The 53,570-nt window shown below is 61.4% G+C and carries 62 protein-coding genes (2 of these 62 running past the window's edge); 26 read left to right on the forward strand and 36 right to left on the reverse strand.

Translation table 11 applies throughout. The features are described 5' to 3' along the window. The 5 genes from lgt to AAD018_RS16620 form a co-directional block, all read left to right on the forward strand. Positions 1 to 160, forward strand: partial view of a prolipoprotein diacylglyceryl transferase gene (lgt, locus tag AAD018_RS16600; RefSeq protein WP_367315724.1) — the 3' portion only. 749 nt of this gene lie to the left of the window's left edge; only the last 160 of its 909 coding nucleotides appear in the window; its start codon lies beyond the left edge, outside the window; it ends in the stop codon at positions 158 to 160. Continuing rightward, entirely contained in the window at positions 157 to 1,224 is a 1,068-nt protein-coding gene (locus tag AAD018_RS16605) for a class I SAM-dependent methyltransferase (RefSeq protein WP_367315723.1), read from the forward strand. The genes lgt and AAD018_RS16605 overlap by 4 nt, the downstream gene beginning before the upstream one ends. After that, the gene (pgeF, locus tag AAD018_RS16610) at positions 1,221 to 1,976 is read left to right on the forward strand and encodes a peptidoglycan editing factor PgeF (protein ID WP_367315722.1); all 756 of its coding nucleotides are present in this window, start codon (positions 1,221 to 1,223) and stop codon (positions 1,974 to 1,976) included. Before AAD018_RS16605 ends, pgeF begins: the two co-directional genes overlap by 4 nt. Before the next feature lie 109 nt (positions 1,977 to 2,085). Then, positions 2,086 to 2,238, forward strand: a complete 153-nt coding sequence (locus AAD018_RS16615) for a hypothetical protein (protein ID WP_367315721.1) — start codon at positions 2,086 to 2,088, stop codon at positions 2,236 to 2,238. 259 nt (positions 2,239 to 2,497) lie between these two features. After that, the gene (locus AAD018_RS16620; RefSeq protein WP_367315720.1) at positions 2,498 to 3,268 is read left to right on the forward strand and encodes a Hint domain-containing protein; all 771 of its coding nucleotides are present in this window, start codon (positions 2,498 to 2,500) and stop codon (positions 3,266 to 3,268) included. 1 nt (position 3,269) lies between these two features. On the opposite strand, the gene AAD018_RS16625 is transcribed toward AAD018_RS16620, so the two are convergent. After that, positions 3,270 to 3,770 (reverse strand): Lrp/AsnC family transcriptional regulator, encoded by a 501-nt coding sequence (locus tag AAD018_RS16625; RefSeq protein ID WP_367315719.1) that lies wholly within the window; start codon positions 3,768 to 3,770, stop codon positions 3,270 to 3,272. A 171-nt stretch (positions 3,771 to 3,941) separates the two neighbouring features. Between AAD018_RS16625 and trxB the strand changes: the two genes are divergently transcribed. The 3 genes from trxB to AAD018_RS16640 all read left to right on the forward strand — a co-directional run bounded on the left by trxB (position 3,942) and on the right by AAD018_RS16640 (position 7,224). After that, positions 3,942 to 4,943 carry a thioredoxin-disulfide reductase gene (gene trxB / locus AAD018_RS16630; protein WP_367315895.1) on the forward strand — a complete coding sequence of 334 codons (1,002 nt, stop codon included), beginning with the start codon at positions 3,942 to 3,944 and terminating at the stop codon, positions 4,941 to 4,943. Positions 4,944 to 5,066: 123 nt separating this feature from the next. Then, positions 5,067 to 6,773, forward strand: a complete 1,707-nt coding sequence (locus AAD018_RS16635) for a bifunctional sulfate adenylyltransferase/adenylylsulfate kinase (protein ID WP_367315718.1) — start codon at positions 5,067 to 5,069, stop codon at positions 6,771 to 6,773. Positions 6,774 to 6,837: 64 nt separating this feature from the next. Then, positions 6,838 to 7,224: a response regulator gene (locus AAD018_RS16640; RefSeq protein ID WP_412005305.1), complete on the forward strand. Its 387-nt coding sequence runs from the start codon at positions 6,838 to 6,840 to the stop codon at positions 7,222 to 7,224. A gap of 34 nt (positions 7,225 to 7,258) precedes the next feature. Here AAD018_RS16640 and AAD018_RS16645 read toward each other — a convergent pair whose 3' ends face one another. Continuing rightward, positions 7,259 to 7,483, reverse strand: a complete 225-nt coding sequence (locus AAD018_RS16645; RefSeq protein WP_367315716.1) for a DUF1150 family protein — start codon at positions 7,481 to 7,483, stop codon at positions 7,259 to 7,261. Next, complete coding sequence (locus AAD018_RS16650) at positions 7,483 to 7,899, reverse strand: Hsp20 family protein (RefSeq protein ID WP_367315715.1); 417 nt, start codon at positions 7,897 to 7,899, stop codon at positions 7,483 to 7,485. Before AAD018_RS16650 ends, AAD018_RS16645 begins: the two co-directional genes overlap by 1 nt. Before the next feature lie 158 nt (positions 7,900 to 8,057). On the opposite strand from AAD018_RS16650, the gene AAD018_RS16655 reads away from it, so the two are divergent. Genes AAD018_RS16655 through AAD018_RS16665 form a run of 3 tightly spaced genes read left to right on the forward strand, consistent with a single transcriptional unit; the run spans position 8,058 to position 9,870 of the window. Next, a complete protein-coding gene (locus AAD018_RS16655) occupies positions 8,058 to 8,288 on the forward strand; it encodes a YdcH family protein (protein WP_412005306.1) in 231 nt (76 codons plus the stop codon). 59 nt (positions 8,289 to 8,347) lie between these two features. Beyond that, positions 8,348 to 8,818, forward strand: coding sequence for a 5-(carboxyamino)imidazole ribonucleotide mutase (purE, locus tag AAD018_RS16660; protein WP_367315714.1), 471 nt, complete (start codon positions 8,348 to 8,350; stop codon positions 8,816 to 8,818). Beyond that, a complete protein-coding gene (locus tag AAD018_RS16665; protein ID WP_367315713.1) occupies positions 8,815 to 9,870 on the forward strand; it encodes a 5-(carboxyamino)imidazole ribonucleotide synthase in 1,056 nt (351 codons plus the stop codon). The genes purE and AAD018_RS16665 overlap by 4 nt, the downstream gene beginning before the upstream one ends. A gap of 66 nt (positions 9,871 to 9,936) precedes the next feature. Here AAD018_RS16665 and AAD018_RS16670 read toward each other — a convergent pair whose 3' ends face one another. Genes AAD018_RS16670 through AAD018_RS16680 form a run of 3 tightly spaced genes read right to left on the reverse strand, consistent with a single transcriptional unit; the run spans position 9,937 to position 12,081 of the window. Next, the gene (locus AAD018_RS16670; protein ID WP_367315712.1) at positions 9,937 to 10,656 is read right to left on the reverse strand and encodes an esterase/lipase family protein; all 720 of its coding nucleotides are present in this window, start codon (positions 10,654 to 10,656) and stop codon (positions 9,937 to 9,939) included. Further along, positions 10,653 to 11,501, reverse strand: coding sequence for a DMT family transporter (locus tag AAD018_RS16675; protein ID WP_412005307.1), 849 nt, complete (start codon positions 11,499 to 11,501; stop codon positions 10,653 to 10,655). The genes AAD018_RS16670 and AAD018_RS16675 overlap by 4 nt, the downstream gene beginning before the upstream one ends. Before the next feature lie 46 nt (positions 11,502 to 11,547). Further along, positions 11,548 to 12,081: a polysaccharide deacetylase family protein gene (locus AAD018_RS16680; RefSeq protein WP_367315710.1), complete on the reverse strand. Its 534-nt coding sequence runs from the start codon at positions 12,079 to 12,081 to the stop codon at positions 11,548 to 11,550. 379 nt (positions 12,082 to 12,460) lie between these two features. Between AAD018_RS16680 and AAD018_RS16685 the strand changes: the two genes are divergently transcribed. Continuing rightward, entirely contained in the window at positions 12,461 to 13,447 is a 987-nt protein-coding gene (locus tag AAD018_RS16685) for a Hint domain-containing protein (RefSeq protein WP_367315709.1), read from the forward strand. Between the two features lie 58 nt (positions 13,448 to 13,505). Here the strand turns inward: AAD018_RS16685 and groL are convergent, their stop codons facing one another. Continuing rightward, on the reverse strand, positions 13,506 to 15,149 hold the full coding sequence (groL, locus tag AAD018_RS16690; RefSeq protein ID WP_367315708.1) for a chaperonin GroEL: 1,644 nt from the start codon (positions 15,147 to 15,149) through the stop codon (positions 13,506 to 13,508). Positions 15,150 to 15,194: 45 nt separating this feature from the next. Further along, positions 15,195 to 15,482 carry a co-chaperone GroES gene (locus AAD018_RS16695; protein WP_367315707.1) on the reverse strand — a complete coding sequence of 96 codons (288 nt, stop codon included), beginning with the start codon at positions 15,480 to 15,482 and terminating at the stop codon, positions 15,195 to 15,197. 251 nt (positions 15,483 to 15,733) lie between these two features. Between AAD018_RS16695 and AAD018_RS16700 the strand changes: the two genes are divergently transcribed. Next, on the forward strand, positions 15,734 to 16,729 hold the full coding sequence (locus tag AAD018_RS16700; protein WP_367315706.1) for a TraB/GumN family protein: 996 nt from the start codon (positions 15,734 to 15,736) through the stop codon (positions 16,727 to 16,729). A 7-nt stretch (positions 16,730 to 16,736) separates the two neighbouring features. On the opposite strand, the gene AAD018_RS16705 is transcribed toward AAD018_RS16700, so the two are convergent. Then, a complete protein-coding gene (locus AAD018_RS16705; protein ID WP_367315705.1) occupies positions 16,737 to 17,405 on the reverse strand; it encodes a DUF2161 domain-containing phosphodiesterase in 669 nt (222 codons plus the stop codon). A 55-nt stretch (positions 17,406 to 17,460) separates the two neighbouring features. Here AAD018_RS16705 and AAD018_RS16710 point away from each other — a divergent pair, with 55 nt between their 5' ends. The 6 genes from AAD018_RS16710 to AAD018_RS16735 all read left to right on the forward strand — a co-directional run bounded on the left by AAD018_RS16710 (position 17,461) and on the right by AAD018_RS16735 (position 22,347). Next, positions 17,461 to 18,378 carry a manganese-dependent inorganic pyrophosphatase gene (locus tag AAD018_RS16710; RefSeq protein ID WP_367315704.1) on the forward strand — a complete coding sequence of 306 codons (918 nt, stop codon included), beginning with the start codon at positions 17,461 to 17,463 and terminating at the stop codon, positions 18,376 to 18,378. A 48-nt stretch (positions 18,379 to 18,426) separates the two neighbouring features. After that, complete coding sequence (locus AAD018_RS16715; RefSeq protein WP_367315703.1) at positions 18,427 to 19,299, forward strand: TIGR01459 family HAD-type hydrolase; 873 nt, start codon at positions 18,427 to 18,429, stop codon at positions 19,297 to 19,299. Between the two features lie 113 nt (positions 19,300 to 19,412). Further along, a complete protein-coding gene (locus AAD018_RS16720) occupies positions 19,413 to 19,856 on the forward strand; it encodes a MaoC family dehydratase (protein WP_367315702.1) in 444 nt (147 codons plus the stop codon). 37 nt (positions 19,857 to 19,893) lie between these two features. Beyond that, on the forward strand, positions 19,894 to 20,832 hold the full coding sequence (locus tag AAD018_RS16725) for a bifunctional riboflavin kinase/FAD synthetase (RefSeq protein WP_367315892.1): 939 nt from the start codon (positions 19,894 to 19,896) through the stop codon (positions 20,830 to 20,832). Beyond that, positions 20,825 to 21,295: a YcgN family cysteine cluster protein gene (locus tag AAD018_RS16730; RefSeq protein ID WP_367315701.1), complete on the forward strand. Its 471-nt coding sequence runs from the start codon at positions 20,825 to 20,827 to the stop codon at positions 21,293 to 21,295. The genes AAD018_RS16725 and AAD018_RS16730 overlap by 8 nt, the downstream gene beginning before the upstream one ends. Then, positions 21,295 to 22,347 carry a threonine aldolase family protein gene (locus tag AAD018_RS16735; RefSeq protein WP_367315700.1) on the forward strand — a complete coding sequence of 351 codons (1,053 nt, stop codon included), beginning with the start codon at positions 21,295 to 21,297 and terminating at the stop codon, positions 22,345 to 22,347. Before AAD018_RS16730 ends, AAD018_RS16735 begins: the two co-directional genes overlap by 1 nt. Before the next feature lie 6 nt (positions 22,348 to 22,353). On the opposite strand, the gene AAD018_RS16740 is transcribed toward AAD018_RS16735, so the two are convergent. Both AAD018_RS16740 and AAD018_RS16745 read right to left on the reverse strand, forming a co-directional pair. Further along, complete coding sequence (locus AAD018_RS16740; protein WP_367315699.1) at positions 22,354 to 23,091, reverse strand: alpha/beta fold hydrolase; 738 nt, start codon at positions 23,089 to 23,091, stop codon at positions 22,354 to 22,356. A gap of 14 nt (positions 23,092 to 23,105) precedes the next feature. After that, a complete protein-coding gene (locus AAD018_RS16745; protein ID WP_367315698.1) occupies positions 23,106 to 23,705 on the reverse strand; it encodes a 2-hydroxychromene-2-carboxylate isomerase in 600 nt (199 codons plus the stop codon). A gap of 101 nt (positions 23,706 to 23,806) precedes the next feature. Between AAD018_RS16745 and AAD018_RS16750 the strand changes: the two genes are divergently transcribed. Both AAD018_RS16750 and AAD018_RS16755 read left to right on the forward strand, forming a co-directional pair. After that, the gene (locus tag AAD018_RS16750; protein WP_367315696.1) at positions 23,807 to 24,823 is read left to right on the forward strand and encodes a ribose-phosphate pyrophosphokinase; all 1,017 of its coding nucleotides are present in this window, start codon (positions 23,807 to 23,809) and stop codon (positions 24,821 to 24,823) included. Between the two features lie 18 nt (positions 24,824 to 24,841). Beyond that, positions 24,842 to 25,339, forward strand: coding sequence for a DUF6653 family protein (locus tag AAD018_RS16755; protein WP_367315695.1), 498 nt, complete (start codon positions 24,842 to 24,844; stop codon positions 25,337 to 25,339). Here the strand turns inward: AAD018_RS16755 and AAD018_RS16760 are convergent. From AAD018_RS16760 to AAD018_RS16785, 6 genes are all read right to left on the reverse strand, one after another. Continuing rightward, entirely contained in the window at positions 25,336 to 25,698 is a 363-nt protein-coding gene (locus AAD018_RS16760; RefSeq protein ID WP_367315694.1) for an H-type lectin domain-containing protein, read from the reverse strand. The two genes, AAD018_RS16755 and AAD018_RS16760, sit on opposite strands and share 4 nt — an antisense overlap. An 85-nt stretch (positions 25,699 to 25,783) precedes the next feature. Further along, complete coding sequence (locus AAD018_RS16765; protein WP_367315693.1) at positions 25,784 to 26,227, reverse strand: F0F1 ATP synthase subunit epsilon; 444 nt, start codon at positions 26,225 to 26,227, stop codon at positions 25,784 to 25,786. Next, on the reverse strand, positions 26,227 to 27,651 hold the full coding sequence (gene atpD / locus AAD018_RS16770; RefSeq protein WP_367315692.1) for a F0F1 ATP synthase subunit beta: 1,425 nt from the start codon (positions 27,649 to 27,651) through the stop codon (positions 26,227 to 26,229). The genes AAD018_RS16765 and atpD overlap by 1 nt, the downstream gene beginning before the upstream one ends. Positions 27,652 to 27,669: 18 nt before the next feature. Then, the gene (locus tag AAD018_RS16775; protein ID WP_367315691.1) at positions 27,670 to 28,545 is read right to left on the reverse strand and encodes a F0F1 ATP synthase subunit gamma; all 876 of its coding nucleotides are present in this window, start codon (positions 28,543 to 28,545) and stop codon (positions 27,670 to 27,672) included. Between the two features lie 6 nt (positions 28,546 to 28,551). Continuing rightward, on the reverse strand, positions 28,552 to 30,090 hold the full coding sequence (gene atpA / locus AAD018_RS16780) for a F0F1 ATP synthase subunit alpha (RefSeq protein WP_367315690.1): 1,539 nt from the start codon (positions 30,088 to 30,090) through the stop codon (positions 28,552 to 28,554). Then, positions 30,090 to 30,650, reverse strand: a complete 561-nt coding sequence (locus AAD018_RS16785) for a F0F1 ATP synthase subunit delta (RefSeq protein WP_367315891.1) — start codon at positions 30,648 to 30,650, stop codon at positions 30,090 to 30,092. Before AAD018_RS16785 ends, atpA begins: the two co-directional genes overlap by 1 nt. Before the next feature lie 304 nt (positions 30,651 to 30,954). On the opposite strand from AAD018_RS16785, the gene AAD018_RS16790 reads away from it, so the two are divergent. Continuing rightward, positions 30,955 to 31,572: a VOC family protein gene (locus tag AAD018_RS16790; RefSeq protein WP_367315689.1), complete on the forward strand. Its 618-nt coding sequence runs from the start codon at positions 30,955 to 30,957 to the stop codon at positions 31,570 to 31,572. Positions 31,573 to 31,762: 190 nt separating this feature from the next. Here AAD018_RS16790 and AAD018_RS16795 read toward each other — a convergent pair whose 3' ends face one another. Continuing rightward, positions 31,763 to 32,566, reverse strand: a complete 804-nt coding sequence (locus AAD018_RS16795; protein ID WP_367315688.1) for a hypothetical protein — start codon at positions 32,564 to 32,566, stop codon at positions 31,763 to 31,765. A gap of 56 nt (positions 32,567 to 32,622) precedes the next feature. On the opposite strand from AAD018_RS16795, the gene gloB reads away from it, so the two are divergent. Together gloB and clpA are read left to right on the forward strand one after the other, a co-directional pair. Then, positions 32,623 to 33,396: a hydroxyacylglutathione hydrolase gene (gloB, locus tag AAD018_RS16800; protein ID WP_367315687.1), complete on the forward strand. Its 774-nt coding sequence runs from the start codon at positions 32,623 to 32,625 to the stop codon at positions 33,394 to 33,396. A gap of 197 nt (positions 33,397 to 33,593) precedes the next feature. Then, positions 33,594 to 35,918, forward strand: a complete 2,325-nt coding sequence (clpA, locus tag AAD018_RS16805; RefSeq protein WP_367315686.1) for an ATP-dependent Clp protease ATP-binding subunit ClpA — start codon at positions 33,594 to 33,596, stop codon at positions 35,916 to 35,918. On the opposite strand, the gene AAD018_RS16810 is transcribed toward clpA, so the two are convergent. After that, on the reverse strand, positions 35,915 to 36,256 hold the full coding sequence (locus AAD018_RS16810; RefSeq protein WP_412005308.1) for a hypothetical protein: 342 nt from the start codon (positions 36,254 to 36,256) through the stop codon (positions 35,915 to 35,917). The two genes, clpA and AAD018_RS16810, sit on opposite strands and share 4 nt — an antisense overlap. 179 nt (positions 36,257 to 36,435) lie before the next feature. Here AAD018_RS16810 and AAD018_RS16815 point away from each other — a divergent pair, with 179 nt between their 5' ends. Next, positions 36,436 to 37,647, forward strand: a complete 1,212-nt coding sequence (locus AAD018_RS16815; protein WP_412005309.1) for an ankyrin repeat domain-containing protein — start codon at positions 36,436 to 36,438, stop codon at positions 37,645 to 37,647. A 27-nt stretch (positions 37,648 to 37,674) separates the two neighbouring features. Here AAD018_RS16815 and AAD018_RS16820 read toward each other — a convergent pair whose 3' ends face one another. The 3 genes from AAD018_RS16820 to AAD018_RS16830 all read right to left on the reverse strand — a co-directional run bounded on the left by AAD018_RS16820 (position 37,675) and on the right by AAD018_RS16830 (position 41,148). Then, positions 37,675 to 39,306, reverse strand: coding sequence for a peptidoglycan -binding protein (locus AAD018_RS16820; protein ID WP_367315684.1), 1,632 nt, complete (start codon positions 39,304 to 39,306; stop codon positions 37,675 to 37,677). 3 nt (positions 39,307 to 39,309) lie between these two features. After that, complete coding sequence (locus tag AAD018_RS16825; RefSeq protein ID WP_367315683.1) at positions 39,310 to 40,530, reverse strand: biopolymer transporter ExbB; 1,221 nt, start codon at positions 40,528 to 40,530, stop codon at positions 39,310 to 39,312. Positions 40,531 to 40,608: 78 nt separating this feature from the next. Further along, positions 40,609 to 41,148, reverse strand: coding sequence for a gamma-glutamylcyclotransferase (locus tag AAD018_RS16830; RefSeq protein ID WP_367315682.1), 540 nt, complete (start codon positions 41,146 to 41,148; stop codon positions 40,609 to 40,611). 63 nt (positions 41,149 to 41,211) lie between these two features. On the opposite strand from AAD018_RS16830, the gene AAD018_RS16835 reads away from it, so the two are divergent. Beyond that, positions 41,212 to 42,210, forward strand: coding sequence for a DUF2125 domain-containing protein (locus AAD018_RS16835; protein ID WP_367315681.1), 999 nt, complete (start codon positions 41,212 to 41,214; stop codon positions 42,208 to 42,210). On the opposite strand, the gene AAD018_RS16840 is transcribed toward AAD018_RS16835, so the two are convergent. The 14 genes from AAD018_RS16840 to AAD018_RS16905 all read right to left on the reverse strand — a co-directional run. After that, positions 42,198 to 43,013 carry an extensin-like domain-containing protein gene (locus tag AAD018_RS16840; RefSeq protein ID WP_367315680.1) on the reverse strand — a complete coding sequence of 272 codons (816 nt, stop codon included), beginning with the start codon at positions 43,011 to 43,013 and terminating at the stop codon, positions 42,198 to 42,200. The two genes, AAD018_RS16835 and AAD018_RS16840, sit on opposite strands and share 13 nt — an antisense overlap. Next, entirely contained in the window at positions 43,010 to 43,921 is a 912-nt protein-coding gene (locus tag AAD018_RS16845) for a prephenate/arogenate dehydrogenase family protein (protein ID WP_367315679.1), read from the reverse strand. Before AAD018_RS16845 ends, AAD018_RS16840 begins: the two co-directional genes overlap by 4 nt. Continuing rightward, positions 43,918 to 45,006 carry a histidinol-phosphate transaminase gene (gene hisC, locus AAD018_RS16850; protein ID WP_367315678.1) on the reverse strand — a complete coding sequence of 363 codons (1,089 nt, stop codon included), beginning with the start codon at positions 45,004 to 45,006 and terminating at the stop codon, positions 43,918 to 43,920. Before hisC ends, AAD018_RS16845 begins: the two co-directional genes overlap by 4 nt. A gap of 309 nt (positions 45,007 to 45,315) precedes the next feature. Continuing rightward, positions 45,316 to 45,936: a 30S ribosomal protein S4 gene (gene rpsD, locus AAD018_RS16855; protein ID WP_367315677.1), complete on the reverse strand. Its 621-nt coding sequence runs from the start codon at positions 45,934 to 45,936 to the stop codon at positions 45,316 to 45,318. A gap of 163 nt (positions 45,937 to 46,099) precedes the next feature. After that, on the reverse strand, positions 46,100 to 47,011 hold the full coding sequence (locus AAD018_RS16860; RefSeq protein ID WP_367315676.1) for a lipid A-modifier LpxR family protein: 912 nt from the start codon (positions 47,009 to 47,011) through the stop codon (positions 46,100 to 46,102). A gap of 213 nt (positions 47,012 to 47,224) precedes the next feature. Beyond that, positions 47,225 to 48,211 (reverse strand): ABC transporter substrate-binding protein, encoded by a 987-nt coding sequence (locus tag AAD018_RS16865; RefSeq protein ID WP_367315675.1) that lies wholly within the window; start codon positions 48,209 to 48,211, stop codon positions 47,225 to 47,227. A gap of 34 nt (positions 48,212 to 48,245) precedes the next feature. After that, positions 48,246 to 49,100 carry an ABC transporter permease gene (locus AAD018_RS16870; protein WP_367315674.1) on the reverse strand — a complete coding sequence of 285 codons (855 nt, stop codon included), beginning with the start codon at positions 49,098 to 49,100 and terminating at the stop codon, positions 48,246 to 48,248. Next, complete coding sequence (locus AAD018_RS16875) at positions 49,097 to 49,945, reverse strand: ABC transporter permease (RefSeq protein ID WP_367315889.1); 849 nt, start codon at positions 49,943 to 49,945, stop codon at positions 49,097 to 49,099. The genes AAD018_RS16870 and AAD018_RS16875 overlap by 4 nt, the downstream gene beginning before the upstream one ends. Before the next feature lie 137 nt (positions 49,946 to 50,082). Beyond that, positions 50,083 to 50,538, reverse strand: coding sequence for a GNAT family N-acetyltransferase (locus tag AAD018_RS16880; RefSeq protein ID WP_412005310.1), 456 nt, complete (start codon positions 50,536 to 50,538; stop codon positions 50,083 to 50,085). Continuing rightward, entirely contained in the window at positions 50,535 to 50,996 is a 462-nt protein-coding gene (locus AAD018_RS16885; RefSeq protein ID WP_367315672.1) for a hypothetical protein, read from the reverse strand. The genes AAD018_RS16880 and AAD018_RS16885 overlap by 4 nt, the downstream gene beginning before the upstream one ends. After that, a complete protein-coding gene (locus tag AAD018_RS16890) occupies positions 50,993 to 51,757 on the reverse strand; it encodes an ABC transporter ATP-binding protein (protein ID WP_367315888.1) in 765 nt (254 codons plus the stop codon). Before AAD018_RS16890 ends, AAD018_RS16885 begins: the two co-directional genes overlap by 4 nt. A gap of 77 nt (positions 51,758 to 51,834) precedes the next feature. After that, complete coding sequence (locus tag AAD018_RS16895; RefSeq protein WP_367315671.1) at positions 51,835 to 52,107, reverse strand: hypothetical protein; 273 nt, start codon at positions 52,105 to 52,107, stop codon at positions 51,835 to 51,837. Then, positions 52,107 to 53,567 (reverse strand): dihydropyrimidinase, encoded by a 1,461-nt coding sequence (hydA, locus tag AAD018_RS16900; protein ID WP_367315670.1) that lies wholly within the window; start codon positions 53,565 to 53,567, stop codon positions 52,107 to 52,109. The genes AAD018_RS16895 and hydA overlap by 1 nt, the downstream gene beginning before the upstream one ends. Then, on the reverse strand, positions 53,564 to 53,570 hold the 3' end of the coding sequence (locus AAD018_RS16905) for a hypothetical protein (protein WP_367315669.1). It continues 434 nt past the right edge of the window; only the last 7 of its 441 coding nucleotides appear in the window; its start codon lies off the right edge, out of view; its stop codon occupies positions 53,564 to 53,566. Before AAD018_RS16905 ends, hydA begins: the two co-directional genes overlap by 4 nt.

Consider the following 53,570-nt stretch of genomic DNA (forward strand, 5'->3'; position numbering starts at 1 on the left):
GCCCGATGCGCAGTTCCAGTCGCCCGGCAACCCGCTAGGTCTGGCGCTGCATATCGATGGCATCGGGCTGACTATGGGACAGCTTCTGACGATCCCAATGATCATGGCAGGGCTTGGTCTGATCCTGCTCGGGAAGCGATTGCATACCGCGCTCGGGTGACACCTTTGGAGCGCCATATCCGGACCCGGCTGACGCTCGATGGGCCGATGACGATCGCAGATTATATGGCGCTTTGCCTGGGACACCCCGATCACGGGTATTACATGGCGCACGATCCGTTCGGAGCGGCGGGAGATTTCACGACCGCCCCCGAAATCAGCCAGATGTTCGGGGAATTGCTTGGTCTTGCGCTGGCGCAGGCCTGGCTCGATCAGGGAGGAGGCCCGGCGGCCTTGGTAGAGCTTGGGCCGGGACGCGGGACGCTAATGGCGGATGCGCTGAGAGCGACCGCTGCCGTGCCCGGTTTCCACGAAGCTTTGTCGGTTCATCTGGTCGAGATGTCGCCGCATCTGCGGACGGTTCAACGCAAGACGCTGGCTGGATGGGACATCGTCTTTCACGACGATGTCACGACCCTTCCCGAGCTACCGCTTCTCGTGGTTGCGAATGAATTCTTCGACGCGCTGCCGATCCGGCAATTCCTTCGGCAGCATGACGGGTGGTCCGAGCGGCTTTTGATGCTTAAAGACAACGCGCTCTCCTTTGCGTTCACCGAACCGCGTCCTGTTCCGGATCTGGACTGGAGACTTGCGGATATGGAGGTGGGACAGATCGTCGAGATGTCTGCCACGGGTCCTGCGATCATGGGAGCGATCGCGGAGAAGATCGCAGCCTTTGGCGGGGCTGCGCTGATGTTCGATTATGGAGATGCGCCGTCGCGCGGCGATACGCTTCAAGCCCTCTACAAGCAGCAGCCGAACGATCCGCTGGCGCATCCGGGAAAGGCGGATTTGACGGCGCATGTCGACTTCGGCCCGCTCGCTGAGGTGGCGGAGGAAGCAGGGCTTCGAGTTCAGGGGCCTGTTGCGCAGGGCGTCTTTCTCGAACGGCTTGGAATCACGGACCGTGCGCAGATGCTTGCCCGAAACCTTGATGATGCGGCGCTCAAAAGCCACATCGCTGCGCATCGGCGCTTGACCCATCCGGGCGAAATGGGACACCTCTTTAAGGGCCTGGGCCTTACCCCCCCCGGTGCACCGCCGCTTCCCGGATTCGATCCATGACGCTCGATATCATCACGGCTCCTTCCCTGTCGCCTGTCCGGCACGGCTTCTTCGGTCGCGCTGGAGGTGCCTCGTCGGGTGTCTTTGAAGGGCTGAACTGCGGCTATGGATCGTCGGATCAGCACGAGATCGTTGCGATCAACCGCAGCCGGGCCGCAGCCGCGATGGATCGACCCGCGAGTGCGCTGACCGGTGTGCATCAGGTTCACTCCGCCGATATCGTAACCGTTGAGCGGCCAGGACAGCCCATGGGGAAGGCTGATGGCATGGTTACCTCCATGCGGGGAATCGTTCTCTCCGTCCTCGCCGCCGATTGCCAGCCGGTTCTCTTTGCCGATCACGAGGCCGGAGTGATCGGGGCGACCCATGCGGGCTGGCGCGGCGCGCTTTCAGGCGCGCTTGAGGCGACGCTCGATGCGATGGAGACGATTGGGGCAGAGCGCGGACGGATTGCGGCGGTCATTGGACCCGCCATCAGTCAGCGCGCCTATGAAGTCGGGCCGGACTTTCTTGAGACGTTTCTAGTCGAAGATGAGAGTTACGGCCGCTTTTTTGCCGAGGGTAAAGGAGACCGTCTGCATTTCGATCTCCCGGGTTTTGGCATGCACAAATTGCGCGAGGCCGGTATCGGTGATGCCGACTGGACGCGTCATTGCACCTATTCGGATCCGGCGCGGTTTTTCAGCTACCGTCGCAGCGTCCACAATAAAGAGGCGGATTACGGCCGCCTGATCTCGACCATTTGCCTTTGACAAAAATACGGAAGACCTGCCGCGAAATTTGACCGGTACGACCTTCCCGCCGTCGCAGTCTGGCCCTTTTCCATCCGGATAACGAGGATGTTGTCACGAGGAGTTCGACATGGCCCCGTCCCGTCGCTGGATCACACGCCTTACCGAAGAGGCCACTGAAACGCTGCCCGCCTTTCCATGGGCGCGAGGGTCCAGGCGCGCAGAATTCATCTGCAACCGGCAGGCTCAGGAAAGCAACCAGAAGGATGCGGTTAACGGCTGACCCTGGTGTGGCGCCGATTCCCGGAGGAAACGACGGGCAAAATTGGGGCTAGAATATGTCATTTTTGACAACATTCGTTTCTGGATAGGGCGTAATTTTTCCCGGCAGGGCCGATTATCCCCTCTTGGGCATTAATACATGAAGGGTTTGACAGACCTACCGAAAGCGCATCACGGTGCGCCGACACGAATGACGACCAGTCCTTCTGATGTTGTCGGTGGGGGCCGACAGACGATGTGACCAACCGTAAGGTGATCGCATGACGACCAATGCCCCTCCGCCGTCTCTTCCGCGGACATTTGACGATATGGATGCGGCCAACCTGATCGAGGCCCGCCGGGATCCCGCTCCTCTTGAGCGTGTTCGTCCGCTAATGCGCAAATACGAGGTGTCCTACCTCACGCAGGCCGGGCATGTGGCGGGTCTTGCGCGGATCGCGCCTGCCTTGCCCGCATTCGAGATGGCCTTTGCCAGTCTTGCCCGAGGCACTCTGATCCAGACAGAGCGAACGCCGGTCGCTGTTGAGGATCTTCTTCCGGGCGACCGCGTGGCGACGGCTGATAACAAAATCGAGCCAATTCATTGGATCGGTTCGATCACGTTGGTGCCGAATACCGGCGTTCAGCGCGCCGAGATGAGCACGCTGACGCGGATTACGCAGGACAGTATCGGGTTGTCCCGCCCCTCCCCCGATCTGATGCTCGGCCCTTATGCGCGACTGCTGCACCGCAATCTGGCTGGAACCATCGGACAGCTTGTCAGCGCCCGGGATCGGATCGATGGCTTTGATATCGTCGAGATTACTCCGCCGACGCCAGTTCGGATCTTTCAGATCGGCTTTGCCCGTCACGAAGCTGTAGTCGCCAATGGGGTAGCAGTCGAAGCCTTGCATCCTGGCGATCCAGCCGCGCTTGGCCTCGAAGGGGAAATGAAGTCGATCTATCTTGGACTGTTCCCCCATCTCGCCCGGCTGGACGATATGGGACCGCTGCGCTGGTCGCGCCCTAAGTTGGCGGAAGACATATTCTAAGTCAGGCGTTGCGGGCCAGCCGCTCTTCCAGGACATCAAACGGGACGCCCGGAATGTCCTTCGCGCCCCGGATCACAAGAGAGGTCTTCACACTCGCCACGTTCTCGGCACGCAGCAGCTCCTCGGTGAGGAAGGTCTGGAACGACGAAAGATCGGGGGCGACGCATTTCAGGATGAAGTCCACCTCTCCGTTCAACATGTGACATTCTCGGACGAGCGGCCAGTTGCGGCATTTCTCTTCGAACGCGGACAGATCGCTCTCCGCCTGGCTTTGCAGGCCGACCATCGCGAAGACCAGAACCTCAAAACCCAGTTCCCGCGCATCGACATCCGCATGGTAGCCCAGAATGAATCCTTGCTCTTCCAACGTCCGGACCCGCCTGAGGCACGGCGGCGCGGAGATTCCCACACGTTTGGCCAACTCGACATTTGTCATGCGCCCGTCAGCCTGCAGCTCTGAGAGGATCATTCGGTCTATTTCATCAAGCTTCGCGCCTGGCATGGTTTTTCCTTACAAGAACATGCGCTTACATAGGCATGAGTGGCGAGTTACGCAATAATATTTCAAACTCGAGCAACAAAACGAAACGCAGCGTTGCGCTTGAGCGCTCTTTCAACGGACTGGATCGGCGTCTATATCAAGGATCTGATCTGGAAAAGGGGACCTCTCGCGATGGCGGATACGCGCAAAGCAAAAGTGCTGATCATCGGTTCCGGACCGGCGGGATACACCGCTGCGGTTTATGCCTCGCGCGCCATGCTGGAGCCTATTCTGGTGCAGGGTCTTGAGCCGGGCGGCCAGTTGACGACGACGACGGATGTGGAGAACTGGCCAGGCGAGGCCTCGATCCAAGGACCTGATCTGATGGTCAATATGGAGACACATGCCCGCGAGATGGGAACCGAGATCATCTCGGACATCATTACCTCGGTAGATATGTCCCGGCGTCCCTTCGTCGCGCAAAGTGACAGCGGCACGGTCTACGAAGCGCAAGCCGTAATCTTGTGCACCGGCGCTCGCGCGAAGTGGCTGGGCCTGCCATCCGAAGATGCATTCAAGGGATTCGGAGTATCGGCTTGCGCCACATGCGACGGGTTTTTCTATCGCGGACAGGAGATCGTCGTCGTGGGCGGCGGCAACACGGCAGTAGAAGAAGCGCTGTTTCTCACGAACTTTGCTTCGAAGGTCACGCTTGTTCATCGCCGGGACGAACTGCGTGCAGAAGCGATTCTGCAGGACCGCCTTTTCAAGAACCCCAAGATCGAAACGCTGTGGTTCCACCAGGTAGAGGAGATCTTTGGCTCCGATACGCCAAAGGGCGTGGAGGGTGTGCGCGTCAAACACACCAAGACAGGCGAGATCACCGAGATCCCTGCAAAGGGTATCTTCATCGCGATCGGCCACGCGCCGGCGAACGAGTTGGTGAAGGACACGCTTGAGACGCATATGGGCGGCTATGTCGTGACCAAGCCCGATTCGACCGAGACATCGATCCCCGGGATCTTTGCGGCAGGTGATCTGACCGATCACAAATATCGGCAAGCCGTGACGTCTGCGGGTATGGGCTGTATGGCCGCGTTGGAGGCGGAACGGTTCCTCGCAGAGGTCGGAGAAGCGGTTCGCGACGAGGTGTCGGAGCCGATGGGATACGGCGCGGAAACCGCCGCCGAGTAGCCCTTTGCGCATCGGCAGCTATTCGTTCGCTGCAAAGCAGAAATTCGCTTAGCCATCTTGCACGGTCCGGCATTGCCAGTTTAGGCAACGCGGAACCCCGCCTCGTTTCAAGAGAGTTTTTTCATGCAGACGCCCAACCTTGTTCCTATCCCCGAACTCTATGTCTCGTATGACAGCGCTCAGAAGCTGAAGGTCGAAGCAGGCGAGTTGACCTCGCACGATCTGTCGCCGCGCCAGATTTGCGATCTGGAGCTGCTTATGAATGGAGGCTTTAATCCCCTAAAAGGCTTTCTGACCGAAGAGGATTACAACGGCGTCATTGAGAATATGCGTTTAGCGGATGGCAGCCTTTGGCCGATGCCGATCACACTCGATGTGTCGGAAGACTTTGCCGAGAAGATCGAGATTGGGCAGGATATCGCATTGCGCGATCAGGAAGGCGTGATCCTTGCCACGATGACCGTGACCGACCGTTGGACGCCAGACAAGGCTAAGGAGGCTGAGCATGTCTTCGGTGCCGACGATCTGGCGCATCCGGCTGTGAACTACCTGCACAACTCCGCTGGACAGGTCTATCTTGGCGGTCCGGTAACGGGCATCCAGCAACCGATTCATTATGATTTCCGTGCGCGGCGAGACACTCCGAACGAGCTTCGTGCCTACTTCCGCAAGCTGGGCTGGCGCCGTGTGGTGGCCTTTCAAACGCGCAACCCGCTTCACCGTGCGCATCAGGAACTCACCTTCCGCGCCGCCAAAGAGGCGCAAGCCAACCTTCTGATCCATCCGGTCGTTGGCATGACCAAGCCCGGCGACATTGATCACTTTACCCGCGTGCGCTGTTACGAGGCCGTGCTCGATCAGTATCCGCAGGCCACGACTACGATGAGCTTGCTGAACCTCGCCATGCGCATGGCTGGCCCGCGCGAGGCGGTCTGGCACGGGCTTATCCGTAAAAACCACGGCTGCACTCATTTCATCGTTGGCCGCGATCATGCCGGTCCCGGCAAGAACTCCGCCGGGGAGGACTTCTACGGTCCTTATGATGCGCAAGAGCTCTTTCGGAAACATCAGGACGAAATCGGCATCGAGATGGTCGATTTCAAACACATGGTTTTTGTTCAGGATCGCGCCCAGTACGAGCCTGCGGACGAGGTCGAGGACGGCGCGACGGTTCTCAACATTTCGGGCACCGAATTGCGCCGCCGCCTTGCCGAAGGGCTCGACATTCCCGAATGGTTCTCCTTCCCGGCGGTGGTTGAGGAGCTGCGTAAATCGAGGCCGCCTCGTGCTCAGCAAGGCTTCACCGTGTTTTTTACCGGCTTTTCTGGATCCGGCAAATCAACGGTGGCCAATGCGCTGATGGTTAAGTTGATGGAGATGGGCGGTCGTCCGGTGACGCTTCTGGACGGGGATATCGTCCGCAAGAACCTGTCATCCGAGCTTGGCTTTTCGAAGGAGCACCGGGACCTCAACATCCGCCGGATCGGCTATGTTGCCTCCGAGATCACCAAAAACGGCGGTATCGCAATTTGCGCACCGATCGCGCCTTATGCCTCGACCCGGCGAGCCGTCCGAGAAGATATCGAACAGTTCGGCGCGTTCATCGAAGTGCACGTTGCCACCTCTATCGAAGAGTGCGAACGCCGCGACCGCAAAGGGCTTTATAAATTGGCGCGTGAAGGGAAGATCAAGGAATTCACGGGAATATCAGATCCTTACGATGTTCCGGCCAATCCGGAATTGCGGCTGGAGACAGAGAAGGTGGAAGTAGATAACTGCGCACACCAGGTTCTGCTCAAGCTTGAATCCATGGGACTGATCGCAGCCTAACTAAAAAAGTTAAAATTGTTTAGGTTTAAGAGAACCTTTTTGACCATTTCCGCGTTGCCCTACAGTGGCGATTTGGAGCGAGGCAGTGTTGGGCATCGAGGGAAAGCGAGTACTCGTCGTTGAAGACGAGATGCTGATTGCAATGGATCTGGCAATGATCCTTGCAGAGGAGGGTATCGAAGTGATCGGTCCCTGCACTAATGTCGATGATGCCTTGCAGGCGGCGCGGGAGAGCAAACCAGACGCGGCCTTGCTGGATGTTGATCTTCACGGAAAGCCGGTCTTTCCGGTAGCAGATGCACTTGTTGAGACAGGCGTCCCAATTATCTTCCACACTGGACGAGGTGAGCTCGACCAGCTTCGGGCCGCCTATAACAGTGCACCTGTCTTGGCAAAGCCATCGGACCCGAAGACCGTCATCAAGCAACTCGACGAGATGCTCGACACCTAGATTCCCGACAAAACAAGACGAGCAATCAGCCCGGTCAATGCACAGTGACCGGGCTCATGTCGTGCTGACGCGCCAGAACGAAAGCGAGTTTACGGTTGGCGACGAGGGCCAATTGCTCTCCGCTTGAGTTGTGAACCGCGTAAATTTCATCCATGTCGCCTGCCTGATCGCGAACGTCATCAGGCAAGTCAGCGACAGCAACAGCCTTCACATAGACCAAATTGTCCCCAAAGGAGCTTGAATCATGCTTGATAGCCATTACGCAGTCCTCCGGATCTCAATCGTCTGAATAACGCGGTCGGGGACGGCGCGGTTCAAATCAACGTGGAGCAGGCCGTTTTCCAAAGCCGCCTCGCCAACATCGACCCCATCGGCAAGAACGAAGCTTCGTTGAAACTGCCGGGCGGCGATCCCGCGATGTAGAAAGACCCGTCCATCGCTGTCATCATCCTGGCGCCCGCGGATGACGAGCTGCCGATCTTCGACCGTGATTGACAGATCGCCTTCGGTGAAGCCAGCAACAGCGAGCGTGATGCGATAGGATGTCTCTGACGTCTGTTCAATATTGTAGGGGGGATAACCCTCGTTCCCTGTCTTCGCGGTCCGTTCAACCAGCCGTTCGAGCTGCTCGAAGCCGAGAAGGAAGGGATGGGCTCCCAAAGTCAGTTTGCTCATTCATGTGTCCTCAAAATCAAGCGACATATCCAATCGGCCCCAACATGCGGCAACCGATCGATCTACAATAAAATATGGGAAAGGACAGCCAATCCTGCAAGAGGCCGCTGGGATTGTCGCCTCAAAGTGCTTATCTTCCATACAGACCTGTGGAAGAAATGACTGTGCATCACAATCCGCCCGAAAAAATGGCCAAGGAAGAGGTTCTCCGCATTGAGCTGGAGGTTCTGCGCGAGGAGCATCGTGATCTCGACGCGTCGATCGAAGCGCTTCAGGAAAAGGGCATGGGTGATCAATTGACGCTCCAGCGCCTGAAGCGGAAGAAGCTTGCGCTCAAGGATGAGATTGCCCGGCTGGAGGATCAGATCACGCCTGACATCATCGCCTGATTGCCACCGCGCCGCGCCTAGCTATAGTCCGCGGCTCAGGCAGCGACGGGAGACATTCCATGCCCGAAGTCGGTATCATTATGGGCAGTCAATCCGATTGGCCTACGCTCGAAAAAGCGGCGGTCCAGCTTACCGAGCTTGAGGTGGATCACGAGACACGCATCGTGTCGGCCCACCGAACGCCGGATCGCCTTTGGAGTTATGGAACCGAAGCTGCGTCCCGCGGGATCAAGGTCATCATCGCGGGCGCTGGAGGGGCGGCGCATTTGCCGGGTATGATTGCCTCGAAAACAACACTACCTGTCATCGGCGTGCCGATCCAGACACGAGCGCTTCAGGGGATCGACAGCCTTTATTCCATCGTTCAGATGCCACGCGGTTACCCGGTCGGAACGATGGCGATCGGAGGCGCAGAGAATGCGGCGCTGTATGCAGCCCAGATCCTGGCGCTTGGTGATCCAGCTTTAGCGCAGCGTCTGATGGATTGGCGGTCCGCGCTGACCGCATCGATCCCGGAGAGCCCGGAATGACCCTACCGCCCGGCGCCATGATCGGGATCCTCGGAGGAGGTCAGTTGGGCCGGATGCTGGCAGCCGCCGCTGCCCGGCTCGGCTTTGAAGCGCATATCTTCGACCCAGCAACCGATGCTCCCGCTGGCGCGACAGCGCGTTGGCATACCGCCGCGGCCTACGATGACAAGGCGGCGCTGAGTGCGTTTGCCGAAGCCTGTGACGTGGTCACCTACGAATTCGAGAACATTCCCGTGGCGGCGCTTGATTGCATCGAAGCATTTGCCCTGATCCGCCCCGGTCGCCAAGCACTCGCGACGTCTGGCGACCGGTTAACGGAAAAGACCTTTCTGACCGATTTAGAGCTCAAGACGGCCCCCTTTGCCCCGGTTGAAGACATGGCATCTCTGACAAAGGCGGTAGAAGCGATCGGCTATCCTGCCCGACTCAAGACCCGAACGCTTGGATATGATGGAAAGGGGCAGGCGACGATCGATGGCCCGGGCGAATTGAAAGACGCTCTAGCCCAGCTTCAAGACGCGCCTGCAATCCTCGAAGGTCATATCGCCTTTACCCGCGAGATCTCGGTCATCGCGGCCAGATCTGTCGATGGCTCGGTCGCTTGCTATGATCCCGGGGAAAATGTGCATCGCGGCGGTATCCTGCATAACACGACCGTTCCCGCCCGGATCAGGCCGGCCTTGCGAACGGATGCGGTCCTGTTGGCAGCCCGGATCCTCGAAGCGCTGGATTATGTCGGAGTGCTTGGGGTCGAACTTTTCGTGACGCCCGATGGTCTTCTCGTCAACGAGATTGCGCCCCGTGTCCACAATTCAGGGCACTGGACACAACTAGGCTGCGCCATCGATCAATTCGAGCAGCATATCCGCGCCATCACAGGCCTGCCGCTTGGACCCGGTACGCGGCATTCAGATGTCACGATGGAGAACCTCATCGGAGACGATATCACCCGGCTTCCCGATCTTGCGGCAGAAAACACGCAGATCCACCTCTATGGCAAGGCAGAGCCTCGTCCGGGCCGGAAAATGGGTCATATCAACAGGCTGGTTTAGCCCGACTGATGTCTTTGCCTTTGAAATATCCCGGGGGTCCGGGGGCTGGCCCCCGGTCCGGTCCTTTCAATCAAAACCGGTCAGCAAATCGGCGAGCGTCAGATCGGGATCGAACTGCCCCTCCGCGAGAAATGCTTTCACTTGCGCAATGACGAGCGAATTGTTCATCAGGAATGTATGGCTGACCGGCAGCGTGATATGATCGCGCATCCCCTCCAATCGGGTTGAGGCCACCGAGACCTTGCCGTCGTCCGCTCCCGGCAAAATCATGGACGTGACCGGGTTGAGCGACCGGTTCCCAGCAATCACTCCAAGCTCGAAACGCGCGCCAGGAAGGCTCTCGGGCAGAGCGTGAGGCCCCGTGCCGAGTTGCAGGCCGGCCGGTCCATTGGCCCAGACGAACGGGGCCAGTGTCCCCCATGCATCGACCAGCTCGGAGCCCGCATTCGGGGGGCCGAGCATGACGACGCGGCCGATCTTGTCTGTTTCTCCTGCCGCGAGCCAGCTTCTCAGGAGGATGCCGCCCATGGAGTGGCTGACGATATGTGCGCGTTCCCCACATTCGCTCAGTGCTTCGGGAAGAACGGCGGCGGCCAGCTCTTCGACGGGTGCCTGAGTGGAAGGATAGGAAGGGACGACGACCCGGTAGCCGTCCTGTTCCAGAGCCCATGCCATGACTGTCATCGAGCCGGGTCCGCGGGCCAACCCGTGCAGAAGGATGACGCAGTCTGCCCGCGCGATGCTTGCCGAGAGGCATAGGCAAAGGATGATGATCCAACGTTTCATGACCGCCGCTCCCCGACTGACAGAAGAACCCCTCCGAGAACCAAGGCACCGGCTATGACAAGCCGTGCGCTGGGATCTTCGCTGAGGAAGAGGAACCCCCCTGCAGCGGCCAGGACCGGCACGGTCAGCTGCGCGACCGCTGCTCGACTTGGCCCCAGCTGCGGCAGAACGCGATACCAAAGCGCGTATCCAAGCCCGGACGTCACGGCCCCCGACAGGATGGCGAGCACGAGCCCCGGCCCCGTCATACCATCCTGGACCAGGGCCCAGGCAATCAGCGCGAACGGCACGGTCCAAACGAAGTTTGCCGCCGTAAGGTTAAGCGGATCCACCGCCCCCCGACCCGCCAGCGAGTAGACCCCCCACCCCAAAGCGGCGATCATCATCAAAAGCCCTCCGAGACCCGGCGAAGCGGCCTGGCCCGGCCAGAGCAGCCAAACCAAGCCGCCCATCGCGATGGCAGCTCCGGCCCAGCGTCGGGGCGGGATCCGCTCCTTTAGTATCAACGCGCCTGCAAACATCGTCACTTGAACCCCTCCGAAGAGGATCAAGGCGCCTGTTCCAGCATCCAGCGTGATATAGGCAAAAGAGAAACCCAGAACATAGAGCGTCAAAGATCCTGCTCCGATAGGGGACAGGATCAGCTTGCCGCCACGCGCCACGGTAAGCGCTCCCAGCACGACAGCGCCGGAGGCAACCCGCACGGCCGCGAAGGCACCCGGGCCTGCAAGATCGCCATCGAGCGCCACCCGGTTCAGCACCGAGTTGGCAGCGAATGCTATCATCGTGAGCGTCGTCAGTGAGATCAGTGGCCAGAGGCGCGATATCGCAGCGGCTTGCGTCATCCCTTAGGACAGATCACGATTATGCCTTGCCGGAAAGACAAGCCGGTCAGATATCCCGCCCCCTTTCGAGAAGGCGGTCGATCAACTGTCGCTGAAGTGGGACGCTGTCTCCGCCGCCGAACTGGGCTGCTCCGCCCGTATAAAGGGAGCCGTAGGTCTTAGCGACATTCACAGTCTGGCCGATACCGCTGATGACCTGATCGCGCTTAAGGGGCGAAAAGGGATGAATGAAGACCCCCCAGAGCCGCCCTTGCGCCACGGCATAGCGTGCGTCGAGGGCGGTATCGAAGTTTGCCTGCATCAGACGGCGCATCTCCTCGTCTGACAGGCCATCCGCAGAACGGATCGGAACCATCGCCCGCATCCGGTCTGCCTGCGGATCCGCGACGATCAGAACCGGTACGTCGTCAATTGTCAGCTCGATGCTGTTGCCCTGCGCCTGTGCCTCAGGATCCAAGGCGATCATGATCCGGGCCAAGCGCTCCATCGTCATCGGTGGCTCGGTGATGGAAAAGCCAGGACTGTCCTGCGCTGCCACAGTGGTTGCCATCAGGATCAGGGCAAAAAGGATGCGGATCATGACAGGGACTCCTTCCAGCGAGATCAGCCGAAGGCTAGGCCAGATAACCCCGACCTGCCAAAGCACGCTTCGGTGAACGTATAATCGTCACTGGGTGGAACGATTAGCTAAATCCCGCCGCGGGCAAGCCGCGTCTGGTCTTCACGCGTAGAGTCACAACCTATAAGAGATATAGTATGAACATTGGAGTATTCTATACCAGCGGTCAGTGAATCATACCCATAAGGGGTTTTTTGAAACCGCCTGCGATAAAGAAGATGCTTCTCAGATCAGCAGAACTAGCCGATGGGCACATCTGCTAACTACCTTAGGGCGAGTCCTAAAAGGCTGGATTTGATCCTGAGCAACTTAGCCCTAACCAGCAAGTGGAGTGGCATCTATGGCAACTTTCAATGAAACGATTGATACGACCGGATCCTACACTTTTGACTTTCCTGCAAATGGGGAAAACAACACCGTCAACATTACGGTTGACCTTCCCTCTGACATCAACGCACTGACATTCGCTGTCCGATCCGCTCAAAATATTCTGGTGGATGATGGTGAGATCGAGACTGTGGTTCTTAATCTTCCTCCGGGCTTCTCTCTTGACGTTAGGCAGGTTCAAACGTTTGGGAACGAGGAGCCGCCCCTTCAACGGATCAGCTATTTTGTCAGAAACGAGGACAATCTTATTATCGGCAACGGTGAGATTACGGCGAATAACATCGACATAAACACCGATTTCATTCCGTGCTTCACCCCTGGATCTCTGATCCTTTGTGCGGATGGGGTGCGTCGCCCTGTCGAAACCTTGAAGGCAGGTGATATCGTCGAAACCCTGGATAGCGGTCCCTGTGCCATCCGCGAAGTTGCCCGATCCACGATATCCAAGACGGCTCTGGACCGGTTTCCGAAATATGCGCCTATCTTCTTCGAAAAAGACGCCGTGGGAAATGACGCGGCATTCTCAGTCTCGCCGCAACACAGGCTTTTGTTGCGCGGAGCCGTCCCAGAGCTTCTTTTTGACGAAGCAGAGGTCCTTGTCCCGGCTCTTTTGCTCGTGAACGGAACGACGATCCAGCAGCACACACCGCTGGAGCCGGTCGAGTACATTCACCTTCTGCTTGAAACACATGAGATCGTCTGCGCCGACGGTATCTGGTCAGAAACACTGGTTCCGGGATGCCGCGCCATGATTTGCGCCGGTGGACTGACGCTTGTCGAGGATGTCATGGAGATCGAAGAGCTACCGTCGGCGCGTCCCTCTCTTAAAGGATGGGAAGGGCGCCTGATCGCCGCAGATTTTGCCGATCATCTGCCGGAGATGGCAGAGGCCTTCGAACATCGAGACCGGTCGGTCTGGATGTCAGCTTACGCAGATTAGAACAAGATTGGGGCGCCCCGAAGGACGCCCCAATCTTTTAGCTCAAAGCAAAGTCAGCTTACATCATGCCGCCCATGCCGCCCATGTCGGGCATACCACCACCGGCCGGTGCGCCTTCCTTGGCGGGCTTGTCGGCCACCATGGCTTCTGTCGTGATCAGCAGACCAGCGATCGAAGCCGCATCCTGCAAAGCGGTGCGGACAACCTTGGCCGGATCGATGACGCCGAACTTGAACATGTCGCCATATTCCTCGGTCTGCGCGTTGAAGCCGAAGGTCGCATCGCTCGACTCGCGGATCTTGCCCGCGACGACCGATCCGTCGACGCCGGAGTTCTCGGCGATCTGGCGCAGCGGAGCCTCGAGCGCCTTGCGCACGATGGTCACACCGACATTCTGGTCGCTGTTGGCGCCTTCAACACCGTCGAGCGTCTTGCCAGCCTGAACCAGAGCCACGCCGCCACCGACAACGATGCCTTCCTGAACCGCAGCGCGGGTCGCGTTCAGCGCGTCATCGACGCGGTCCTTGCGCTCTTTCACTTCGACCTCGGTCATGCCGCCAACGCGGATGACAGCGACACCGCCAGCGAGTTTTGCAACCCGCTCCTGCAACTTCTCGCGGTCGTAGTCCGAGGTGGTCTCTTCGATCTGCTGACGGATCTGCGTGACGCGGGCTTCGATCTCGGCCTTTTCGCCGTTGCCGTCGACGATGGTGGTCTCGTCCTTGGTGATCGAAACGCGCTTGGCCGAGCCGAGCATGTCGATGGTCACGTTCTCGAGCTTCATGCCGAGGTCTTCGCTGATGACCTGACCACCCGTGAGGATCGCGATGTCCTGCAGCATGGCCTTGCGGCGATCGCCGAAGCCTGGTGCCTTGACCGCAGAGATCTTCAGACCGCCGCGCAGCTTGTTGACGACGAGCGTGGCAAGAGCCTCACCTTCGACATCTTCGGCGATGATCAGAAGCGGCTTGCCCGACTGGATCACGCTCTCGAGCAGCGGCACCATCGGCTGAAGGCTCGACAGCTTCTTCTCATGCAGAAGGATCATGCAATCCTCCAGCTCGGCCGTCATCTTGTCAGCGTTGGTGACGAAGTAGGGGCTGAGGTAGCCGCGGTCGAACTGCATGCCTTCGACGACGTCGGTCTCGGTCTCGAGGCCTTTGTTCTCCTCGACGGTGATGACACCCTCGTTGCCGACCTTCTGCATCGCATCTGCGATTTGGCGACCGATTTCAGCTTCGCCATTCGCGGAGATGGTGCCGACCTGAGCGACTTCGGCGCTGTCGGACACGTCGCGTGCCGCTGCCTTGATCGCTTCGACGACTTTGGAGGTCGCAAGATCGATGCCGCGCTTGAGGTCCATCGGGTTCATGCCAGCGGCAACCGATTTCATGCCTTCCTTGACGATGGCCTGAGCCAGAACCGTCGCGGTCGTGGTGCCGTCACCGGCCTCGTCATTGGTGCGCTGGGCCACTTCCTTGACCATTTGCGCGCCCATGTTCTCGAACTTGTCCTCCAGCTCGATCTCCTTAGCGACGCTGACGCCGTCCTTGGTGATGCGAGGGGCGCCGAAGCTCTTGTCGAGGACAACGTTGCGGCCTTTGGGGCCTAGCGTAACCTTGACGGCATCGGCGAGGATGTTGACGCCTTTCAGCATCCGGTTGCGGGCGTCGGTGTCAAACTTGACGTCTTTTGCAGCCATATCAGGTGCTCCTTGAATTCGTATGGATCAGGAAAAGCGGATAGATCAGGACAGGATGCCCATGATGTCGCTTTCCTTCATGATCAGCAGCTCTTCGCCGTCGACGGTCACTTCCGTGCCGGACCATTTGCCGAAGAGGATGCGGTCGCCGGCTTTGACGTCCATCGAGATCCGATCTCCGTCCTCATCCTTGGCGCCTGCTCCGACGGAGACAACTTCGCCTTCCGCGGGCTTTTCCTTGGCGCTGTCGGGAATGATCAGCCCGCCCGAGGTTTTCTCTTCGCTTTCCGTACGGCGCACGAGCACCCGGTCGTGAAGCGGTGTAAATGCCATCTTTGTAGCTCCCTGGCTCAAAGTTTCAGTTCCCAGAAAACGGCCCGGCCCTGTCTTGGCACCGCGCCGTTAGCACTCGATTAGAAAGAGTGCCAATAGAGCGCTATCTAGAAATCGGCCCGCCGGGTGTCAACATCGGGATCAGGCATTTTTGACAGCTTTCAGCAAGGTCCGATTGCGGTTGAGGCATCGCGTCGCCCACCTTACGCTCACGGTCAAATTTAACGTCAGCATTGTTCTCGGAGACTAGGATGATCCGCACTCTTCTCACCGCTGCCACGGTCGTGGTCACTTTGGCCACGACCGCAGACGCTGCCTGCAGCGGTCCAGGCTTTACCGAAACGCTGCCTGCCGAGACGCGGGAGCGGATCGACACCGCCGCCGCTCAGACACCCTACGGAGAGGGGCGCCTTTGGCAGGCGACACGGGGCGACAAGACATTGACCATTGTTGGAACATTGCACTTGCCCGATCCGCGTCATGAGCCGCTTCTGGTCCAGATCGAAACCCGGATGGAAACGACCGACTTTCTTCTTCTCGAGGCCGATGCGGAAGAAGAACGACGGATGAGCGAAGCTTTCGTCACGAATCCTGAAATCATGACGATGCCCGGGCCCTCGCTCCCGGAACGTATGTCGGAGGAGGATTGGCAATATCTTTCAGAAGAAATGTCCAAGCGCGGCATCGCGCCGATGATGGGCTCACGGTTTCAGCCGTGGTTCTTGTCGCTAATGTTGTCGGTTGCTCCCTGCGCCATGCAGGATTTGATCGGCGGGGCGCCCGGTCTGGATAAAGAGATCGAAGCGCTTGCGACGGACGCGAATGTTCCGACCGCGTCGCTGGAGAGCTTCGATACCATCTTCACGCTTTTTGACACGATCCCGCTTGAGGAGCAGATCGACCAGCTTCTCGTGACGATCTATCCCGAGGATTTGGCTGCCAGCATGCATATCTCGATGCTGAACGATTATTTCGACGGATACGTCTCTCGCATTTGGGAAACCGCCGTCGTCGCGATCGAGCGTCTTCCTGGCCTGACGCCAGAGGAGAGGGAAGCCTCGCTTGCGATGGTCGAGCTTTTGCTGATCGAGCAGCGCAATCGCGCCTGGATTCCGGTCATCGAGGAGGCGGCGGTAGAGCACGACCACGTGATGATCGCAGCCGGTGCGCTTCACTTGCCAGGGGAGATCGGTGTCTTGTACCTGCTCGAGCAGAATGGCTGGACGCTCGAAAACCTCGCCCGGTAGAATAGGGCTATCGCACCCGGTCAGAATAGGCTTTCAGACCGGCCTTCCCTGCATCGGTCAGCGCATAGATGCCCCGTTCAACACGGATGAACCATCCGTAATGATCGTCCGACATGATCCGCGTCGCCTGCTCAACCCCCGTGATGCGCTTGATCTCGGCGCCGGAGCATGGGCCTTGAGCGGCCAGATGCGCCGCGCAGGTCAGGGCGTCGCGGCGATAGGCGGTTACGATCCCGGCGCGGGCGGATCCTCCCTCCAGAGGGTCACCCTGACGACGAGCAAAGGCGCGCAGAAGCCTGTCCCGGCGCAGCTTTGATTGGCGCGGCTGATATGGCCCTGGATCGGCCAGCACCGTTACGAAGCCATCTCGCGCCCGCACGGTGATGACGCCTAGTCCAAGGCGCCGTGCCATCGAGACATTCGCAGCCAGCGCCTTGCGCGTTCCTCCGGCAGGAACGGCGAGATAGACCGTCTCGGTAATTGCCTGCCGTGCGATCCCTTGATGAAAGAAGGCCAGCGAGAACCCCGTCTTGAGTTCCACGATGAGAGGCGGCTCGTCGCCGCGAAGGGCGACCACATCGGCAGCGCCGATCTCACCCTTTACCTCGTAGCCCTGCGCCTCGAGAAAGGCCTTGATCGGGCCGTAAAGCTCCACCTCTCGCAGCCCCCGTGACAAGCTGCACCTCCCTGCCTATACCGACGCCGAAAACGCCCTTCCAAGGACATCTCTCATGATCCAAGTTTTTGGCCACAAGGCCCCCGACACTGACAGCACCGGATCGCCTCTTATCTGGGCGTGGTATCTTTCCGAGATCAAGGGGCAGCCTGCCGAGGCACGTCTTTTGGGAGAGCCAAATACCGAAGCGGCCTTTGTCCTGGATCACTGGGATCTCGCCAAGCCGCAGATTATCGCCGATGTTGCTGAAGGGGACGACTGTGTGATCGTCGACACGAACAATCCTGCCGAACTGCCAGCTTCGATCAATGACGCGAACGTTCTGCAGATCATCGATCATCACAAACTGACCGGCGGTCTTCAGACGAAGACGCCGCTCGAGATGACGATACGTCCCCTCGCCTGCACCGCGACGCTGATGCATGATCTGATGGGCGAGAATGCCGCAAAGATGCCAAAGGAAATTAAGGGCGCAATGCTGTCCTGCATCCTCTCCGATACGCTCGAGTTCCGCTCGCCCACCACGACCGACGTGGACCGCAAGCTCGCCGAGGATCTGGCCGCCGATCTTGGGATTTCCATTCCAGATTACGCGGCTCAGATGTTCGCAGCGAAGTCCGATGTCTCTGCCTTCTCGGAGGCGGAACTCTTGCGGATGGACAGCAAGGAATACGAGGTCGGTGGCGTCAGCTTCCGCGTCTCTGTGCTTGAAACGACATCACCCGATCAGATCCTCTCCCGCAAGGATGCTCTCCTTGCTGCGATGCCGGAGGTCGCATCGGAGGACAAGGTGAACGAAGTTCTGCTGTTCGTCGTCGATATTCTCAAGGAAGAGGCGACGCTGCTGATCTCCTCGGATCTTTCAAGATCGGTGGCCGAAAAGAGCTTCGACGTTACTGTCGAGGGAGACACCGTCGTCCTACCCGGAGTTATGAGTCGCAAAAAGCAGATCATTCCGGCGTTGAAGGTTTAAGGCGACCCGCCCCCTGTTCCGGTTCCAAGTTTCGCCTGAAAGGCCTCTATGACCCAGATTATACAAAGCTTCTCGGAGATCTCCGGGCGCTACGATGCAGCCCTCGTCGATCTGTGGGGATGCATGCATGACGGTGTGAAAGCGCATCCGGAGGCCGCTGCGGCGATGCAGGAGTTTCGGGGGAAAGGCGGTACGGTTGTGTTGGTCACGAACGCTCCGCGGCCCTGGCGCAGCGTCGAGACGCAGATCGAGCGGCTGGGGATCCCGCGGGACAGCTGGGATGCAATCGCGACATCAGGAGACAGCGCCCGGACCGCGATGTTCAACGGCGCCGTCGGCAACAAGGTCTGGTTCATGGGCGAGGATCACGACATGGCTTTTTTCGAGCCGCCGGAGATCATCGAAGATCCCGCCCCGATCGAGCGGGTTGAGCTCGAAGAGGCTGACGGCATTGTGTGCTGCGGTCCGTTCGACCCCCTTGTTGATCCTGATGTGAACCGGCCTCAGTTTCTTTATGCGAAGCAGAAGGGGCTCAAGCTGCTATGCGCCAACCCCGATATCGTCGTTGATCGGGGTGATACTCGTGAATGGTGCGCCGGGGCGCTGGCAAAACTCTATACGGAGATGGGCGGAGAGAGCCTCTACTTCGGCAAGCCGCATCCGCCAATCTATGATCTGGCGCGCCGCAGGCTCTCTGCTTTGGGAAAGGATCTACCCACCGATGCCATCATCTGCATAGGAGATGGCATTCAGACAGACGTTTCTGGCGCCCGGAGTGAGGATTATGACGCCTTATTCATTTCCGGCGGCTTGGCAGCTGATCTGACGAAGACTGTCGATACGCCTGATGAGACTGCTCTGAGGTCATATCTCGAGAAGGAGAATCAGGCTCCGCAATTCACGATAGGTCATCTTCGCTGAGGACGGATCAGTAGAACTGACCTTCTTTTTCCTTGGATATTTCGCAGTCGCAGCGTAACTAAGTTTCAAACAGAAATCACAAAGAGTGGTTTTATTTCTTTGGAATGGATGAGATGCTCGACAACCTGCCGCGTGGCACGATCTGTATCGAGGATATTGAGATCGGAATGACGCGCCACCTGCGCAAGACCGTGACCGATCACGATATCGAACTCTTCGCCGAGATCTCGACCGACCATAATCCGGTCCACCTTGACGAAGACTACGCCCGCGACACGATCTTTGCGGGCCGCATCGCGCATGGAATGCTCACCGCCGGTCTGATCTCGGCCGTGATCGGCGAACAGCTTCCCGGACATGGCACCGTCTATCTCGGGCAATCGCTTAAGTTTCTGGGGCCGGTCCGCCCCGGAGATACCGTGACGGCGGAAGTCGAAGTGACCGCAATCGACCACTCTAAACGCCGCGTGACCATGGAGACGCGCTGTATGGTGGATGGTAAGAGAGTTCTGGCGGGCGAAGCTGTCGTCCTTGCCCCGTCGCGCAAGTTCGACTGATCTTGCGGCCCATCGGCAGGGGCGCTACGCCACCTCCATGCGGATCGTGCGCGACATTCATTCCATTGCTTCAAAGGATCGAGGCGCCGCGGCCGCGATTGGAAATTTCGACGGAGTCCATCTGGGGCATCAGGCGGTCATTGACCATGCTCGCAAGGCTGCGCAGGCAGGGGGTGCACCGCTTGGTGTGATGACGTTCGAGCCGCATCCAAGAACATATTTTGCGACTGATCTCCCACCCTTTCGCCTGATGAATGCCCGTGCAAGAGCGCACCGCCTGGAAAAGCTTGGCGTCGATATCTTGTACGAGCTTCCCTTTGGCGCGGCTCTTGCAAGTCTCGATGCGGAGGCGTTTGCTCAAACGATCATCGTCGAGAGGCTTGGCCTCAGCCATGTCGTCGTGGGGGCTGATTTTCGGTTCGGTAAAGGCCGCTCCGGGGATGCAGAGGCGCTGAGAACGCTGGGAAAGACGCTCGGCTTCGAGACCACGATTGCCGAGATGGTAGAAACCCCCGTCGGAGAGGTCTCTTCCACGGGTATCCGCAATGCGTTGTCCGAGGGGCGGCCTGATGATGCCGCGGCCATGCTCGGGCATTGGCACCGGATCGAAGGCGTTGTCATTCATGGCGAAAAACGCGGGCGCGAGCTTGGCTATCCAACGGCCAATATCGCGCTTGAGGATCTGCACCTCCCGGCTTTCGGGGTCTATGCGACCCTTGTCGATCTGCTCACGGGGCCCCATGCGGGATCCTATAAAGGCGCCACGTCGATCGGGATCCGCCCGATGTTTGGAGAAAACATCCCGAACTGCGAGACGTTCCTTCTCGATTTCGAGGGCGATCTTTACGACGCCGAAATCTCGGTCGCGCTCGTCGAGTTTCTGCGACCGGAGGCAAAATTCGAAGGGCTCGACGCTCTGATCCGGCAGATGGATCAGGATATTCAAGACGTGCGAAAGACGCTTCGCGATGTCTGATCATTCCGCCGCGCGGGGTCTGCGAGATCGCTATTGGGAGAGGATCCCACTAACCGAGATGACCTCGCATGAATGGGAGGCGCTGTGCGACGGCTGCGGGAAATGCTGCTTGAACAAGCTCGAAGACGAAGAGACAGGGAAGGTCGATCTGACCCGTATTGCCTGCCGGTTGTTTGACGACCGCACATGCCGCTGCAAGCACTATGCGACCCGAAAGCAATACGTGCCGGAATGTATCCAGCTGACGGCGGCGACTATTTCCGATCATCTATACTGGCTTCCGCAGACTTGCGCCTATCGGCTGATCCACGAAGGCCGCGACCTTTACGACTGGCATCCGCTACTGTCCGGCGCGCCGGAAACCGTTCACCGGGCGGGTGTATCCATCCAAGGCCGGACCGTTTCGGAGGAGGCCGTGCCTGAGGATCTGTGGGATGATTACCTGATTGAGGAGCCTTTGTGATGCAATTCACGTCGGACAATGCGGGCCGGGTCCATCCCAAGGTGATGGAGGCGCTGCTCCGCGCTAATGAGGGCTACGCATCCCCATACGGCACCGATGAGATCATGATCCGCGTGACCGCGAAGATCCGAGAGATTTTCGAGGCCCCGCAAGCGGCCGTCTATCTCGTCCCTCTCGGAACCGCCGCAAATTCGCTGATCCTCGCGACGTTTGCCCAGCCTTGGGACACGATTTTTTGCCATCAGACGGCGCATATTCAGGAAGACGAATGCAATGCGCCTGAGTTCTATACCGGCGGCGCGAAACTGACGCTGGTCGAGGGTGCAAACGGAAAGATGGATGCCGAGGCTTTGAAGGACGCCATCGGTGCAGAAGAGTCGCGCGGCGTTCATGGACCGCAAAGGGGTCCGATCTCGATCACGCAGGCGACCGAGAAGGGGACTGTCCATTCACTGGAAGAGCTTCAGGCGCTTTGTGATGTCGCAAAACATTTCGGGGTCCGGGCGCATATGGACGGTGCGCGCTTCAGCAATGCATTGGTCCATCTGGGCTGTAGCCCGGCCGAGATGACGTGGAAAGCCGGTATCGATGCGGTCAGCTTTGGTGGGACCAAGAATGGGTTGATGGGGGTCGAGGCTGTTATCTTCTTCGATCCAAGCTCTGCCTGGGAGTTCGAGCTGAGGCGAAAGCGAGCTGCGCAGTTGATCTCGAAGCATCGTTACCTCTCAGCGCAGATGGAGACCTATCTGGCGGATGATCTATGGCTTGAGCTGGCCCGATCCTCTAATCTTGCGGCCAGCACATTGGCCAGAGGGCTGGAGCAAAGCCCTATGGCGCGGCTTCATAACCCGCCGCAGTCAAACATGCTCTTCGCCGATCTGCCGCGCAAAGCGCATCAGCATCTACATGAGAAGGGCGCGAGCTATTATCTGTGGGGCGGCAGCTTGGAAGGAGGCGATCCAGACGAGCCTTTGACCGCCCGCTTCGTCACGGATTGGGCTGCGAGTGACGAGAATACCCAAGCATTTCTGGCCCATCTTCGAGACGTCTGATTCTCTTCAAGCAAGAAGAGGGCGCAGACGTGCTGCGAGCTGCCGGGTATGACTGACCGGCAGCATGTGGCCCGCGCCTTTAATCGTCAGACGATCCGCCCGAGGCAGGCGGCGGGCAAGCTCGGCATGGATAGCTGGGATGACCGCTGGCGAACGCTCTCCCTCAATCAACGTGACGGGAATTGCGAGCGCCTCCAGACGGCCATCCGCAAGAAGGCCCGCACGATCTTCCTCGATCGCAGGTGCCCCTGCCGGGATCAGGTGGATACGATCGGCAAAGTACTTCTTTTGCGCATCTGGTAACGAGTTCCAAGGCGCTCCGCCGCCCCAGATCTCAGTAAATTCGCGCGCGGCGGCTGCTTGGTTCCCGTTCTCGATGGCTTCGAGAAATGGCTGGAAGGCCTGCCGATGGGCCTCATAGGCAGGATCACCCGCCTCTCGGGCGGCAGCGAAGAAAACCGGCTCGATGAGGATCAAAGACTGCACCCTCTCAGGCCAGTCAAGTGCAAGCCGCAGGGCCACGGTTGCGCCAAACGAGTGGCCGACGATATCGACCGGCTCTGACGGCAAACACGACAAGGCCAGATCGACGGCCTGATCGTGGTAGTCCATGTCCTGATCCCAATCCGGCGCTTGACCGTGCCCTGGAAGCTCGACAAGAACCGGCGCGGGATGCTGCAGGGCTTCGATGAGCGGCTTCCAGATCCCGCCGGATGCGAGCGAACAATGGATGTAGGCTGTCATGCCTTTCAGGGACGCTAGAGTTTTCCGGCCAGCGATGCGTCTAGATCGTCAAGTCGGTCCTGCCCCCAGAACCGCTGATCGTCGTTGGTGATGTAGAACGGCGCGCCGAACGCTCCGCGCGAGACTGCTTCTTCGAGATTGGCAGCGTAGGTCTCCGCGCCACTCAGAAGACCGCTATCAGCTAATGCAGGGGAAAAGCCAGCCTCTTCAAGGCACCCCTTTACGACATCGTCCTGCGCGATGTCGCGCTCTTGCGCCCAGCAGGCGCCGCAGATGCTGTGGACCAACTTGCCTAGATCGCCGCCTCCGGCCTCTTGGGCCGCAATGATCGCATAGGACGAGGGCGCCGGGTTGGTCGGCCAGTGGGCGGGCTGAAGATTGAGCGGAAGGCCGGTTTTCTTCGATGCGCGGGAGAGTTCCTGCAACCGGTATGCTTTCCGGCTGTCATGGCGGTCCTTGGGCGGCGTGCCTCCGGTCCGGCCAAAGAGCGCGATGATATCGAGGGGCTTGTAGGTGATCGTTGCACCATGCTTGGCCGCAATCTCCTCCAGCCGGGTGCCGGCTAGGTAGGTGTACGGCGACACCGTTGCGAAAAAGTAGTCGATATGAGCCATGCCTCTCCCCTTAAAAACTTGCGCCACGGTACGCCCGTGTTAATCCGTGTCAACGTCACGAATCCGTCACGTAAGCCTTGGCGGAGAGCGCTGGAGAGCCGATGCCATCCCTGATTGAACCCAAGCTCATTTCCGGAAATGCCAACCGAAATCTTGCCAATGCCGTCGCGCGTCGAATGTCGATGCATCGCGGGATCAACGTAGGCCTCGTCGATGCGCGGGTCGAGCGGTTCAACGATCAAGAAATTTTCGTCGAGGTGTTCGAGAACGTGCGCGGCGAGGACATGTTTATTATCCAGCCGACCTCGAACCCGGCCAATGATAATCTGATGGAGCTGCTCATTATGGCCGATGCCTTGCGTCGGTCGTCAGCTGCGAGGATCACGGCGGTGATCCCTTATTTCGGCTACGCGCGTCAGGATCGCCGGACCAAGGCTCGAACCCCGATCACGGCCAAGCTGGTGGCAAATATGATTGCCGAGTCCGGGATCGAGCGGGTTCTGACAATGGATCTGCATGCCGCGCAGATCCAGGGCTTCTTCGACCTGCCCGTTGATAACCTTTACGCCTCTCCGATCTTCGCGCTTGATATCATGCATCATTTTCAGGACATGAGCGACGTCATGGTCGTCTCTCCGGATGTCGGTGGTGTGGCGCGGGCCAGGGAGCTGGCGCAGCGGATCGGCGCGCCTTTGTCCATCGTCGATAAACGGCGCGAAAAGGCAGGCGAAGTCGCGGGGATGACCATCATCGGGGATGTCACAGGTAAGCGCTGCATTATCGTGGATGACATCTGCGACACGGCTGGCACGCTTTGTAAGGCGGCCGAGGTCCTGATCGAGAACGGAGCGACCGAAGTTCATTCCTATATCACACACGGCGTCCTGTCCGGGCCTGCGGTGGATCGGATCAAGAAGTCAGTCATGAAATCCCTGGTTGTAACGGATTCGATCGAGGCGACCCCGGAGACAGAGGCCGCCGAGAATATCCGTATCGTACCAACCGCGCCGATGTTTGCTCAGGCCATCTTGAATATCTGGAACGGAACGAGTGTCTCGTCCCTGTTCGAGACGCAGACGCTGGGGCCCATCTACGAAGGCCTTTATAACGCCGCCTGAGACGGCAGAGAGGGCGCGATGGATCTCTTTTCGGCATCGGAACGCCTGATGACCATGTCGGACAAGACCTGGGCGCGGCATGCGAACAGATGGTCCGTCTATACGAGGTTCACCTGTCTGCCTCTGATCGTGCTTGCGATCTGGTCGCGGGTTTGGATCGGGTGGTGGGCCGCGCCGCTTGTGGCTCTTGCTGTGATCTGGACGTGGTACAATCCGCGCGCATTCCCGCCGGCACAAAGGTGGGATACGTGGGCCGCGGAAGGCACGATGGGGGAACGGGTTTTTCTTGGCCACCGCGAGAGTATCGCACCGCATCACCGAAGAGCGGCAATCGTCCTGACCGCCGGATCCGCGATCTGTCTTGCGCCATTGGTCTACGGCCTGTGGGCGTTGAACCCCTGGGCAACGCTTCTCGGCATCTTTACGACGATTGGTCCGAAAGCCTGGTTCGTCGACCGGATGGTCTGGATCTGGAAAGATTGGGAGGCGTCAGGCAAAACGCGCGCGGATCTCTAGATGTCGTAGAGCGCTTCCTGTTCGTGATCGCTGAGAGAGCCGATGGCGATCCAGCCGATACGGACCCGCGCGATCTGGGTATTTCCCCAGGTTTTGAACAGCACGTCGAAGCCGCTTTTGGTCACGTTTTCGGTCACGAGATCAACGCGGCTATTCGCGGTCGAGGAGATATCCCACATGACAATATGGGCCTGAACCACCGGGGGATCGTTGAACTGTTCGGAGAATTTGATGTAGCGCTTGACCTGACGCTGGCCCTTCTCCGTCCACATCTTTCCGTCTTTCTCGAAATGGGAAAACAGAATCTCCTCGCCCTGATCGACCCCGATCGGATGTACGAGAATGTGGCTCATCGACATGATCTAACTCCTGCTCGTCAGACCTACCTGATAACAAAAAAGACCCCGGTGCAAACCGGGGTCTCTCAACTGTGGCAGGTTTCCCCTAAAGGCTTGGTTGCCGGGTCGACAGACCGATCTCTTCGCCCATCGCGACCATGTCGGAGAGCAGCTTTGCCGCCTCGTCGACCGGACCGGGGAGGTTCTCCTGAGCGGCGGTTTTCTTGGCCGCCTCGTAGGACTCCTGCATTTCATCGAACATGGCGTCGTAGTCTTCCTGAGAGACATCGCCCCTGTGGAGCGACTTCTCGGCCAGAACGGACAGACCTTCTGCCGTGATCTCGGCAAAGCCGCCGGAGACGATGTATTCGTCTGTTCCGTCGGAATGCACGACCCGCAGAACACCGGGGCGCAGGGTCGTGATGGTCGGCGCGTGGGCCGGCATCACGGTCATGTCGCCATCGGCGCCCGGCACTTTGACCTCGGTCGCCTCGAGCGAGGCGAGCCTGCGCTCGGGGCTGACCAGATCGAACTGCATGGTGTCCGCCATTATGCTGCGTCCGCCGCCATCTTCTGAGCCTTCGCTTTCACGTCTTCGATGCCGCCGACCATGTAGAAGGCACCTTCCGGCAGGTGATCGTACTCACCCGCGACAACGGCCTTGAAGGAGGCAATTGTGTCCTCGATCGGCACCTGAACGCCGGGCGATCCGGTGAAGACTTCAGCAACATCAAAGGGTTGGCTGAGGAAGCGCTGGATCTTCCGGGCGCGGGCCACGGTCAGCTTGTCCTCTTCCGAAAGCTCGTCCATGCCGAGAATGGCGATAATGTCCTGCAGCGACTTGTAGCGCTGGAGGATCCCTTGGACGTCACGGGCCACGCCGTAATGCTCTTCGCCGATGACGCCGGGATCGAGCAGACGCGAAGTCGAATCGAGCGGGTCCACAGCCGGGTAGATGCCCAGCTCGGAGATCGAGCGCGACAGAACCGTCGTGGCGTCGAGGTGGGCAAAGGACGTTGCCGGAGCCGGGTCGGTGAGGTCGTCGGCGGGCACGTAGATGGCCTGCACCGAGGTGATCGATCCGTTCCGCGTCGAGGTGATCCGCTCCTGCATCGCGCCCATGTCGGTGGCGAGTGTCGGCTGATAGCCCACAGCCGAGGGAATCCGGCCTAGAAGCGCCGACACCTCGGAGCCTGCTTGCGTGAAGCGGAAAATATTGTCGACGAAAAAGAGAACGTCGGTTCCGGACTGGTCGCGGAACTGCTCGGCCATGGTCAGGCCGGACAGGGCGACGCGCATCCGTGCTCCGGGAGGCTCGTTCATCTGGCCGTAGACCAGTGCCACTTTGGACTTGGTCAGATCGTCGGCATTGATGACGCCGGATTCGATGAATTCGTAGTAAAGGTCGTTACCTTCACGCGTCCGCTCTCCGACACCGGCGAAGACCGAATAGCCCGAGTGGACCTTTGCGATATTGTTGATCAGTTCCTGGATAAGAACCGTCTTGCCCACACCGGCACCGCCGAAGAGGCCGATCTTGCCGCCCTTGGAATAGGGGGCCAGCAGGTCGATGACCTTGATGCCCGTCACGAGGATCTCGGACGTCGTGGATTGAGCTTCGAAACCGGGAGCTTCGTTGTGGATCGAGCGGCGCTCGGTCTCGCCGATGGGGCCTTTTTCATCCACAGGAGCGCCGACTACGTTCATGATCCGGCCGAGCGTCGCGTCGCCCACGGGCACGGTGATCGGACCATCCGTGTCACTGACTTCCTGACCGCGGACGAGACCCTCGGTCGCGTCCATGGCGATGGCTCGCACCGTGTTTTCGCCAAGGTGCTGGGCCACTTCGAGGATCAGCTCGTTTCCGTTGTTGTCGGTCGTCAGCGCGTTCAGGATCTCCGGTAGGTGATCCTCGAACTGCACGTCCACGACGGCGCCGATGACCTGGGTCACTTTGCCTTTTGCGTTTGCCATTGTCCGGTCTCCGGTTCGTTAGAGCGCTTCCGCGCCCGAAATAATTTCGATCAGCTCGTTGGTGATGACGGCCTGACGCGAGCGGTTGTACTCGATGGTCAGCTTGTCGATCATCTCGCCTGCATTGCGGGTCGCGTTGTCCATCGCGGTCATCCGGGCCCCCTGCTCGCCTGCGCCATTCTCAAGGAGCGCCGAGAAGATTGCCGTCGCGACGCCGCGCGGGAGCAGGTCGGCGAGGATCTCTTCTTCGCTGGGCTCGTAGTCGTAGAGCGTCGAGCTGTCCTCGGCCGCCTCTTCGGGCGCCTCGTAGGGGATAAGCTGCTGCTCGGTCGGGATCTGACTGACGACGTTTTCGAACTGCGAATAGAACAGTGTCGCCACGTCGAATTCGCCATCGTCAAAGCGCCCGAGGATGTCCTTTGCCACGCCTTGGGCGTCGGCATAGCTCACCCGTTTGACGTCGCTCAGATCGATGTGACCGACCAGAGCGTCAGACCATTCGCGCCGCAGGACGTCGCGCCCCTTTTTGCCGACGGTCAGGATCTTGACGGTCTTTCCCTCCGCCTGCAGCTTCTCCGCGCTCGATCTCGCAAGTTTGGCGATGTTCGAGTTGAAGCCGCCGCACAGGCCCCGCTCTGCCGTCATCACGATGAGCAGATGGGTCTTGTCAGACCCGGTGCCCGCCAGAAGGCGAGGTGCGCTGTCGCTTTCGCCGACAGAGGCCGCAAGGCCCGCCATCACCGCGTTGAAACGCTCCGTATAGGGGCGCGCCATCTCTGCCGCTTCCTGCGCACGGCGCAGCTTGGCGGCAGCGACCATCTGCATCGCCTTCGTGATCTTGCGGGTCGACTTGACCGACTCGATCCGGTTTTTGAGATCCTTAAGGCTGGGCATCCGGGTTTACCCGAAGTCCTTGGCGAATGCGTCGATCGCGCCTTTGATCTTCTCCTCGGCGTCGCCTTTAACCTTTGGATCCTCGTTGGTGATATAGTCGAGCACGTCCGACGCTTTCGTCCGCATGTGGTGCAGCAGACCTTCTTCGAACTTGCCGACCTGATCGACCTTGAGATCATCGAGATAGCCGTTGGTGCCCGCATAGATGACACAGACAATCTCAGCATTGGTTAACGGTGAGTACTGAGGCTGTTTCATCAGCTCGGTGAGACGCGCGCCGCGGTTCAAAAGCCGCTGGGTGGCGGCATCGAGATCGGAGCCGAACTGTGCGAAGGCGGCCATCTCGCGGTACTGGGCCAGCTCGAGTTTGACGGGACCGGCGACCGATTTCATCGACGAGGTCTGGGCGGCTGAGCCCACACGGCTGACCGAGAGGCCGGTGTTCACGGCGGGACGGACACCCTGGTAGAAGAGCTCCGTCTCAAGGAAGATCTGGCCGTCGGTGATCGAGATCACGTTGGTCGGAATAAAGGCTGACACGTCGCCGCCTTGGGTTTCGATGATCGGCAAAGCCGTCAGCGAGCCCGCGCCGTTATCCTCGTTCAGTTTCGCGGAGCGCTCGAGCAGGCGCGAATGGAGGTAGAAGACGTCTCCGGGATAAGCTTCGCGGCCGGGCGGACGGCGCAGGAGCAGCGACATCTGGCGGTAGGCGACGGCCTGCTTGGAGAGGTCATCATAGACGATCAGCGCGTGGCGGCCGTTGTCGCGGAAGAACTCGGCCATAGCGGTCGCGGTATAGGGCGCGAGATACTGCATCGGAGCAGGCTCGGATGCGGTTGCGGCGACCACGATCGAATAGTCAATCGCGCCGGTTTCCTCGAGCTTTTTCACCAGCTGCGCCACGGTCGAGCGCTTCTGACCGACGGCCACGTAGACGCAGTAGAGCTTCTTGCTTTCGTCATCGCCGGCGGCGTCGTTGTAGCTTTTTTGGTTGAGCATCGTGTCGAGCGCGACGGCGGTCTTGCCGGTCTGGCGGTCGCCGATGATCAGCTCGCGCTGGCCACGGCCAATCGGGATCATGGCGTCGATGGCCTTGAGGCCTGTCGCCATGGGCTCGTGCACCGATTTGCGGGGGATGATACCGGGCGCCTTGACGTCGGCGACGCTGCGCTGCGACGTCTCGATCGGACCCTTGCCGTCGAGCGGATTGCCGAGGCCGTCGACCACGCGGCCAAGAAGCGCATCGCCAACGGGCACGTCCACGATGGAGTTCGTGCGCTTGACGGTGTCGCCTTCCTTAATGTCCCGGTCGGAGCCGAAGATCACGACGCCGACATTGTCGGTTTCGAGGTTCAGCGCCATGCCTTGGATGCCGCCGGGGAATTCGACCATCTCGCCGGCCTGGACGTTATCGAGGCCGTAGACCCGTGCGATCCCGTCGCCGACGCTCAGCACCCGGCCCACTTCGGCCACTTCGGCTTCCTGGCCGAAATTCTTGATCTGGTCCTTGAGGATCGCGGAAATTTCCGCAGCTTGGATCGCCATTAGCGGGCCTCTTTCATGGTGTTCTGGAGCGCGTCGAGCTTGGAGCGGATCGAGGTGTCGATCATCTTCGAGCCGACCTTAACGACAAGGCCGCCAATGAGGCTTTCATCGACGGACTGGTTGAGTTTCACATCGCTGCCGAAGCGGTCCTTGAGGACCTTGGCGAGCTTGTCGGACTGGGTTTTGGTCAGTGCCTTGGCGGCAGTGACATCTGCGGTGATCTCGCCCTTTTCCTCGGCGATCTTTTCGCGAAGATCGGTAAGGAGCGCGGGGACGACGAAGAGGCGGCGGTTCTGCGCCATCAGCTTGAGCGTGTTTACGACTGTCTCGGACAGGCCCATCTTCGCGGCAAGCGCGCCGATTGCGGTTTCCTGCTGGTCGCGGCTGTAGATCGGGGAGTGCAAGAGGCTCTTGAGATCGTCGCTTTCAGAGATGGCGGCGCCAAGGGCATCCACGTCTTTTTCCAAGGTCTCAAGCGCCTTGGCCTCTTTCATCAGTTCAAACACGGCTGAGGCATAACGGTCGGCAATGCCTGTTGAAATCGAAGCTGGTTCCGACACGTCCACCCTTCCGATGTCTTCGCCGGACGAGTGGTTCGCCGCGGCAATCGTCTTGGGGCGCTTCCACTCGAAGCACCCGGTCAAATCAGGGGCCATGTAACAGAGGCCTTTATACGCCGCAACCGTCCCGAATGCGCCTTTTGCAGGCCGGATCGACGCTTTGTTCAGATAGGGCCTGCCTCCCGCGTGGAAAGGCCCGGCGGCAGCTGTTCTTTCGGGCCTTGGGGTGCGATGAAGGACCGGCGGGCCCGGCAGGTCATTTGGCCGCAGAGGTCATGCGCCGTTGTCAGGAAGGGCCGGCAGGATGCTTGAATTCGATCATATCGCGGTTGTCGCCCCCTCTCTTGAGGCCGGGAAAACCTTTGTAAGAGAACGGCTTGGCGTGGATGTGCCGGATGGCGGAGCCCATCCCCTGATGGGCACGCATAACTGCCTAATGAAGCTGGGGCAGGATGAGTTTTTCGAGATTATCGCCATCGACCCGGATGCCCCCGATCCGGGCCGTTCGCGGTGGTTCGGGCTGGACAATTTGGGGGACGGGCCGATCCGGGTCGGCAACTGGATCTGCCGGACCGAGGATGTCGATCGGGCGATCGATACTGTTGAGGCCGAAACGGGACCTGCGATCGCGATGACGCGCGGGGATCTGAACTGGCGGATCACGGTGCCTGAGGATGGCTCCCTGCCCTATGGCGGAGGGGTTCCGACCTTGCTGGAATGGCCCGAACGCCCCTTTCCCGGCAGCCGGATGCCCGATCTGGGATGCGCTTTGGAGCGTTTGACGATCCGCCATCCTGAGGCTGCGCGGATCGAGGCGATGCTGGAGGGGAAGCTGACCGATCCGCGGATCGTGTTCGAGACGGGCGAGACGGTCGCGCTGAAAGCGGCGATCCGGACGCCGGACGGAGTGCGCGAGATCTGACGCCGGTTCGGCGCGAAGACCGGCGGCGGCGAGGATCGGCGCGAATCGGGGGTTAACGCCAAGCAGGGTTGGCGTTTCGGCATGCGGTATCCGGTCGGTATTGCGTCGGTATCCGGTCGGTGGATTTTCGGCATGATCCCGGGTTAACGGACAGAGCGCTCGAAAATCCGCGCAACGGCGGAGACAATCCTTAGTCGCGAGGCGGGATTGTTTCTGCGCTTAGGGTGGCGCCTTGGCGGGCCGGTTCAGGCTCTGGCATGCCGATCCCTTCGAGGACCCGCAAAGGGCGCCGGACGGCTTCGGGGAGGCCGGGCCTCGTCGGGGCAGCGACCTGTTTGCTGGCTTCGACGACAAGGACCCCTCCGGCGGCGATGGCGGGCAGAGAGCTGCCGACCCTTTCGAGAATCGGTCCGGTCTTGAGCCAAAAGCGCTGATCGGTCGGCGGCTGGAACAGCGCGGAGGAGACATGTTCGGTCATGAAGCGGTGGCGCTTGAGCTGCTCTTCGAGCTGGCTGGTCGAATAGGGCCTCCCGTAGCCGAAGGGCGTCCGGTCGCGCCGCGCCCAGAAGCCCGCCCGGTTCGGCACGATGAAGATCGCCCGCCCGCCGGGGCCGAGCACGCGCCAGCATTCGTCCAGAAGTGCCGAGGCATGTTCGGACGTCTCCAACCCGTGCAGCAGGATCAGACGATCGACCTTGCCGGTATCGATGGGCCAGAGCGTTTCTTCGGTCAGAACGCTGACATTGGGCTGTTGAGACGGCCAGGGCATCACGCCCTGAGGACCCGGCATCAAGGCGATGGTGCGGCGCGCCACACCGAGATAGGGGCGCAGGAGCGGAACGGCAAAGCCGAAGCCGACGACCGACATGGCGCCCATGCCAGACGCGTCGGGCGGCCAGAGCGTCGCGATCCGGTCGCGGATCACGCGCTGCGCGGCGCGGCCCAGAGCGCTGCGATAATAAAAGCGCCTCAGATCGATCACATCGAGATGCATTGCAGGAACCGCCCTTCCACGGTTTGGTTGACCTCAGGATAACCCCAGCCGGACAAATGACCATGCCCCTTCACATCGAAACGGTTCCCTGCCTTCAGGACAATTATGCCTATGTCCTTCACGATGACATCACCCGGCGCACGGCGCTGGTCGATGCGCCCGAGGTCGAGCCGATCCGCGAGCTTCTTGTAGGACGCGGATGGGAGCTGTCGGATCTGCTGATCACGCATCATCATTCCGATCATATCGACGGCGTGGCGGATCTGCACAAGATCTATGACTGCCGCGTGATCGGCGCGCAGGCCGATCAGCACCGGTTGCCGACGCTCGATCTGGCCGTGGGCGAGACGGATGTGGAGGCGGTCTGCGGCGAAGAGGTGCATATCATCGACGTGCCAGGTCATACGGTGGGGCATATCGCGTTCTACATGCCGGGCGCGCAGGCGCTGTTTTCGGCCGACAGCCTGATGTCCTGCGGCTGCGGGCGCCTGTTCGAGGGCACGCCTGCCCAAATGTGGGAGAGCCTGCTCAAGATGCGCAAACTGCCCGATGAGACCACGGTTTATTCGGGGCATGAATATACGCTGACCAATATCCGCTTTGCCCTGACCCTTGAACCGGAGCATGAAGCGCTTAAATCACGGCTCCAGACCGCCGAAGATCTGCGCAAGGCGGATAAACCAACCCTCCCCGTTTCTCTTGCAGAGGAAAAACGTACAAACCCGTTCCTGCGGGCGGACGATCCGGCATTGAAGGCCGCGATCGGCATGGAGGGCGCGTCCGACGAGGATGTGTTCGCCGAAATCCGCAAAAGGCGGGATTCGTTCTGACCGATATCGCGGCGAAATTGCTGGGGATCTGGTCGGATTGCGGGCGTCAAGTGCGTCGATCACGAAGAATGTGACGCCTGCGACAAAGAAATTCCTTGAAGCTTGGCTAAGAACACCGAACTTTAAGATATAGAGGCCACGGTCAGGACGGGGCCACGAAAGTCCCGCCGCCGACCCCGATCAGAGGAGCACGTGCTGTGCCGTCTTTCTCATCCACGCTCGAGCAGTCGATCCATTCGGCCTTGGCGATTGCCAATGCCCGCCATCACGAGCTTGCCACGCTTGAGCATCTGTTGCTCGCGCTTATCGACGAACCCGATGCCGCCCGCGTCATGAAGGCGTGTTCGGTGGACCTGGAGGATCTGCGCAAGACCCTTCTGGAATTCATCGAAGACGAGCTGTCCAATCTGGTGACGGATGTCGAGGGCTCAGAGGCGGTTCCGACCGCCGCCTTCCAGCGCGTGATCCAGCGCGCCGCCATCCATGTGCAGTCCTCGGGCCGCAACGAGGTGACGGGCGCGAATGTGCTGGTTGCGATCTTTGCCGAGCGGGAATCGAATGCCGCCTACTTCCTGCAGCAGCAGGATATGACGCGCTATGACGCGGTGAACTTTATTGCGCATGGGGTCGCCAAGGATCCGGCCTATGGCGAAAGCCGGCCCGTCAGCGGCGCGACCGATATCGAGGACGAGGCGCAGGCCGCCGAGGGCGGTGACGAAAAGGAATCGGCGCTGGCCAAGTATTGCGTCGATCTGAACGCCAAGGCGCGCAAGGGCGAGGTCGATCCGCTGATCGGGCGCGATCACGAGGTCGAGCGCTGCATTCAGGTGCTCTGCCGCCGCCGGAAGAACAACCCGCTATTGGTAGGCGATCCGGGCGTCGGCAAGACGGCGATCGCGGAAGGTCTGGCGCGCAAGATTGTCGATGGCGAGACGCCCGATGTGTTGGAATCGGCGACGATCTATTCGCTGGATATGGGCGCCTTGCTCGCCGGAACCCGCTATCGTGGCGATTTCGAAGAGCGTCTGAAAGCGGTGATGACCGAACTTGAGGACCATCCCGATGCGGTGCTGTTCATCGACGAGATCCATACGGTGATCGGCGCCGGGGCGACTTCGGGCGGCGCGATGGATGCGTCGAACCTGCTCAAGCCTGCGCTTCAGGGCGGCAAGCTGCGCTGTATGGGATCGACCACCTATAAGGAGTTCCGCCAGCATTTTGAAAAGGACCGCGCCCTCTCTCGCCGGTTCCAGAAGATCGACGTGACGGAACCCTCGGTCGAGGATGCGGTGAAGATTCTGCGCGGCCTCAAGCCCTATTTCGAGGATCACCACGCGATCAAGTACACATCGGATGCGATCAAGACGGCGGTGGAGCTGTCGGCGCGCTATATCAACGACCGCAAGCTGCCCGACAAGGCGATCGACGTGATCGACGAGGCAGGCGCGGCCCAGCATCTCGTGACCGAAAGCAAGCGGCGCAAGACCATCGGCACCAAGGAGATCGAGGCGGTCGTGGCAAAGATCGCGCGCATTCCGCCCAAGAATGTCAGCAAGGACGATGCCGAAGTGCTCAAGGATCTGGAGACGACGCTCAAGCGCGTTGTCTTCGGGCAGGACGCCGCCATTGTGGCTTTGTCTTCGGCGATCAAGCTGTCGCGGGCCGGGCTGCGGGAGCCTGAAAAGCCGATTGGCAACTACCTTTTTGCGGGGCCTACGGGCGTCGGCAAGACGGAGGTGGCCAAGCAGCTTGCCTCGACTCTGGGTGTGGAGCTGCTGCGCTTTGACATGTCGGAATACATGGAGAAACACGCTGTCAGCCGTCTGATCGGCGCGCCTCCGGGCTATGTCGGGTTCGATCAGGGCGGGATGCTCACCGATGGGGTCGACCAGAATCCCCATTGTGTCCTGCTGCTCGACGAGATCGAGAAGGCGCATCCGGATGTCTTTAACATCCTGCTGCAGGTGATGGATCACGGAAAGCTGACCGACCATAACGGACGGGCCACGGATTTCCGCAATGTGATCCTGATCATGACCTCGAACGCAGGTGCGTCGGAACTGGCAAAGGCCGCGATCGGCTTTGGCCGCGACCGGCGCGAGGGTGAGGATACGGCGGCGATCGAGCGGACGTTCACGCCGGAATTCCGCAACCGTCTGGATGCGGTGATCTCCTTCGCTCCGCTGCCCAAGGACACGATCCTGCAAGTGGTTGAGAAGTTCGTCCTGCAACTCGAGGCGCAGCTGATCGACCGAAACGTCACGATCGAACTGACCAAGCCTGCCGCCGAATGGCTGGCGGACAAGGGCTATGACGACAAAATGGGCGCGCGTCCTCTGGGCCGGGTGATCCAGGAGCATATCAAGAAGCCGCTGGCGGAAGAGTTGCTCTTTGGGAAGCTGGCAAAGGGCGGCAACGTCAAGGTTGGTGTGAAGGACGGCAAGCTCGACCTGCGGATCGAAGAGCCCGAAACGGCACGGATCGGCAAAGGCGACAAGCCGCCGTTACTCACGGCCGACTAGGGCGAGACCGCTTTAGGTTCCACCTCGTAAAGTTTGATCAGCCCCGGCCTTTGCGCCGGGGCTTTTTTTGGCGTCGGAGAGTCTTGAGTTCTACTCGACGGGTGGCTGTTTTCGGCAAAGACCGGACGGGTCCCCTCTGGCATCGCCTCCCGCTGCGCAGCAAGCTGCGGATGGTCAGCACGATGCGATAGTCTGGACTCAATCGCTTTCACCGGCGTCTCAACAGGACTGAGCTGGATATCAGATTTTCCTGCCCGATCGTTGCATCGGCGGAGGGTCAGATCTCCAGCCATCAGACCGAACGATACCGTGGGCTCTTTGAGAAGGCGATTGCTCAAACCTCGCGCGAGCGATCTGGCCAATTGGCGATCGAGGCTGTCCTGGCACGTGACTGCGCTGCCGGGGAGGGTTCAGGTAAGACAGCCTGTTCACGTCCCGGGTTTCAACCGTTGTCCGTGGCCGGTAGTCTGTTCCAATGTCATTCTCTTTGATCAGATGTCTGGCGGTCGCAGCGCCCTTGCTGGGTTTGTCAGGTGGCGCGTTTGCCTGCACTCCCGTTCCGGAAACCCTGCAGGATCTTTTGTCGGCGAAAGATGCAGCCGGTTGCTTCGATGCGGTTCTGAAGCAGGCGCCAGAAGACAGGCGCGAGAGTGCGATTTTGAACATTCTCGATGCCGCGATTTATGCGGGCAACCTGCCGCTCGTCCGAGCCGCGATCGAGGCGGGAGCGTTGACGATAGATCACACGGGAGTGGGCTTGTCTCCTCCACTTTTCGAGGCGATCCGGTGGGGGCAGCCAGAGACTGTCGATCTTCTGCTCGAGGCCGGTGCCGATCCCGATCTGAGTGTTGGAGACGAACAGTCCGCTCAGCAACCGTTGCTGTTGGCGGCGTTGGGCGGAGAGGACCGCATCATGCGCAGTTTGCTGGATGCGGGTGCGGATCCGACGGGCACCATGATCGTGAGCCCTTTGGTGATCGCTGCGCGCGATGGGCAGGCGGGCATGGTAAATATGCTTGTGGAGGCCGGCGGGATTGCCCGGTTTCACCCCGAAGCGCCTGAGGGCATGACGCTGATCGAAATGGGGATTTACGGCCGTGGGGACCGAGGGCCGGTGATCTCGGCCTTGATCGCAGGAGGCGAGGATCCCGCTCAGCCTATGTCGCGAGGGGAGTTGCCCCTGTTCACCGCAGCCGTTCTGGGACAAGGCGGCGTGGTGCGTACCATCGTAGACGATGGCGTGCCTGTGGATATGATCGACCAGCGGGGATTTACAGCGCTTGTCGCTGCCGCAGAGGCGGGCAGTTTGGCCGGCCTAAGCGTTTTGCTGGAGCTTGGCGCAGATCCGGATTTCGACGATGGGGCCGCAGCCCGTCAGGCAGAACTGAATGGCGAAGATCTGATTCTCGAGTACCTTCGTGCCGTTGGCGATTCCGCTGCGCAGCAACAGATCCTGAACAACGCTCTGGAAATCGAAGTTCTCAGTCTGTTTGCGGGCGAGGCAGAAGCGCTGATGCAGGAAGGAGCCGATCCGAATGCTTGGGTTGGCAAGGATCATTTGCTTAACCGGATCGAGTGTTCTCCGAGGATCGGGACGATCTTGCTTGATGGGGGCGCTGACCCTGACCTGATGCTGGTCGAGAGCGGCTGGATGCCATGGGTCATGTCTTGCGGAGAGACAGCGCATGATGGGGCGGAGTATCTCAATCGTCTTGGCTGGGCGAAGTGACGCCTGCCAGCGAGCTGACGCGGTGGATTAGCGCTCGGTCAGTTTCAGCTCAATCCGGCGGTTGCGGGCGCGGGCGGCTTCGGTATCGGCGGGGTCGAGGGGTTGGAATTCGCCAAAGCCGTTGGCGGCAAGGCGCTGGGGCGGGATGCCGAGCGCTTCGGTCATGTAGAGCACAACGCTAAGGGCGCGGGCCTGGCTGAGCTCCCAGTTGTTGTCGAAGCGGCCGCCGCGCGAGACGGGGATGTCGTCGGTATGGCCGTCGACGCGGATCACCCAATCGATGGCGTCCGGGATGTCGGCGGAGATGTCGCGCAGGATGGCCGCGACGCGGGCGATCTGGGCGCGGCCATCGGAGGAGAGGGTCGCGGAGCCGCGGGAGAAGAGCACTTCGGAGGAGAAGACGAAGCGGTCGCCTTCGACGCGGATCCCCTCGCGGCCTTCGAGACGGTCGCGCAGGAGGGCGAAAAACTCGGACTGATAGCGTTCGAGGTTCTCCGCCTCGGCGGCAAGGCGGGCGCGTTCGGCGGCCTCCAGCTCGGCGCGGCGGCGTTCGGATTCGGCGCGCTGGCGTTCGGCGGCAGCCGCCCGGGCGAGCGCCTGATTGAGCTCGGAGCCGAGGGTTTCGATCTGGATCTGGGCAGCGGCATCCTCGTCCGAGGAAAGGTTGACGAGGGCCTGCAGGGAGGAGAGCTGGTTGCGCAGCTCGGCGACCTGCTGGTTCAAAAGCTCGACCTGGCGCTGGCTTTCTTCGGACAGGGATTGTTCCTCGGAGAGCGCGGCGCGGGCCTGATCAAGAAGGGCGGCCTGCCGTTCAGCTTCGGTGAGGGTCGTCGCGGCGGTCTCTTCGGCTTCGGTTCGCGCGGCGCGGGCGGCGGCCAGCTGATCGCGCAGATCGTCGAGGGTCAGCCCCTGCTCGGCGAGGTTTTCCAGCTCGGCCCGGGCGGCGGCGAGGAGGGTCAGCGTCTCTTCGGCCTCGCGGCGCCTCTCTTCGAGGGCGAGGGTCATGGCGGTCAGTTCGGCATCGGCATCTTCGAGCCGGTCGCGCAGGGCCTGCGCGGCGGCGGCATCGGCGAGGCGTTCAGCCTCGAGCGTGTCGATCTGAGTTGCCGCGTCCGAAAGCGCGGCTTGATCCTGTTCTTGCTGGGCCTGCAGGTCGGCGACCATGGCGTCAAGCGCGGCGCGGCGGGCGGCGGCGAGGCGGGCGGCCTCTTCCTGAGCATCGATTTCGGAGAGCAGGGTTTCCTGCTCGCCGCGAAGGGTCGTGATCGTCTCGCGGGCGGCGTCGCGATCGGCGAGAAGGCCCGCGACCTGCTCTTCGAACGTGGCGATGCGGGTGCGGGCATTGGCCAGATCGGCGGCCTGGCGGTCGCGCTCGGCCGAGAGGGTGGCGATCAGGGCGTTCTGCTGGATCGTCTCGTTCTGCAGGTTGCTGGCGCGCTGGCGTTCGAGGCCCAGCGCATCGGCGAGCTGTTCGACCTCGCCCGACAGCTCGTCGAGTTCGGTGGCCTGACCGGTGATCGTCTCGCGCAGGATGAACTGGACGATCATGAAGATCGTCAGCACGAACATGAGGACCAGCAGCAGGCCCGTCATGGCATCCACGAAGCCGGGCCAGATCGAGGCCTGGAAACGGGCGCCGGATCTGCGGCTTAGTGCCATGGATCAGATATCCCTGTCGCGGGCGACGGTGCGCGGGCGGATCGATTGCGACTGCCGGATGGCGCGGGAAAGTGAAGCGATGTCGCTGCGGATATCGGCCATCGTTTCCTGACGCCCGGCGGAGATCTCCTCGAGGATACGCAGCATTTGCAGATCGATGGAGCGCAGGCGCATCCGGCTTTCCGCATCGATGCCGTCGCCGCCGCCTTCCTCAAGGACCTGGGTCAGGCGGTCCTGTCCTTCGGCAATGCGTCCCAGGATACCTGCAAGTTCGCTGTCGCCGGTCCCCGCGCCTTTGGGCATCTTTTCGGTCATGTGATCGATGGCGTCGACGAGGCGGGTCATGCGGTCTTCCATGAGGACGCGGCCCTCGTCGGCCTGCAGGATCATGGTTTGAAGCAGGTCCATCTGTTCGGCCATGTGATCGGCGAACGTGCCGAAGCTGGCGCCTGCCGGAGTGGCTGCCGCCTCGGGGCTGCCGCCCGCCTCTTCGCTGGTGAAGCTGACGCGGGTGATGGTGGAGAGCCATTCTTCAAGCTCGCGGTAGAAGCGGTTCTGGCCGTGGCCCGCGAAAAGCTCAAGCAGGCCGACGACGAGCGATCCGGCCAGACCCAGAAGCGAGGAGGCGAAGGCGACGCCCATGCCGCCGAGCTGCGCCTCAAGGCCGGTCATGAGGCGGTTGAAGATGTCGACGCTGGCTTCGCCTTCCTGCGGGGCGAGGGAGCGGATCGTGTCGACAACAGCGGGCACGGTTGTGGCAAGGCCGTAGAAGGTGCCCAGAAGTCCGAGGAAAATCAGCAGGTTGACAAGGTAGCGCGTGATCTCTCGCGCCTCATCGATGCGGGTTGCGACGGAATCGAGGATCGACCGGGTGGAGGTCGCGCCGAGCTGCATCCGGGCGGAGCGGGCGCGCAGAAGCGTGGCGAGCGGGGCCAGAAGGCGCGGCGCGGTGCCCGCCTCTTCGGTCTGGCTGCCCGCAAAGCGTTCGAGCCAGCGCACAGATGACATCAGGGTGAAGACCTGCAGGAAACAGGCGAGCACACCGATGAAAAAGACCAAGACGATAAAGCCGTTCAGCCCCGGATTGGCCAGAAAGAGCGGCGAAATGGTAGGATAGGCCAGATAGGCACCAGCCCCGACCAGCCCCAAAACGATCAGCATCCATGTGATCTGGCTGATGGGTTGCGAAAACTGCGGCTCTGCCTCGGGTCCCCTTCTGTCCATCAGGACGGGTCCTCGTTCTGGTACGTCATCGGAAGAAATCCTACTGAAATCGGGCGTAAAGAACCAACACTTTGTGCCTTAATCATGGCAGTCCGGCCCCATTTTGCGGACTTCCTTATCGAGCCATTCGATGTCGGGATCGCGCACCCCGAGGTCCTGCAAATGCAGGGCGGTGTTGTGCAGATAGTCGCGGTTCGGGCCACGCCCGCCGGTCGCGCGGGCGATGCGGCGGGCCTGTTCGGCAAGCGAAAGTTGGCAATATTGCGCGTGATCGCGGTCGATGACGTAGCAGACGGCCTCGATCTCGCGGCTGTCGTCGAGCGTCAGGGGGAGGCGGGCCTCGTAATAGGCGGCGGTGACCAGCTCGCGCTCGCGCAGCATGGCGAGGACCGCATCCGCCTGCGTGTCGGCGACGCGGAAGGCCATTCCGGTGCAGCTGTCGGCCTCGGATTTGTCCAAAGCGAGGACGAGGCCGGGCTGGTCATGGGTGCCGCGATGGTAGACCGAGAGCATGCAGAAGGAGCGGCTATAGCCCGCCAGCTGTGCGCGCACGGCTTCGGCGGGGCGAAACCCGGGATTCCAGAGCAGCGATCCATAGCCGAAGACCCAAAGCGCCATGCTGGTCCTCCTTTCGGGCGGTCTATAGAGAAGCCGGGTGGGTTAGGCAAAAGGCCATTCGATATGCGCAAACTCGTCTTTTTGGTGATCGCGGTCGCCGCGCTTTATGCGGGCTATTGGTTCGTGGGTGCCGCCGCGATCCGGTCTGCCGCCACGGACTGGCTGGAGCGGGAGGCCGCGACGCCGGGCGGGCTGGAGCCTGCCTACGAGGATCTGTCGGTGCGAGGGTTTCCGTCGCGGTTCGACACCACGGTGAACGGTCTTGAGATCCGCGATGCGATCTCGGGCTACGGCTGGCGGGGGGCGTTCTTTCAGATGTTCGCGCTGAGCTACCGGCCGACGGAGGTGATCGCGATCTTCCCGCCCGAGCAGACGGTGATGACGCCTCTTGGAGAGATCCCGATCCGGGCGGACCGCATGCGGGCGAGCGCGGCGGTCGCCGCCTCAACCGATCTGCCGCTGGACCGGGTGACGATAGAGGTCGATCAGGCGGCGGTCGGGCTGTTGCCCGGCGAGATCTTTCTGGAGCGGGCGCTGCTGGCCCTGCGCCGGGTCGAAGGAGCCGAGGCGCGCTATGACATTTTCGGCGATGTGCTGGATCTCGATCTGTCGGACGAGCTGATGGCGTGGATCGGCGCGGCTGATCTGCCGTCGCGGGTTCAGGAGATCCGGATCGACGGGACGGTCGAGATGAGCGCGCCTTTGGACCGGTTCGCGGAAGCGGCGCGGCCAATGCTACAAGCGATCGAGCTGAGGGAGGTGATGCTGTCCTGGGGCGAAGTCGACGTGACGGCGCGCGGGGATCTGAGCGTGGGTGGCGCTGGCGCGGTGTCGGGCGAGATGATGCTGGAGGCGCGCAACTGGGATGCCGCGCTGGATCTGGCGGTCGATGGCGGTTGGCTGACGGCGCAGGAGCGGCTGTTGCTTGGCGCGGTTCTGACCGGGCTGTCGGCGGGCGGGCCTGACGAAGCATTGGAGATAAGGGCCGTTTCCGTGGACGGGCGGTTGAGCGTGGGCGGGATCGATGTGGGCGATCTGCCCCGGCTGGCTCAGCGGCAGTAGGAGCCGCTGCGGTAGCGCGCGGTGTCGAAGTGGAAGTGGTCCTGATGGAAGCGGTCGGATTCGGGGCCGAGCACGGTGCCGAAGGGGCCGCAGGCGTCCCGGTGCATCTGGCGCAGCTTTGCCCCATGGGCCTGACTGCGCCAGCCTTGGAGAAGCGTGATCTCCGAGCCGTCGCGCAGGATGAAGCCCGAGATGTCGATAGCGCGGCCTTTGCCATGTTCTGAAATCCGCCCGCCCGGCTGGTTGTTGCGGGTCCGGCAGGAATAGTGGGCTGCGACGCGCAGACTTGAGATCCCGCCGCCGGTCGTCCGAAGGGTCGGTTTGACACTTTGCTCGACCCAGCGATAAAGCGCGTCGGCGGTGGGGCAGTCGATCGTCGCCGGCTGGCTAAGCGCGACCCCGGCAACAGAGCGGATGCGGACGGCGTCGCTTACACCGCAGCCCGGAACGCGACCGGGCACGCCGCCGACGCGATCACCCTGGATCTGCAGGTTGCCGCAGACGGCCCCGGCGCGGCGCTCGCGCTGGATGCGGCGGCCCATGGCGAGGATCGCGTCGGGCCGGTCGATCGGCCGGAGCGAGCTGCGGACCGCCGCCTTGGTCGCGGCGTCGAGGATGATGGCGCGGGCGAGGATGATCTCCGCAATCTTGTCGTCCGGGCGCGCCTCGGGGCGGACCAGCATGACGCTGGAGGTCGAGACCTGTTGCGCCAGAACGGGGCGGGCGACCGGACGCGTGTCGCCGGTGGGCGCGCCGGTCGCCGTCGTGGCCGCGAGGGCAAGGATAAGGGCAAGGCGCCTCATCGGCCGCGGCCGAAATTGGGGATGTCGGTGTCCTGGCCTGCCTCGACGATGCCGCGCCGGATGGCCCGGGTGCGGGTGAAATAGTCGTGCAGATGCGCGCCGTCCCCGGTTCGGATGGCGCGCTGGAGGGCGAAAAGCTCTTCGGTGAAGCGGCCGAGGATCTCGAGCGTGGCGTCCTTGTTGGTCAGGAAGACGTCGCGCCACATCGTCGGATCGGAGGCGGCGATGCGGGTGAAGTCGCGGAAACCGGCGGCGGAGTATTTCACCACCTCGCTGTCAGTCACGCGCCTGAGATCGTCGGCGACGCCGACCATCGTATAGGCGATGAGGTGCGGTGCGTGGGAGGTGACGGCGAGGACGAGATCATGGTGATCCGCCTCCATCTCGTCGACATTGGAGCCCAGCGCCTCCCAGAAGCGGGCGAGCCGGGCGACTTCCTTGCGGTCGGCGTTTTCGGGCGGCACCAGGATGCACCAGCGGTTGTCGAAAAGCTCGGCAAAGCCCGAGCGGGGGCCGGATTGCTCGGTTCCCGCGAGGGGATGGGCCGGGATGAAATGGACGCCGTCCGGCAGATGCGGGGCGACAGCGTCGATCACCGCGCGTTTGACCGAGCCGACATCGGTGAGGGTCGCGCCGGGTTTGAGATGGGGGGCGATATCGCGGGCGACCGCCTCCATCGCGCCGATGGGGACACAGAGGACGACGAGGTCGGCGTCGCGCACAGCCTCTGCTGCGGTGTCGGTGATCTCGTCGGCGAGGGTCAGCTCCCGGGCGATGGCGCGCGTCTCGGCGGAGCGGGAGGTGCCGCTGATGACCTCTGCCGCGCCGCTGCGGCGCATGGCGTGAGCCATCGAGGACGCAATCAGGCCGAGGCCGATCAGCGCGACCTTGCCGTAGATCGCGGTCACTTGGCCTGCCCTTTGAAGAGACCGACCGCATGGGCGACCCGGCGGCAGGCGGCCTCGTCTCCGACGGTGATCCTGAGGCAGTGCGGCAGGTTGTAGCCGCCCATCTGGCGCACGATGATCCCTTCGGATTTGAGGAAGGCGTTGCAGGCCTCGGCCTCGGCTTCGTCGGTGAAGCGGGCGAGGATGAAGTTCGCCATGGAGGTATCGGACGGCACGCCGAGGGCAGCGAGCGCCTCGGCCAGCCAATGGCGCCACTGGGTGTTCGAGGCGAGGCATTTACCGGCGTAGTCGCGATCTCGCACGGCCGCTTCGGCGGCGGCGAGCGCGGCGGAGGAGAGGTTGAAGGGACCTCGGATCCGGTTGAGGACGTCGATCACCTCTTGCGGGCCGTAGCTCCAGCCGATGCGCAGCCCGCCCAGCCCGTAGAGTTTGGAGAAGGTGCGGATCATCATGACGTTCTGGCGCGCCTCGATCAGCGCGAGACCCGCGTCGTAGCCGTCGACATATTCGGCATAGGCCCCGTCGAGTACCAACATACATTGCTCGGGCAGCCGGTCCGCGAGCGAGGCAAGCGCGTCGGTGCCGACCATCGTGCCGGTGGGGTTGTTCGGATTGGCGATGAAGACGAGGCGGGTCTTGCCCGTGACGGCCGCCAGGATCGCCTCGATATCCGTCATGCGTTCGTGTTCGGGGACGGAGACCGGGGTCGCGCCAGCGGCGAGCGCGTAGATGCGGTAAAGCGCGAAGCCATGTTCGGTGTGGATGACCTCGTCGCCCGGGCCGGCATAGGCTTGGCACATCAGGTTGATGACGTCGCCCGATCCGGCGGCGCAGATCAACCGGGCGGGATCAAGGCCGTGGGTTTCGGCGATCGCCTCGCGCAGGGCGGCATGGTCGGAAGACGGGTAGCGGTGCAGGTCGTGCGAGGCGCGGCGGAAGGCCTCAACGGCGGCGGGGGACGGGCCGAACGGGTTCTCGTTCGAGCTGAGTTTGAGGGCGTTCGACTGGCCCGCGATGTGGCTGGCACCGCCCTTGTAGAGCTCGATGTCGAGAATACCGGGTTGAGGGCGCAAAATCTGAGTCATGCCTGGACCATTCAAAAGGGAACCGGGCCGTTCTAGCCCCCTGCCCCGCCCGTGACCAGAGCCGCGTTGGTCGTACGGGATTGGGATGCGAAAAGCCGCGCCCCGAGTGGGGGCGCGGCTTTGATCGGGTGATGCAGGGTCCAGCTGGAGGTCCCGGGTCAAGCCCGGGACATTAGCTGGTGGGTCGCCCGGCGCCCAAAACTGCTACCGGGTGCCCGCCGCAGTTGCTGGCGCAACCGCTTTCCGGCGCGCGTCACTGCCTTGCAGTGACGTTTACCAGCACGCGTTATTGCTGGCGCAATGACGTGGTTAGTTCTTCGCGTAGAATTCCACGACGAGGTTCGGCTCCATCAGGACCGGGTACGGCACGTCGCCCAGCTGCGGGGTGCGTGTGAAAGTGGCGGACATCTTGGAGTGGTCGACATCCATGTAGTCGGGCACATCGCGTTCGGGCAGGCCGGCGGCTTCGAGGACGATCGCGAGCTGCTTGGAGCGGTCGCGCACCTCGATCACGTCGCCTTCCTTGACCCGGTAGGAGGGGATGTTGACCTTCTGGCCGTTCACCTTGACGTGGCCATGGTTCACGAACTGGCGGGCGGAGAAAATGGTCGGCACGAATTTGGCGCGGTAGACGACGGCGTCGAGACGACGCTCGAGCAGGCCGATGAGGTTCTCACCGGTATCGCCTTTGACGCGCTCGGCCTCGGCATAGATGCGGCGGAACTGCTTTTCGGTCAGATCGCCGTAATAGCCCTTGAGCTTTTGCTTAGCGCGCAGCTGAATGCCGAAATCGGAAAGTTTGCCCTTGCGGCGCTGACCGTGCTGGCCGGGGCCGTATTCGCGGCGGTTGACGGGCGATTTGGGGCGGCCCCAGATGTTTTCGCCCATGCGGCGGTCGATCTTGTACTTGGCAGACGTGCGTTTCGTCACGGCTGATCTCCTTCTTAGGACGCGCCCCGATGGACGCTATGAAGGGCGTTGTCCTTTGGCCTTGCGGCCCGACAGGGATCCCCTTGCGGGGGCCACCAACACCAGTGAAGAGCGCCGTTTAGGCAAGGATGGGAAGGCTGTCAAGCGGGCCGGAGGCGGCGCGTCAGAAGACGAAGGAGAACCCGACCGAGCCGATCTGCTGCTCGCCGGACTGGCCCACGAATTCTTCGGAGAGCCAGGTGCTGCCCAGATGCATGCCAATCCGGTCCGAGAGCTTGACCTTCAGGCTGGCGCGGAACCGGCGCCGGGTGTCCCGCGCGTCGGGGCCGTAGGACGGGAAATAGAGGCTGTCGCCGATATAGGCGACATCGGCGCCCAGAACGAGCGAGGTGCCCAAGGGAGATCTGTCGATCCCCGGGAAGCGCTGGCCGGTCACGACATCGCGCACGCCCAGATCATTGTGGCCGACATCGCCGATCACCAGATCGCCGCCGATGCGGGCCAGCGTTTCGACGCCGAGCTGCGCTTCGGCGAAGGGGCGGAAGGAGAGTTTCGGACGGGGCTGGAACCGGTGTGCAATCTCGCCGCTGGCCATCAGGCGTGTGGTGTTGTCGATTTGCTTTTCAATCGTCTCGAGGCTGGGAAGGCTGGCCTTCATGCGTTTGTGCAGATCGAATTGCAGATCGTCGAGCCCGGTGCTGGGACCGACCGAGACCAGATCGAGCCCGAGACGGTATTCGACAGGTCCGGTCGCAGCATAACTGTGCAGGCCCGCCGCGATGGTTCCGGCCCAAGGGCGATCAAAGGGGTCTGGGAGGGAGAGGTTCGCGGGAGAGATGATTTCCGCCCGGAGGCGGTATTCAAGGACATCGCCGAGCCGAGTGGGAAGTTTGTCCCCTCTGGGCCTGCCGCGCAGATAGCTGAGTGTCAGGCTGGCGGTGCGCCAGCGATCGCGCCCGTCGCCCAGCATATCGTTGCTAAAGAGCTGGCCCCAGCCAAGCGCGACGCGCCGGTCATCGGCCATAAGAGGGCTGGCGAGCGCCCAGAGGAGCGCCGCGATAAGAAGACGGGTCATGATAAGATCCTCAAGACGGACGGTGCCGCGTTTACGGGATCTTTATGAGCCAGAGCCCTCTCGGACAGGTTAACCGATCCCTTTCAGATCGGGCGTATCGCTCCTTTCCGAGGCCAAAAGTTCGTAAACCTCGAGGTAATTTTGAGATGAGTTTTTGCAAAGAAAAGGCCGCAGCATCGCGCTGCGGCCTTTCACGTTGGGTTATCGGCGGCTTTAATTAAGCGCCATATCCGTGACCGCGTGCGTCCAGGCACCCTCCGGCTCGGCGCTGATAACGGGGTCGGAGCCACCGGCAAGGAGGGTTTCGACCGTGCGCTGGTAGGCTTCGGGGTCCAGAACGCCGTTTTCGGTATCGATGAGCTTGGCGATCTCGCCCATCATGCGCTTCTGGTGTTCTTCGGACTGGGCGCCGGTTTCGTCATATTCCAGCACGATTTCGGCAGCGGCGTCGGGGTTCTCGACCGCCCACTGCCAGCCCTGCATGGAGGCGCGCACGAACTTGGCCATCTTTTCAACGAAGGCGGGATCCTCGAGGTTTTCCTCGAGCGTGTAGATGCCGTCCTCGAGCGTTGCGACGCCCTGATCCTCGTAGCGGAAGGTGACAAGCTCGTCCTCCGAGACACCCGCATCGAGAACCTGACCGTATTCGTTATAGGTCATGGTCGAGATGCAATCGGCCTGCCGCTGCAGAAGCGGATCGACGTTGAAGCCCTGTTTCAGGACGGTGATGCCGTCCTCGCCGCCATCGGTGGAAATGCCTTCCTGCGCCATCCAGCTGAGGAACGGGTATTCGTTGCCGAAGAACCAGACGCCAATGGTTTTGCCGCGGAAATCCTCGGGGCCTTCGATGCCGGTATCCTTCCAGCAGGTCAGCATGAGGCCCGAGGTCTTGAAGGGCTGGGCGATGTTGACGACGGGCAGGCCTTTCTCGCGCGCGGCGAGCGCGGACGGCATCCAATTGAGCATCACATCCGCGCCGCCGCCCGCGAGGACCTGGGGCGGTGCGATGTCGGGGCCGCCGGGCAGGATCGTGACGTCGAGCCCTTCCTCTTCGTAATAGCCGTTCTCGAGCGCGACGTAGTAGCCCGCGAACTGGGCCTGCGTGACCCATTGGAGCTGAAGCCGGACCTCGTTGTCCTGGGCGGCAGCTGCGCTGGCGAGGCCGGCGGCAAGGGCGGCGCTTGTCAGAAGGTGTTTCATGGATGGTTCTCCCCTATTGGTGGTCTTTTTATCCTCAGGATCGGGCCCGCTGGGACGGATGCCAGAAGGTGATGGCGCGTTCGATCATGGCAACGGCCCCATAGAAGGCCGAACCGGCAAGCGCGGCAACCACGATCTCGGCCCAGACCATATCGAGCGCGAGCTGACCGACGGAAGTCGAGATGCGAAAGCCCATGCCCACCGTGGGCGATCCGAAGAATTCGGCCACGATTGCACCGATCAGGGCCAGTGTTGTCGAAATTTTAAGCCCGTTGAAGATGAAGGGCATGGCGGCGGGCAGGCGCAGTTTGGCGAGGCTGGTCCAGTAGCCCGCGCCATAGGTGCGCATCAGGTCGCGCTGCATGGCATCGGCAGATTTGAGGCCCGCGACAGTGTTCACGAGGATCGGGAAGAACACCATGACGCCGACGACGGCGGCCTTGCTTTCCCAATCGTTGCCGAGCCATTTGACGAAGATCGGGGCGATGCCGACGATGGGCAGGGCCGCCATGAAGCTGCCGACCGGCAGGATGCCACGGCGCAGGAAATTCGAGCGGTCGGCGAAGATGGCCACGATGAAGGCCGCGATGGCACCGAAGGCGTAGCCGGGCAGCGCGCCCTTGAGCATGGTCTGCTGGAAGTCGGCCCAAAGGATCGGCGTTTCGGAGGCGAAGCGCGCGGCGATGGCTGAAGGCGGCGGCAGGATAACGCCCGAGACGCCGAGGGCGCGGACCAGATGCTCCCAGATCAGCAGAAGCGTCAAGCCGAAGATCGCGGGCACGGCGAGGCGGACCCAGCGCCTTTCGGGATGGCGGGAGAGGACGACGTTGAGGCCCCAGCCCACGGCCCAGATGGCGAGCGCGATAGCGAGGGCGGCGGGGGTGCTCATGCGGGGGCAATCCCCATACGGCGAAGCGTTGCCCGTTCGATCAGGGCAAGCGCTCCGACCAGAAGCGCGGCGGCGATGGCAGCGGCAAAGAGCGCGGCCCAGGCGACAAGCGGCTGGCCGAACTGGTCGCCGACCAGCATGCGCGCGCCGAGGCCCGCGCGGGCGCCGGTCGGCAGCTCTCCGACGATGGTGCCGACAAGGCTGGCGGCGATGCCGATTTTGAGACTGGCAAAGAGATAAGGGGCGGAGGCGGGCAGGCGCAGCTTGAGGAACTCCTGAAGGCGGCTCGCGCTGTAGGTCCTGAGCAGGTCGAGCTGCATCGCATCGGGGCTTCTGAGGCCCTTTACCATGCCGACGACGACCGGAAAGAAGCTGAGATAGGCGGCAATCATCGCCTTGGGGAACAGCCCCTGGATGCCGATGGCGCCCAGCATGACGATCACCATGGGCGCGACGGCCAGAATCGGCACAGTTTGCGAAGCGATGGCCCAGGGCATGATGCTCAGATCCATGGCGCGCGAATAGACGATGCCGACGGCCAGAAGGATGCCAAGCCCGGTGCCGATGGCAAAGCCCAAAAGCGTCGCCGAGACCGTGACCCAGCCGTGATAGACGAGACTGCGTTTGGAGGTGACGCGTTTGAGCGCAATGGTGTCCCACAGCTCTGCTGTCACCTGATGGGGCGATGGCAGGCGCGGACGGTCCTGGTTGAAGGTCTGGGGGATGATACCGGTATTGCGGAGCGCGAGGGAGGTGCCGGTCAGCTCCTGCCGGGCGATGGCAGTGTCGGGGGTGACGATGATGCTGTCGCGCTCGGCCTGGCTGGCGGCGGCGTGCATGTTCATCGGCACGACCGCGATATACCACAGCGCAATGATCCCGGCGACGATGGTCAGGATCGGAGCGGCGGCCCCGGTGATGCGGCGGAAGGCGCGGCCGGTCGCGCCGATCCCGGCGCCGGGGGCGGCGATGGGCGCGTCCGTCACGCGCGCCACTCGTAAAGGATATCAGGCAAGCCTTCCTCGTTCTCGCCGATCGTGCGGCGCATTTCGGCGAAGCCCTCGCGCATGTAGAACCGGCGGGCGTCCCGATTGATGACGAAGGTCCAGAGGTTCAGCTGCTTGCGGCCCTCTTTGGCGGCATTGAGCAGCCGGGTCCCGGCCCCCTGCCCTCTGGCGTCGGGCGCGAGGTAGAGCGCGGTGATCATATCGGAGCCGTCCCGCGCGATAAAGCCAGTCACCGTCCCGTCCTGCTCGCTGACAAAGACCGAGCGGGCGGCGAGGACGGCGCTTCGGTAGTGGTGTTCGACATCGCGGTGGGAATGGACGCGGGGCATCCATTTGGTCTGGTCGATCCATTCGTTGAGGATCGCCGCGCAGGCGGCGGCATCGGACAGGCGGCCCGGGCGGATCAGGCTGGTGGTCATCTCAGCCGTCATGGGCAACGTTTTTCGTGAAGCTGCTTGAACATGGGGTCGATCGAGGCCCAGTCATCTTCGGACATCAGCTTGGGAGACCAGCGTTTTCCAAGCTTGACGATCGCCGCCTCTTGAAGGAGAATGCCTGCCGCATAGGCTTGACCTATCTGCATCGATGCATAGCCCGTATCGACATAACGCCCAAGCGCACGGCGGTATATACCATGGGCGACCTCACGATAAAGGCGCGACCAGAGCTGGCATTGAGACACGTCCGGAAAGTCCTCTTCAATGTCAAACCCTTTTCCGTTCCATTGCGCGCCTGACTCGATATCCGCCTCTACGCGGGCCACCTCCGCCGCATCTTCTCGGGAGAGGTCAAGCACGAGACCCACCTGAAGGGCGAACTCAAGCAAAGAATAGAACTGCATGTTATTCATCATCACGTATCGGTCGCCGTAGTAGATCGGGCTTGTCATGACTCTTTTGCCCCGGCTCTCAACCCGTCACGGACGCGGTGGGCGATCTCGATGAACTCCCGGCTGTCGCGGATATCCAGGGGGCGGTCCTTCGGCAGCGGGCTTTCGATGACGTCGGTGATGCGTCCAGGGCGCGGGCTCATCACGACGATCTTGGTGGAGAGGAACACCGCCTCGGGGATCGAATGGGTGACGAAGGCGATGGTCTTGTCGGTGCGAGCCCAGAGATCGAGCAGCTCCTCGTTCAGCTTGTCGCGGACGATCTCGTCCAGCGCGCCGAAGGGTTCGTCCATCAGCAGGATTTCGGCATCGAAGGCCAGTGCCCGCGCGATGGAGGCGCGCTGCTGCATCCCGCCGGAGAGCTGCCATGGATATTTGCCGCCGAAGCCCTCCAGATCAACGAGGGAGAGGACCCGGTCCGTCCGCTCCTGCCGCTCGGATTTGGACAGGCCCATAATCTCGAGCGGAAGCTGGATGTTGCGGGCGATGGTCCGCCACGGGTAAAGTCCCGCCGCTTGAAAGACATAGCCATAGGCGCGCGCGCGGCGGGCCTCGTCGGGGCTCATGCCGTTGACCGTGATGTCCCCGGCGGTCGGCGTCTCGAGCCCAGCCATCACGCGCAGGAAGGTGGTCTTGCCGCAACCGGACGGGCCGATGAAGGAGACGAAGTCGCCTGAGTTTATGGTCAGGTTGACGTCTCGAAGCGCATGGACCGGGCCGTCGCCGGTTTCGAAGGTGAGGTCGAGCGCGCGCGCCTCGATGACGGGCGCTGCGGCGTCCCGGTCTTGACCCGGGACCTCTTGGTCCGAGGATACATTCTTTGCTGTCTGGCTAGAGATCACGACTGCGACAATTCCTGTAGGAGCGCATCAAGCTTATCTTTCGGCATGATCCAGTCGGGTTTCGATGTATCATGAAACAATCCCATCGCGATCACCGGGCCATCTGAGGTTTCGCGTTGTTCAATGAGAGTGAGGTTGGTCTCCCCCCTGCCCGTCTTGCGAAAAGAGGAAGATCTAAGAAGACGCCTTAAATCCATGGCGGCCTTGCGTTTTGTTCGATAGCCTTCGTAGCTCATAAACCAGTCAGGCAGGTCTGCATCTCCGCCCATTAGATCCCCGCCGGGATGTTCATCGGATCGCGCTGGATCTGTTTGGGGGCGGTGAGCTCTTTCCACTGGCTGAGCGCCTTGGAGGCGCTGGCGAAGGGGGGGCGCTTGACGAAACGGCCTCGGCCGGGTTGCGGCTGGGAGTTCTGGCCCCAGGACCAGATCACCTCGCCCCGGCTGAGCGTATGGCGCGCCTGGGCTGTGACCTCCCATCCTTCGAAGACGTTGTAGTCGAGGACCGAATGGTGGTTGGCCGGAGAGATCGTCTTGGAGATCTTGGGGTCCCAGACGACGATATCGGCATCGGCGCCTTCGACGATGGCGCCTTTCTGGGGATAGATGTTGAGGATCTTGGCCACATTGGTCGAGGTGACGGCGACGAATTCCTCGGGCGTCAAGCGGCCGGTTTCGACGCCTTTAGTCCAGAGGACGGCGAGGCGCTCCTCCAGCCCGTTCGAGCCATTGGGGATCAGGGTGAAATTGTCGATGCCCATCCGCTTTTGCTCGGTCGTGAAGGCGGCGTGATCTGTGGCGACGACCTGCAGGGATCCGGCCTGAAGACCGGCCCAGAGGCTGTCCTGATGGTCCTTGGACCGGAAGGGCGGGGACATCACCCGGCGGGCGGCATGCTCCCAATCGGTGTGGAAATATTCGCTTTCATCGAGGGTCAGGAACTGGATCAGCGGCTCGCCGTAGACGCGCATCCCCTTCTGGCGCGCGCGGCGGATGGCCTCGTGGGCCTGCTCGCAGCTGACATGGACGATATAAAGCGGCGTGCCGGCGGCATCGGCGATGGTGATGGCGCGGTTGGCGGCCTCGCCTTCGAATTCGGGCGGGCGGGAATAGGCGTGGCCTTCGGGGCCGGTGATGCCCTTGGCCAGCATCTCGGCTTGCATGTCGGCGACCAGATCGCCGTTCTCGGCATGGACCATGGGCAGCGCGCCCAGCTCGCGGCAGCGCTTGAAGGAGGCGAACATCTCGTCATCCTCGATCATCAGCGCGCCCTTGTAGGCCATGAAATGCTTGAACGAGTTGACGCCCATCTCGACGGCGTCCTTCATTTCGGCAAAGACACTCTCGTTCCAGCCGGTGATCGCCATGTGATAGCCGATGTCGGAACAGATCTGCGGGGCGGATTTGCGGTGCCATTCGTTGATGGCGTTCTTGATCGAACCATCCTCGCCCGGCAGGCAGAAATCGACGAGCATCGTGGTGCCGCCTGTGGCCGCGGCCCAGGTGCCGCTTTCGAAGGTCTCGGCGGCGGTGGTGCCCATGAAGGGCATCTCCAGATGCGTATGCGGATCGATCCCGCCGGGGATGACATAGGCGCCTTCGGCGTCGATCACCTCGTCGCCGGAGAGGTTCTCGCCAATCTGCTTGATCGTCTCGCCCTCGATGAGGACATCGGCTGTCCACTGCCGGTCCGCGGTGAGGACGGTGCCGTTTTTGATGACTTTGGTCATTGC

The sequence above is a fragment of the Aestuariibius insulae genome (assembly GCF_040783535.2).
Taxonomy (GTDB): domain Bacteria; phylum Pseudomonadota; class Alphaproteobacteria; order Rhodobacterales; family Rhodobacteraceae; genus Aestuariibius; species Aestuariibius insulae.

What these genes read in the sequence shown, in the direction of transcription:
- pgeF (WP_367315722.1), top strand. Translation starts at nt 1,221, where the DNA reads ATGACGCTCGATATCATCACGGCTCCTTCCCTGTCGCCTGTCCGGCAC.
- AAD018_RS16615 (WP_367315721.1), top strand. Translation starts at nt 2,086, where the DNA reads ATGGCCCCGTCCCGTCGCTGGATCACACGCCTTACCGAAGAGGCCACT.
- AAD018_RS16620 (WP_367315720.1), top strand. Translation starts at nt 2,498, where the DNA reads ATGACGACCAATGCCCCTCCGCCGTCTCTTCCGCGGACATTTGACGAT.
- AAD018_RS16625 (WP_367315719.1), bottom strand. Translation starts at nt 3,770, where the DNA reads ATGCCAGGCGCGAAGCTTGATGAAATAGACCGAATGATCCTCTCAGAG.
- trxB (WP_367315895.1), top strand. Translation starts at nt 3,942, where the DNA reads ATGGCGGATACGCGCAAAGCAAAAGTGCTGATCATCGGTTCCGGACCG.
- AAD018_RS16635 (WP_367315718.1), top strand. Translation starts at nt 5,067, where the DNA reads ATGCAGACGCCCAACCTTGTTCCTATCCCCGAACTCTATGTCTCGTAT.
- AAD018_RS16645 (WP_367315716.1), bottom strand. Translation starts at nt 7,483, where the DNA reads ATGGCTATCAAGCATGATTCAAGCTCCTTTGGGGACAATTTGGTCTAT.
- AAD018_RS16650 (WP_367315715.1), bottom strand. Translation starts at nt 7,899, where the DNA reads ATGAGCAAACTGACTTTGGGAGCCCATCCCTTCCTTCTCGGCTTCGAG.
- AAD018_RS16655 (WP_412005306.1), top strand. Translation starts at nt 8,058, where the DNA reads ATGACTGTGCATCACAATCCGCCCGAAAAAATGGCCAAGGAAGAGGTT.
- purE (WP_367315714.1), top strand. Translation starts at nt 8,348, where the DNA reads ATGCCCGAAGTCGGTATCATTATGGGCAGTCAATCCGATTGGCCTACG.
- AAD018_RS16665 (WP_367315713.1), top strand. Translation starts at nt 8,815, where the DNA reads ATGACCCTACCGCCCGGCGCCATGATCGGGATCCTCGGAGGAGGTCAG.
- AAD018_RS16670 (WP_367315712.1), bottom strand. Translation starts at nt 10,656, where the DNA reads ATGAAACGTTGGATCATCATCCTTTGCCTATGCCTCTCGGCAAGCATC.
- AAD018_RS16675 (WP_412005307.1), bottom strand. Translation starts at nt 11,501, where the DNA reads ATGACGCAAGCCGCTGCGATATCGCGCCTCTGGCCACTGATCTCACTG.
- AAD018_RS16680 (WP_367315710.1), bottom strand. Translation starts at nt 12,081, where the DNA reads ATGATCCGCATCCTTTTTGCCCTGATCCTGATGGCAACCACTGTGGCA.
- AAD018_RS16685 (WP_367315709.1), top strand. Translation starts at nt 12,461, where the DNA reads ATGGCAACTTTCAATGAAACGATTGATACGACCGGATCCTACACTTTT.
- groL (WP_367315708.1), bottom strand. Translation starts at nt 15,149, where the DNA reads ATGGCTGCAAAAGACGTCAAGTTTGACACCGACGCCCGCAACCGGATG.
- AAD018_RS16695 (WP_367315707.1), bottom strand. Translation starts at nt 15,482, where the DNA reads ATGGCATTTACACCGCTTCACGACCGGGTGCTCGTGCGCCGTACGGAA.
- AAD018_RS16700 (WP_367315706.1), top strand. Translation starts at nt 15,734, where the DNA reads ATGATCCGCACTCTTCTCACCGCTGCCACGGTCGTGGTCACTTTGGCC.
- AAD018_RS16710 (WP_367315704.1), top strand. Translation starts at nt 17,461, where the DNA reads ATGATCCAAGTTTTTGGCCACAAGGCCCCCGACACTGACAGCACCGGA.
- AAD018_RS16715 (WP_367315703.1), top strand. Translation starts at nt 18,427, where the DNA reads ATGACCCAGATTATACAAAGCTTCTCGGAGATCTCCGGGCGCTACGAT.
- AAD018_RS16720 (WP_367315702.1), top strand. Translation starts at nt 19,413, where the DNA reads ATGCTCGACAACCTGCCGCGTGGCACGATCTGTATCGAGGATATTGAG.
- AAD018_RS16725 (WP_367315892.1), top strand. Translation starts at nt 19,894, where the DNA reads ATGCGGATCGTGCGCGACATTCATTCCATTGCTTCAAAGGATCGAGGC.
- AAD018_RS16730 (WP_367315701.1), top strand. Translation starts at nt 20,825, where the DNA reads ATGTCTGATCATTCCGCCGCGCGGGGTCTGCGAGATCGCTATTGGGAG.
- AAD018_RS16735 (WP_367315700.1), top strand. Translation starts at nt 21,295, where the DNA reads ATGCAATTCACGTCGGACAATGCGGGCCGGGTCCATCCCAAGGTGATG.
- AAD018_RS16740 (WP_367315699.1), bottom strand. Translation starts at nt 23,091, where the DNA reads ATGACAGCCTACATCCATTGTTCGCTCGCATCCGGCGGGATCTGGAAG.
- AAD018_RS16745 (WP_367315698.1), bottom strand. Translation starts at nt 23,705, where the DNA reads ATGGCTCATATCGACTACTTTTTCGCAACGGTGTCGCCGTACACCTAC.
- AAD018_RS16750 (WP_367315696.1), top strand. Translation starts at nt 23,807, where the DNA reads ATGCCATCCCTGATTGAACCCAAGCTCATTTCCGGAAATGCCAACCGA.
- AAD018_RS16755 (WP_367315695.1), top strand. Translation starts at nt 24,842, where the DNA reads ATGGATCTCTTTTCGGCATCGGAACGCCTGATGACCATGTCGGACAAG.
- AAD018_RS16760 (WP_367315694.1), bottom strand. Translation starts at nt 25,698, where the DNA reads ATGTCGATGAGCCACATTCTCGTACATCCGATCGGGGTCGATCAGGGC.
- AAD018_RS16765 (WP_367315693.1), bottom strand. Translation starts at nt 26,227, where the DNA reads ATGGCGGACACCATGCAGTTCGATCTGGTCAGCCCCGAGCGCAGGCTC.
- atpD (WP_367315692.1), bottom strand. Translation starts at nt 27,651, where the DNA reads ATGGCAAACGCAAAAGGCAAAGTGACCCAGGTCATCGGCGCCGTCGTG.
- AAD018_RS16775 (WP_367315691.1), bottom strand. Translation starts at nt 28,545, where the DNA reads ATGCCCAGCCTTAAGGATCTCAAAAACCGGATCGAGTCGGTCAAGTCG.
- atpA (WP_367315690.1), bottom strand. Translation starts at nt 30,090, where the DNA reads ATGGCGATCCAAGCTGCGGAAATTTCCGCGATCCTCAAGGACCAGATC.
- AAD018_RS16790 (WP_367315689.1), top strand. Translation starts at nt 30,955, where the DNA reads ATGCTTGAATTCGATCATATCGCGGTTGTCGCCCCCTCTCTTGAGGCC.
- AAD018_RS16795 (WP_367315688.1), bottom strand. Translation starts at nt 32,566, where the DNA reads ATGCATCTCGATGTGATCGATCTGAGGCGCTTTTATTATCGCAGCGCT.
- gloB (WP_367315687.1), top strand. Translation starts at nt 32,623, where the DNA reads ATGACCATGCCCCTTCACATCGAAACGGTTCCCTGCCTTCAGGACAAT.
- AAD018_RS16820 (WP_367315684.1), bottom strand. Translation starts at nt 39,306, where the DNA reads ATGGCACTAAGCCGCAGATCCGGCGCCCGTTTCCAGGCCTCGATCTGG.
- AAD018_RS16825 (WP_367315683.1), bottom strand. Translation starts at nt 40,530, where the DNA reads ATGGACAGAAGGGGACCCGAGGCAGAGCCGCAGTTTTCGCAACCCATC.
- AAD018_RS16830 (WP_367315682.1), bottom strand. Translation starts at nt 41,148, where the DNA reads ATGGCGCTTTGGGTCTTCGGCTATGGATCGCTGCTCTGGAATCCCGGG.
- AAD018_RS16835 (WP_367315681.1), top strand. Translation starts at nt 41,212, where the DNA reads ATGCGCAAACTCGTCTTTTTGGTGATCGCGGTCGCCGCGCTTTATGCG.
- AAD018_RS16840 (WP_367315680.1), bottom strand. Translation starts at nt 43,013, where the DNA reads ATGAGGCGCCTTGCCCTTATCCTTGCCCTCGCGGCCACGACGGCGACC.
- hisC (WP_367315678.1), bottom strand. Translation starts at nt 45,006, where the DNA reads ATGACTCAGATTTTGCGCCCTCAACCCGGTATTCTCGACATCGAGCTC.
- AAD018_RS16860 (WP_367315676.1), bottom strand. Translation starts at nt 47,011, where the DNA reads ATGACCCGTCTTCTTATCGCGGCGCTCCTCTGGGCGCTCGCCAGCCCT.
- AAD018_RS16865 (WP_367315675.1), bottom strand. Translation starts at nt 48,211, where the DNA reads ATGAAACACCTTCTGACAAGCGCCGCCCTTGCCGCCGGCCTCGCCAGC.
- AAD018_RS16870 (WP_367315674.1), bottom strand. Translation starts at nt 49,100, where the DNA reads ATGAGCACCCCCGCCGCCCTCGCTATCGCGCTCGCCATCTGGGCCGTG.
- AAD018_RS16875 (WP_367315889.1), bottom strand. Translation starts at nt 49,945, where the DNA reads ATGAACATGCACGCCGCCGCCAGCCAGGCCGAGCGCGACAGCATCATC.
- AAD018_RS16880 (WP_412005310.1), bottom strand. Translation starts at nt 50,538, where the DNA reads ATGACGGCTGAGATGACCACCAGCCTGATCCGCCCGGGCCGCCTGTCC.
- AAD018_RS16885 (WP_367315672.1), bottom strand. Translation starts at nt 50,996, where the DNA reads ATGACAAGCCCGATCTACTACGGCGACCGATACGTGATGATGAATAAC.
- AAD018_RS16895 (WP_367315671.1), bottom strand. Translation starts at nt 52,107, where the DNA reads ATGGGCGGAGATGCAGACCTGCCTGACTGGTTTATGAGCTACGAAGGC.
- hydA (WP_367315670.1), bottom strand. Translation starts at nt 53,567, where the DNA reads ATGACCAAAGTCATCAAAAACGGCACCGTCCTCACCGCGGACCGGCAG.